The organism is Conyzicola nivalis, assembly GCF_040548875.1.
Taxonomy (GTDB): Bacteria; Actinomycetota; Actinomycetes; order Actinomycetales; family Microbacteriaceae; genus Conyzicola; species Conyzicola nivalis_A.
The window spans coordinates 279896-337566 of record NZ_JBEPSJ010000003.1; the positions used below are offsets into that span (position 1 = coordinate 279896).

General features: G+C 69.3%; 50 protein-coding genes (2 of these 50 running past the window's edge). 32 read left to right on the forward strand and 18 right to left on the reverse strand.

The window, feature by feature from the left end:
- The 9 genes from ABIE21_RS13890 to ABIE21_RS13930 all read left to right on the forward strand — a co-directional run.
- On the forward strand, window positions 1-996 hold the 3' portion of the coding sequence (locus ABIE21_RS13890) for an RDD family protein (protein WP_354025420.1). 150 nt of this gene lie to the left of the window's left edge; only the last 996 of its 1146 coding nucleotides appear in the window; the start codon falls outside the window, past its left edge; it ends in the stop codon at window positions 994-996.
- Window positions 993-5504, forward strand: coding sequence for an FtsK/SpoIIIE domain-containing protein (locus ABIE21_RS13895; protein WP_354025421.1), 4512 nt, complete (start codon window positions 993-995; stop codon window positions 5502-5504). Before ABIE21_RS13890 ends, ABIE21_RS13895 begins: the two co-directional genes overlap by 4 nt.
- A gap of 95 nt (window positions 5505-5599) precedes the next feature.
- A complete protein-coding gene (locus ABIE21_RS13900; protein ID WP_354025422.1) occupies window positions 5600-5881 on the forward strand; it encodes a WXG100 family type VII secretion target in 282 nt (93 codons plus the stop codon).
- 81 nt (window positions 5882-5962) lie between these two features.
- The gene (locus ABIE21_RS13905; protein ID WP_354025423.1) at window positions 5963-6307 is read left to right on the forward strand and encodes a hypothetical protein; all 345 of its coding nucleotides are present in this window, start codon (window positions 5963-5965) and stop codon (window positions 6305-6307) included.
- A 23-nt stretch (window positions 6308-6330) separates the two neighbouring features.
- Window positions 6331-7623 (forward strand): hypothetical protein, encoded by a 1293-nt coding sequence (locus tag ABIE21_RS13910; RefSeq protein ID WP_354025424.1) that lies wholly within the window; start codon window positions 6331-6333, stop codon window positions 7621-7623.
- Window positions 7624-7674: 51 nt separating this feature from the next.
- A complete protein-coding gene (locus tag ABIE21_RS13915; protein WP_354025425.1) occupies window positions 7675-8286 on the forward strand; it encodes a hypothetical protein in 612 nt (203 codons plus the stop codon).
- Window positions 8283-8927, forward strand: a complete 645-nt coding sequence (locus tag ABIE21_RS13920; RefSeq protein WP_354025426.1) for a hypothetical protein — start codon at window positions 8283-8285, stop codon at window positions 8925-8927. Before ABIE21_RS13915 ends, ABIE21_RS13920 begins: the two co-directional genes overlap by 4 nt.
- Window positions 8924-9805, forward strand: coding sequence for a hypothetical protein (locus tag ABIE21_RS13925; RefSeq protein ID WP_354025427.1), 882 nt, complete (start codon window positions 8924-8926; stop codon window positions 9803-9805). Before ABIE21_RS13920 ends, ABIE21_RS13925 begins: the two co-directional genes overlap by 4 nt.
- A gap of 20 nt (window positions 9806-9825) precedes the next feature.
- Window positions 9826-10353 (forward strand): hypothetical protein, encoded by a 528-nt coding sequence (locus tag ABIE21_RS13930; RefSeq protein ID WP_354025428.1) that lies wholly within the window; start codon window positions 9826-9828, stop codon window positions 10351-10353.
- 27 nt (window positions 10354-10380) lie between these two features.
- Here the strand turns inward: ABIE21_RS13930 and ABIE21_RS13935 are convergent, their stop codons facing one another.
- Window positions 10381-11391 carry a LacI family DNA-binding transcriptional regulator gene (locus ABIE21_RS13935; RefSeq protein ID WP_354025429.1) on the reverse strand — a complete coding sequence of 337 codons (1011 nt, stop codon included), beginning with the start codon at window positions 11389-11391 and terminating at the stop codon, window positions 10381-10383.
- 123 nt (window positions 11392-11514) lie between these two features.
- On the reverse strand, window positions 11515-11955 hold the full coding sequence (locus tag ABIE21_RS13940) for a nitroreductase family deazaflavin-dependent oxidoreductase (protein WP_354025430.1): 441 nt from the start codon (window positions 11953-11955) through the stop codon (window positions 11515-11517).
- A gap of 221 nt (window positions 11956-12176) precedes the next feature.
- On the opposite strand from ABIE21_RS13940, the gene ABIE21_RS13945 reads away from it, so the two are divergent.
- From ABIE21_RS13945 to ABIE21_RS13985, 9 genes are all read left to right on the forward strand, one after another.
- Window positions 12177-13760 (forward strand): sugar ABC transporter ATP-binding protein, encoded by a 1584-nt coding sequence (locus ABIE21_RS13945; protein WP_354025431.1) that lies wholly within the window; start codon window positions 12177-12179, stop codon window positions 13758-13760.
- Window positions 13757-14779, forward strand: a complete 1023-nt coding sequence (locus tag ABIE21_RS13950) for an ABC transporter permease (protein ID WP_354025432.1) — start codon at window positions 13757-13759, stop codon at window positions 14777-14779. The genes ABIE21_RS13945 and ABIE21_RS13950 overlap by 4 nt, the downstream gene beginning before the upstream one ends.
- The gene (locus ABIE21_RS13955; protein ID WP_354025433.1) at window positions 14772-15827 is read left to right on the forward strand and encodes an ABC transporter permease; all 1056 of its coding nucleotides are present in this window, start codon (window positions 14772-14774) and stop codon (window positions 15825-15827) included. The genes ABIE21_RS13950 and ABIE21_RS13955 overlap by 8 nt, the downstream gene beginning before the upstream one ends.
- Before the next feature lie 31 nt (window positions 15828-15858).
- Window positions 15859-16917: a rhamnose ABC transporter substrate-binding protein gene (gene rhaS / locus ABIE21_RS13960; RefSeq protein ID WP_354025434.1), complete on the forward strand. Its 1059-nt coding sequence runs from the start codon at window positions 15859-15861 to the stop codon at window positions 16915-16917.
- A gap of 99 nt (window positions 16918-17016) precedes the next feature.
- Window positions 17017-18465, forward strand: a complete 1449-nt coding sequence (locus ABIE21_RS13965; RefSeq protein WP_354025435.1) for an L-fucose/L-arabinose isomerase family protein — start codon at window positions 17017-17019, stop codon at window positions 18463-18465.
- A 4-nt stretch (window positions 18466-18469) separates the two neighbouring features.
- Window positions 18470-18808, forward strand: a complete 339-nt coding sequence (locus tag ABIE21_RS13970) for an L-rhamnose mutarotase (protein WP_354025436.1) — start codon at window positions 18470-18472, stop codon at window positions 18806-18808.
- Window positions 18809-18905: 97 nt separating this feature from the next.
- On the forward strand, window positions 18906-20072 hold the full coding sequence (gene rhaI / locus ABIE21_RS13975; protein WP_354025437.1) for an L-rhamnose isomerase: 1167 nt from the start codon (window positions 18906-18908) through the stop codon (window positions 20070-20072).
- A 3-nt stretch (window positions 20073-20075) separates the two neighbouring features.
- Entirely contained in the window at window positions 20076-22112 is a 2037-nt protein-coding gene (locus ABIE21_RS13980) for a bifunctional aldolase/short-chain dehydrogenase (RefSeq protein WP_354025438.1), read from the forward strand.
- A gap of 13 nt (window positions 22113-22125) precedes the next feature.
- Entirely contained in the window at window positions 22126-23541 is a 1416-nt protein-coding gene (locus ABIE21_RS13985; RefSeq protein ID WP_354025439.1) for a rhamnulokinase, read from the forward strand.
- Window positions 23542-23646: 105 nt separating this feature from the next.
- On the opposite strand, the gene ABIE21_RS13990 is transcribed toward ABIE21_RS13985, so the two are convergent.
- From ABIE21_RS13990 to ABIE21_RS14000, 3 genes are read right to left on the reverse strand one after another with little or no spacing between them, the layout of a single operon-like run.
- The gene (locus ABIE21_RS13990; RefSeq protein WP_354025440.1) at window positions 23647-24912 is read right to left on the reverse strand and encodes a multidrug effflux MFS transporter; all 1266 of its coding nucleotides are present in this window, start codon (window positions 24910-24912) and stop codon (window positions 23647-23649) included.
- A complete protein-coding gene (locus tag ABIE21_RS13995) occupies window positions 24909-26909 on the reverse strand; it encodes a beta-galactosidase (protein WP_354025441.1) in 2001 nt (666 codons plus the stop codon). Before ABIE21_RS13995 ends, ABIE21_RS13990 begins: the two co-directional genes overlap by 4 nt.
- Window positions 26906-27928: a LacI family DNA-binding transcriptional regulator gene (locus ABIE21_RS14000; protein WP_354025442.1), complete on the reverse strand. Its 1023-nt coding sequence runs from the start codon at window positions 27926-27928 to the stop codon at window positions 26906-26908. Before ABIE21_RS14000 ends, ABIE21_RS13995 begins: the two co-directional genes overlap by 4 nt.
- Before the next feature lie 84 nt (window positions 27929-28012).
- Between ABIE21_RS14000 and ABIE21_RS14005 the strand changes: the two genes are divergently transcribed.
- From ABIE21_RS14005 to ABIE21_RS14030, 6 genes are all read left to right on the forward strand, one after another.
- Window positions 28013-28990, forward strand: a complete 978-nt coding sequence (locus ABIE21_RS14005; protein ID WP_354025443.1) for a serine hydrolase domain-containing protein — start codon at window positions 28013-28015, stop codon at window positions 28988-28990.
- Window positions 28991-29248: 258 nt separating this feature from the next.
- Window positions 29249-30547: an ABC transporter substrate-binding protein gene (locus ABIE21_RS14010; RefSeq protein ID WP_354025444.1), complete on the forward strand. Its 1299-nt coding sequence runs from the start codon at window positions 29249-29251 to the stop codon at window positions 30545-30547.
- A 98-nt stretch (window positions 30548-30645) separates the two neighbouring features.
- On the forward strand, window positions 30646-31659 hold the full coding sequence (locus ABIE21_RS14015) for a carbohydrate ABC transporter permease (protein WP_354025445.1): 1014 nt from the start codon (window positions 30646-30648) through the stop codon (window positions 31657-31659).
- A complete protein-coding gene (locus ABIE21_RS14020; protein WP_354025446.1) occupies window positions 31656-32552 on the forward strand; it encodes a carbohydrate ABC transporter permease in 897 nt (298 codons plus the stop codon). The genes ABIE21_RS14015 and ABIE21_RS14020 overlap by 4 nt, the downstream gene beginning before the upstream one ends.
- Window positions 32553-33995, forward strand: a complete 1443-nt coding sequence (locus tag ABIE21_RS14025; RefSeq protein ID WP_354025447.1) for a GH1 family beta-glucosidase — start codon at window positions 32553-32555, stop codon at window positions 33993-33995. It abuts the gene before it with no gap.
- Window positions 33996-34072: 77 nt separating this feature from the next.
- Complete coding sequence (locus tag ABIE21_RS14030) at window positions 34073-35095, forward strand: LacI family DNA-binding transcriptional regulator (RefSeq protein ID WP_354025448.1); 1023 nt, start codon at window positions 34073-34075, stop codon at window positions 35093-35095.
- Here ABIE21_RS14030 and ABIE21_RS14035 read toward each other — a convergent pair.
- From ABIE21_RS14035 to ABIE21_RS14060, 6 genes are all read right to left on the reverse strand, one after another.
- Complete coding sequence (locus ABIE21_RS14035; protein ID WP_354025449.1) at window positions 35092-35748, reverse strand: hypothetical protein; 657 nt, start codon at window positions 35746-35748, stop codon at window positions 35092-35094. The genes ABIE21_RS14030 and ABIE21_RS14035 overlap by 4 nt on opposite strands.
- On the reverse strand, window positions 35745-36659 hold the full coding sequence (locus ABIE21_RS14040) for a carbohydrate ABC transporter permease (RefSeq protein WP_436232343.1): 915 nt from the start codon (window positions 36657-36659) through the stop codon (window positions 35745-35747). The genes ABIE21_RS14035 and ABIE21_RS14040 overlap by 4 nt, the downstream gene beginning before the upstream one ends.
- A complete protein-coding gene (locus tag ABIE21_RS14045; protein ID WP_354025450.1) occupies window positions 36656-37645 on the reverse strand; it encodes a carbohydrate ABC transporter permease in 990 nt (329 codons plus the stop codon). The genes ABIE21_RS14040 and ABIE21_RS14045 overlap by 4 nt, the downstream gene beginning before the upstream one ends.
- A gap of 36 nt (window positions 37646-37681) precedes the next feature.
- Window positions 37682-38989, reverse strand: coding sequence for an ABC transporter substrate-binding protein (locus ABIE21_RS14050; protein ID WP_354025451.1), 1308 nt, complete (start codon window positions 38987-38989; stop codon window positions 37682-37684).
- Window positions 38990-39075: 86 nt separating this feature from the next.
- Window positions 39076-40008: a family 43 glycosylhydrolase gene (locus tag ABIE21_RS14055; RefSeq protein ID WP_354025452.1), complete on the reverse strand. Its 933-nt coding sequence runs from the start codon at window positions 40006-40008 to the stop codon at window positions 39076-39078.
- Complete coding sequence (locus ABIE21_RS14060; RefSeq protein WP_354025453.1) at window positions 40005-41090, reverse strand: Gfo/Idh/MocA family protein; 1086 nt, start codon at window positions 41088-41090, stop codon at window positions 40005-40007. The genes ABIE21_RS14055 and ABIE21_RS14060 overlap by 4 nt, the downstream gene beginning before the upstream one ends.
- A gap of 154 nt (window positions 41091-41244) precedes the next feature.
- Here ABIE21_RS14060 and ABIE21_RS14065 point away from each other — a divergent pair, with 154 nt between their 5' ends.
- Both ABIE21_RS14065 and ABIE21_RS14070 read left to right on the forward strand, forming a co-directional pair.
- A complete protein-coding gene (locus ABIE21_RS14065; RefSeq protein ID WP_354025454.1) occupies window positions 41245-42168 on the forward strand; it encodes an NAD-dependent epimerase/dehydratase family protein in 924 nt (307 codons plus the stop codon).
- The gene (locus ABIE21_RS14070; protein ID WP_354025455.1) at window positions 42165-43244 is read left to right on the forward strand and encodes a mandelate racemase/muconate lactonizing enzyme family protein; all 1080 of its coding nucleotides are present in this window, start codon (window positions 42165-42167) and stop codon (window positions 43242-43244) included. The genes ABIE21_RS14065 and ABIE21_RS14070 overlap by 4 nt, the downstream gene beginning before the upstream one ends.
- Window positions 43245-43266: 22 nt before the next feature.
- Here ABIE21_RS14070 and ABIE21_RS14075 read toward each other — a convergent pair whose 3' ends face one another.
- Entirely contained in the window at window positions 43267-44574 is a 1308-nt protein-coding gene (locus tag ABIE21_RS14075) for a Gfo/Idh/MocA family protein (RefSeq protein ID WP_354025456.1), read from the reverse strand.
- Window positions 44571-45482, reverse strand: coding sequence for a PmoA family protein (locus tag ABIE21_RS14080; protein WP_354025457.1), 912 nt, complete (start codon window positions 45480-45482; stop codon window positions 44571-44573). Before ABIE21_RS14080 ends, ABIE21_RS14075 begins: the two co-directional genes overlap by 4 nt.
- A 176-nt stretch (window positions 45483-45658) precedes the next feature.
- Between ABIE21_RS14080 and ABIE21_RS14085 the strand changes: the two genes are divergently transcribed.
- The 5 genes from ABIE21_RS14085 (at window position 45659) to ABIE21_RS14105 (ending at window position 50889) form a co-directional block, all read left to right on the forward strand.
- Window positions 45659-46756, forward strand: a complete 1098-nt coding sequence (locus ABIE21_RS14085) for a LacI family DNA-binding transcriptional regulator (RefSeq protein WP_354025458.1) — start codon at window positions 45659-45661, stop codon at window positions 46754-46756.
- 448 nt (window positions 46757-47204) lie between these two features.
- Window positions 47205-48302 carry a Gfo/Idh/MocA family protein gene (locus ABIE21_RS14090; RefSeq protein ID WP_354025551.1) on the forward strand — a complete coding sequence of 366 codons (1098 nt, stop codon included), beginning with the start codon at window positions 47205-47207 and terminating at the stop codon, window positions 48300-48302.
- Window positions 48303-48312: 10 nt separating this feature from the next.
- Window positions 48313-49473: a DUF993 family protein gene (locus tag ABIE21_RS14095; RefSeq protein ID WP_354025459.1), complete on the forward strand. Its 1161-nt coding sequence runs from the start codon at window positions 48313-48315 to the stop codon at window positions 49471-49473.
- On the forward strand, window positions 49470-50396 hold the full coding sequence (locus tag ABIE21_RS14100; RefSeq protein ID WP_354025460.1) for a sugar phosphate isomerase/epimerase family protein: 927 nt from the start codon (window positions 49470-49472) through the stop codon (window positions 50394-50396). The genes ABIE21_RS14095 and ABIE21_RS14100 overlap by 4 nt, the downstream gene beginning before the upstream one ends.
- A gap of 97 nt (window positions 50397-50493) precedes the next feature.
- On the forward strand, window positions 50494-50889 hold the full coding sequence (locus ABIE21_RS14105; protein ID WP_354025461.1) for a hypothetical protein: 396 nt from the start codon (window positions 50494-50496) through the stop codon (window positions 50887-50889).
- Window positions 50890-50893: 4 nt separating this feature from the next.
- Here ABIE21_RS14105 and ABIE21_RS14110 read toward each other — a convergent pair whose 3' ends face one another.
- Window positions 50894-51220 (reverse strand): hypothetical protein, encoded by a 327-nt coding sequence (locus ABIE21_RS14110; protein ID WP_354025462.1) that lies wholly within the window; start codon window positions 51218-51220, stop codon window positions 50894-50896.
- Window positions 51221-51269: 49 nt separating this feature from the next.
- Window positions 51270-54161: a DUF5107 domain-containing protein gene (locus ABIE21_RS14115; protein WP_354025463.1), complete on the reverse strand. Its 2892-nt coding sequence runs from the start codon at window positions 54159-54161 to the stop codon at window positions 51270-51272.
- A 91-nt stretch (window positions 54162-54252) separates the two neighbouring features.
- Here ABIE21_RS14115 and ABIE21_RS14120 point away from each other — a divergent pair, with 91 nt between their 5' ends.
- Entirely contained in the window at window positions 54253-55116 is an 864-nt protein-coding gene (locus ABIE21_RS14120) for an AraC family transcriptional regulator (protein ID WP_354025464.1), read from the forward strand.
- Window positions 55117-55122: 6 nt separating this feature from the next.
- Here the strand turns inward: ABIE21_RS14120 and ABIE21_RS14125 are convergent, their stop codons facing one another.
- The 3 genes in view from ABIE21_RS14125 to ABIE21_RS14135 are tightly spaced (each overlapping or abutting the next) and all read right to left on the reverse strand, a layout consistent with a single transcriptional unit that may run on beyond the window.
- On the reverse strand, window positions 55123-56376 hold the full coding sequence (locus tag ABIE21_RS14125) for a cellulase-like family protein (RefSeq protein ID WP_354025465.1): 1254 nt from the start codon (window positions 56374-56376) through the stop codon (window positions 55123-55125).
- Window positions 56373-57224, reverse strand: a complete 852-nt coding sequence (locus ABIE21_RS14130) for a carbohydrate ABC transporter permease (RefSeq protein WP_354025466.1) — start codon at window positions 57222-57224, stop codon at window positions 56373-56375. Before ABIE21_RS14130 ends, ABIE21_RS14125 begins: the two co-directional genes overlap by 4 nt.
- Window positions 57218-57671, reverse strand: partial view of a carbohydrate ABC transporter permease gene (locus tag ABIE21_RS14135; protein WP_354025467.1) — the 3' end only. The gene runs 470 nt beyond the window's last position; the window shows 454 of its 924 coding nt (coding positions 471-924); its start codon lies off the right edge, out of view; its stop codon occupies window positions 57218-57220. The genes ABIE21_RS14130 and ABIE21_RS14135 overlap by 7 nt, the downstream gene beginning before the upstream one ends.

Below are 57671 nucleotides of genomic sequence, written 5' to 3' on the forward strand. Positions count from 1 at the left end.
CCTCCGACGCTGTCGATCGTTCTGACCGTCGTCGGCTACGCCCTCTCCCTCGTCCTGATACTGGTGCAGATCGTCGTGCACGGGCTGCGCGGGGTCACGATCGGCAAGCGGATGCTCGGCCTCCGTTCGGTGAACGTGGACACCCTCGCCAAACCCGGTTTCGGGCGGGTCGCACTGCGAGCCCTGGTGCTCGTCGTCGCCGCCACCGTGGTGCCCGGCATCGGCGCGGTCGTACTCCTGGCGTCACCGCTCTGGGCGGGCAAGAACACCGGCCGCGGCTGGCTCGACGCCATCGGCCGAACCTGGCTGCTCGACGTGCGCGCCGGGCTCGACCCCTTCGACGCGAAGGCGCTCCGACTCGCGCGCCGCGAGCTGGAGCGCGCCGGCCAGCCCGCCGAGACCGAGGTCCCATCGCTCGCCACGGGAGGCGAGGGCCGAGTGGCCTTCGTTCCCGGCAGCCGATCGCGATCGTCGATCGTCGTGGGCAGCGCCGCCGGAGTCGCCGCAGATGCCGCTCCCGTCGCGGCTCCCGCGGTCGCGCAGCCTGCGCCCACGGCGGCCGTCGCCGCACCCGCAGCCTCGCCACGCGCCGCGACCGTCACGCCGGCAGCGGCGAGCGTCGCCGCCCCGGCCGGACCCGCCGCTCGCGCCCTGCTCGTCGACCACGACTCGATCCGTTACACGGTAGACGGCGCCGCGCTCATCGGACGCAACCCCACGGCCCACCCCGCGCATCCGGGCCTCGCCGTCATCGCCGTCTCCGACAGTTCGTTCTCGATGTCGAAGACCCACGCCCGACTCGACGTCGTCGACGGCGGCATCCGCCTGACAGACCTCGGATCGAGCAACGGATCGGCCTCGGTCGACAGCGCCGGAGTCGCCGCGCCCATAGCGGAAGGCGAATCGGCGGTCATCCCCTGGGGCGGCACCATGCGTCTCGGCGACCGGGCATTCGCCGCCTATCCGGCAAGCAGTGAAGCAAGAGGAGACGCGTGAAACTCAAACTCGCCCTACGACGCGAGAGCGGCCCCGCCATCGACATCGTCGTGACCGCGGATGCGACGGCGACCGTCGGCGACGTCGCACGCACGATCCTCGAGACGGACCCGTTCACCAGCGTCATCACGGACGCGCACGCCAACGTCACCCTGCAGGTCGGTCCTCCCGAGGCGCTGAAGCTCACCGCCCTCGACGCGTCGGTTCCGATCGGCGACGCCGCCATCGGCTCCGGCTTCGACGTGGCGATCACGCAGTCGCTCCTCCACCCGGCGAGCACCACAGGGGCCGATTCGCGCAACGATGCGGCTGTGCTGCGCATCGTCAGCGGCCCCGACTCCGGCCGCGAGGTCAGGCTGCCGCTCGGCTCGAGCATGCTCGGTCGCGACCCGGGCAACGCCGTCGCGATCGCCGACTCCCTCATCTCCAAACGCCACGCGCGCATCGAGATCTCCCCCACGAGCATCGAGGTCGTCGACCTCAACTCGGCCAACGGAATCCTGGTCGACGGCGGGCTCGTGCCGCGTGTCAACCTGGCGAGCGGCCAGTCGGTCGTGCTCGGCGACAGCACCGTCTCCATCGCGCTCATCAGCGGCATCGCCAGCACCGAAGACGACATCCTCGAGCGCGGAGGACTGCTGCGGTTCAACCGCTCGCCCCGCGTCGAGGCCCGCTATCCGTCGAAGGAGCTCCCGACTCCCGACGTGCCGCTCGACAAGGACGACCCGCCGTTCACGTGGATCACCATGATGGCGCCCATCCTGATGGGCACCATGATGTTCGCGTTCACGCGCAACCCGATCTCCCTCGGCTTCGTCGCGCTCGCCCCCCTGATGCTCGTCGGCAACTACATGGCCCAGCGCACCCGCATCGGCAAGAAGACCAAGATGGAGATCGAACGCTTCGAGCTGCAGATCGAGGACATGGAAGACCAGTTCCTCACCGAGGCGCCGCGCGAACGGGCGATCCGCCTACGGGAGAGCCCCTCGGTGGCCGAGGTGTACGCGGAGGCGCACCGGCTCGGGCCGATGCTCTGGACCCGACGGCCCGAGCACTGGAACTTCCTCGACGTTCGGCTCGGGCTCGGCAGCATGCCCAGCCGTCTCACTGTCGCCGAAGACAATGCGAGCCGCGGTCTCCCCCTCTACGCGAGAAGGGTCGACGACCTGCGGGAGCGGGTCCGGCTGATCGACGACGTTCCCGTCGTCGAGAACCCGTTCCTCGCCGGAGCGCTCGGCATCTGCGGACCCGACGAACTCGTCGCCGACGCGGCACGCGCGCTCGTCGTGCAGTACGCCGGACTGCACTCGCCCGCCGAAGTCACCTTCGCCGCGCTGCTCGCCCCCTCGGCGACGCCCGAGTTCGAGTGGCTCAAATGGCTGCCGCACACCACGTCGGCGCACAGCCCGATCGACGGCGGCCAGCTGGCCGACAGCGCGGCGACCGGGCGGGCCATGCTCAACTCGCTCGAGGAGATCATCAGCGTGCGCCGCGCCGAGCTGCGTCGGGCGAATGAAGAGCGCGGCGCGTCGGACGACGACAAGGCGGCGGCCGCCCGCGGCGCCAAGGTCGGCTCGCGCGACTCGAAGTCGTTCTTCTCCGACGGCAGCGCCGCCCTGGTACTGCTCATCTCGGGCGACGCCCCCGTCGACCGCGCTCGACTCGTGCAGATCGTCGAGGACGCGGCCGACGCCCACGTCTTCCCCATCTGGATGGCGCCGGGGGTCGAGGCCCTGCCCGCCGCCTGCCGAACGTTCGTCGACGTCGCCGACGGCCTCGAGGCATCCGTCTTGCACTTCGTCCGCCAGGGCATGGTCGTTCCGAACGTGCGGGTCGAGGGTGTCTCTGCCGACTACGCGCGCATGCTCGCCCGCCGCCTCGCCCCGGTCGTCGACGCCGGCGCCGTGATCGCCGACTCGAGCGACCTGCCCCGCAGCGTGTCGATGCTCAGCCTCCTCGGCGCCGAGCTCTCGACGGAGACCCGCGCCGCCGTCGACCGGTGGAGCCAGAACAACTCCATCCACGATCGCAGCGGGCGCCCGCCGGTCGCCCGCAAACGCGCCGGCACCCTGCGCGCCCTCGTCGGCCAGACCTCGCCCGACGCGATGCACCTCGACCTGCGCACACAGGGACCGCACGCGCTGGTGGGCGGAACCACCGGCTCGGGCAAGAGCGAGTTCCTGCAGGCGTGGGTGCTCGGCATGGCCGCGGAGTACAGCTCCGACCGGGTCACGTTCCTCTTCGTCGACTACAAGGGCGGTTCGGCATTCGCCGAGTGCGTCAAGCTGCCGCACTGCGTCGGACTCGTCACCGACCTCAGCCCGCACCTCGTGCGTCGGGCGCTCACCAGCCTGCGCGCCGAGCTGCACCACCGCGAGCACCTGTTCAACCGCAAGAAGGTCAAAGACCTCATCGAGCTCGAGAAGCGCGGCGACCCGGAGTGCCCGCCGGCACTCGTGCTCGTCATCGACGAGTTCGCAGCCCTCGCCGGCGAGGTGCCGGAGTTCGTCGACGGCGTCGTCGACATCGCTCAGCGCGGACGCTCGCTCGGCATCCACCTGATCATGGCCACGCAGCGACCCGCCGGCGTGATCAAGGACAACCTGCGCGCGAACACCAACCTTCGAGTCGCGCTCCGCATGGCCGACGAGTCCGACTCGAAGGATGTCGTCGGCGACCCGGTCGCCGGCACCTTCGACCCGTCCATTCCCGGCCGCGCGATCGCCAAGACCGGCCCCGGTCGCCTCATCCCGTTCCAGTCCGGATACGCGGGCGGCTGGACGACCGACGAGCCAGAGGCCGCCGGTGTGAAGATCTCCGAGCTGCGTTTCGGCGCGGTCACGCCCTGGGACCCGGCTGTGCAGGAGTCGAACGAGCACACCTCCGACCCGGGCCCCAACGACCAGTCGCGCATCGTCACGAACCTCATCAGCGCCGCCGCCGCGGTCGGCATCCCCGCACCGCGCCGCCCGTGGCTCGACGACCTCGCCACCGGCTACGACCTGCTCCGTCTCCCTCAGGAGCGCGACTCGGCGATCGTGATCGGCATCAGCGACAAGCCGGAGAGCCAGCAGCAGATCCCGGCCTACTTCTTCCCCGACAAAGACGGCCACATGGCGGTGTACGGCACCGGCGGAACGGGCAAGACAGCCGTGTTGCGCACGCTCGCGATCGCCGCCGGTATGGCGCCGCGCGGCGGCCGGGTCGACGTGTACGGCATGGACTTCGGCACCGGCGCGCTCCGCAGCATCGAGGCGCTTCCGCACGTGGGATCCGTCGTCGCCGGCGACGACCATGAACGGGTGTCGCGACTGCTCGTGATGCTGCGCACGGAACTCGACCGCCGTTCAGAGGCGTACACGGCGGTGAACGCCGGCTCGATCGACGAGTACCGGGAGATCACCGGCAACCACGCCGAGCCGCGCGTGCTGCTGCTGCTCGACGGGTTCGGCTCCTTCCGCAAGGAGTACGAGACGAGCCTCTCCCGGGCGCCGCTCTACAACACCTTCATGCGCGTTCTCGGCGAGGGCCGCCCGATGGGCATCCACGCCGTGATCACCGCCGACCGGTACGGGAGCGTTCCGACGGCGGTCAACGCCGCCATCCAGCGCCGCATCGTGCTCCGTCTGCCCGACGAGGGTTCGTACCAGATCCTCGACGCACCCAAGGACGTGCTCAGCGAGACGTCCCCTCCGGGCCGCGCCATCGTCGACGGCGAGGAGACTCAGGTCGCGATCATCGGCGGCACCTCCAACGTCTCCGAGCAGACCGCTGCGACGAAGGCGCTCGCGGAGCGTCTCCGCGCCGCTGGTGTCTCCGACGCACCCCCCGTGGGTGCACTGCCGCGCGAGGTGTCCATCGACGCGCTGCCGACCTCCGTCGGCGAGTTCCCGACACTGGGCATCTCCGACCAGGCGCTCGCGCCGATGGGCTTCGACCCGACCGGGACCCTCATCGTCGGCGGGCCGCCCTCGAGCGGCAAGACCAATGCGCTGCGGGCCATCGCCCGCGGCGTCGCCCGCTGGGACCCGGCCGCGAAGCTGTTCCACATCGGCGGACGCCGTTCCGATCTGGCCAACGACTTCCCGTGGATGCGCAGTGCCGTGCGGGTCGACGACGCGGTCGCCCTCGCGACCGAACTCGCCGAGCTCGTGGCCGACGAGGACATCGCCGGTCGTCTCGTCGTCGTGGTCGAGAATTTCGTGCAGTTCGCCGGCACACCGCTGGAGAAGCCGCTCATCTCGCTCGCCCAGAAGATCAACCGCAGCGACCACCTGCTGATCACCGAGGCCGACGTCTCGGCGCTCGGCAGCAGTTTCGGCCTCGTCGGCGACATGAAGGCCGGCCGGAAGGGAATCATCCTGAAACCCGACACTCACGACGGCGACAGCATCTTCAAGGTGCCGTTCCCGCGGGTCGCGCGCCACGAGTTCCCCGAGGGGCGCGGTCTGTACGTGCAGAACGGCGCCGTCTCGCGGGTTCAGCTGCCCCTGGTGGAGCATGGGTAGGTGTGCCCATCGCTTTGCCGACGGGCTTCGCTTAAAGTAAGTATCAATCCGAGCACGACTCCACAAATGCACCGACATCGAGAAGGAATAGAACTATGACTTTCCACGCCAGCTACGAAGCAATGGAACAGACCGCCCTCACCCTCGACGGCGGCGCCGACGACATCCGCGGCCAGCTCGTCACCCTCCTCGGCAAGGTCGAAGACCTGCTCGGCGAGGGCTTCAAGACCGAACTCGCCTCTGGTGCTTTCGGCGACGGATACCGCGAGCTCAACACCGGTGTCAACCAGGCCATCGACGGCATCACCTCGATGTCGCAGGCACTGCGCGACATGGCCACCAAGACCCAGGAGCACGACGCAGCTCTCGCCGGCTAGGCAGAAGCGCTCGTGCGGCCGGGGCGTTCTCCACGCCCCGGCCTTGGAAACCATTGACACTCACGAAAGGGCGGGCTCGGCATGGCCGACAAGATCTGGCTCAACATGCAGGACCTCGAACTCGTCAACGAGTCTCTGCTGGTCTCCATCACCGAATTCACCGAAGTCGCTGACAGCAACGACGACGTCGAGGCTGCCATCGGCGATCCGGCCGGTCGAGGCGACCTCCGCGGTCGCGTCTACGACTTCGAAGCCGGGTGGAATAACAACCGCGAGAAGTTGACGGAGAACCTGACGAAGGTGCAAGAGCACCTCCAGGGCATCATCGACGGATTCAACACTCTGGATTCCGAACTCAACTCGGGGCTCACCGCCGCAGAGACCAGCCCGCTCAGCAATCCCGGCCGCGACAACATCCCCGTCTAGAGGACACCACAATGACTATGGACATGACCTCCCCCCAGAACAACCCTCTGGTCGTGCTCGAGGGATCTCACACCGACATCCATGGCCGAGGCGAGCAGCTCGTGACCCTCGGGCTCCAGATGGCGCGCACCGCCCGCTCGCTCAAGAAGATCAGCGAGGGCGACACCCAGATCAGCGAAGCGGTCGACACGCTGCGCGAGAGCGCCGAGGGCGTACACGCCGACCTCGACAAGGCGGGAACCCGCTACGAGGACACCGGGCGCGTGCTGCGGACCTACGCGGCCGCCCTCGAGACTGCGCAGCTGCAGCTCACCCCGCTCGTCGAGCAGATCGAGACCAAGGCGCTCGCGGCACAGACGGCTCTCGCCGAGCAGCAGGAGGCGCAGCGGACGTCGAACGACCTGGACACGACGTGGCTCTGGGAGACGGAAGCCACCGACAAGGAGCTCACGGCCGCCGCCACCGCACTCAGCGAGGCCGGAACCGCCGCACGTTCGGCGCAGGACGACCTCGATGCGCTGTGGGAGACCTACGACACCCACTTCACCACTTGGAGCGACGCCTACGACGCTGCAGTGGCCGGCATCGGCGACGCGATCACCGCCGCCGACAACAACGACAACTGGTTCGACGACGCCCTCGACTTCTTCATCGAGGCGATCGGCTATATCGCGATGGCCCTCGTCATCGCGGCGCTGTTCGTCGCCGCCCCGCTGGCCGCGATCTTCCTGATCGCCGCGGCGATCATCACCGTCGTGAGCCTGATCGCTCACATCTACCTGGCGTTCAAGGGCAGGGCGACCCTGACCGACATCGCCTTCGACGTCATCGGCCTCATCCCGTTCGTGAAGCCCGTCGCGGGCATCCTCCGCGCCGGCGGCGGCATGTCGCGCATCGGAAGCGGGCTCTACGGCATGTTCCGCTCTCCCGGGGCGGTTCAGGCCATCGGGACCGCACGGAGCAAGATCGAGCACTTCGCGCTCCACGGGGTGCGGGGCGAGGCGGCGCAGACGGCGATCCGCGAATCCCTCGACTCCGTGATCAAGCCGGGAACCAACTACGCGAGCCAGGCGTGGACCCGCATCATCGGCGGCGACCCGGCGACGGGCGACCTGATCAGGCTCACCAACCACGTTCGCAACTCCGTCGTCGACACCGTGCCGCGCATGAGCTCCTGGGTAACCGGAGCCGCCACCCAGACCGTCATCCCAGCGACCAGCCAGATGGGCGCCAACGTCGGAAGCTTCGTGCTCGGCTTCGACCAGGCAGCGCAAGACATCATCCCCGCGTGGGGCTCGTTCCGTGAAACGTACTGACGCACGCCGCGCGTCGTTTCTCACCCCCACATCATGAAAGACTCGGCTGTTATGCCTGACCTGAGATCGGAATTGCTCGCCGACGTGCGCGCTCCCCTGGAGTTCGCACTGATCACCCCTCCCGGTTGGGCGCGCTTCGGGGTGGACGAGGCTGCTGAGAAGCAGCTCGCCGGCAACATGGAACAGGTCTTCCGCGACCGCGGACAGCCGAAGCAGCTGTTCCACCAGCGCGCGCAGTTGCACAAGCTCTTCAACGAGCTGCGTCGCCGCAACGCCGTCGCGGTCTACCTGCCGGTGAAACCGGTCAACGATGTCGTGCTCCCGGTGTCCATCGCGATCCTCCCGGCCCCCGTCCGCGACTCGGCCGGAGTCGACCGGTTCGCCCAGCGTCTCGCCTCGCGCGGCGCGGTGTCGAGCGGCCTGCACAACGGGCTGCAGATTCTGCGCTGGGAGGAACGCAACGCGGTTCCGGGCGAGAACGGCGCTCACTCGCTCGCCATCAACCACCTCTTCGAGGCACCCACCGGGTCCGGCAGGTCGGCGGCCCTCGTCACCGCGTCACTGCTGTACATCGACGGCTCGGAAGGCGAGGAGTTCACCGAGTCGCTCGAGATCCTCCTGGAAGCGATCGTCGGCACATTCACGTGGAGGATCACATCGTGACAACAGACACCCCCGCATCCGAGCTTCCCGACTACGACTCCGACACCTGGATCGAGGTACCGCTGGAGTTCCCCGCGGGTGAATTCGCGTCCGCGGAGGAGTGGGCTGACACGCTGACCGGTGATGCTCTTCGGACCACCCGCGACGACGACCCGATCCGCGCCGGATTCCGCTCGGCGGCGGTCGCGGTCGCCGAGCACACTCGCGGACTGGCTTCCCGGCGCTTCTGGTATTTCCCGCTCATGGCGTACACGAGCTCCCTCGTCCAGCTCTACGAACTGCCGCGCATCGACGGCCTCGACGACGTGCTGGTCGAGTTCCTGGGCGCCCACGAGCACCGGTCGACCGACCCGGTCGTCACCGAGCTGACGAGCGCGCTCGGCGAGCGGGTCATCCGGGTGGCGTTCCTCGTCGACGAGGCTCCCACCGCGAACGACAGCGCGGTGTTCGCGGTCATCCGGGTGGCGCGCGTCACCGAGGAGGCGGTCAACGTCTTCGAGATGAAAGACCAGGACCTGCTCACCGCGAGCCAGCTGATCCGCGATCTCGAGGTGCTCGCCGTCTCCGTGGGAAACGGACCGTACACCCCTGCCGACGAAGACAGTCCGGCAGTCCTCGAGCGTTCGGGAGACGCCGCGTGAACGACGTCGACTGGAACACCCTCGTGACACGGTCGGGAACCCGCCCTCCGCAACCCGCCGCGGACGGCGACGCTCTGCGGAGCGTGCAGAGGGTGCTTCCGCGGCTCAGCGGCACCTCGCTGGACGCCGACATCTCGCTTGCTCTGCTGACCGCCGCATCGAGCGGGAAGCTGCGCGAGCGCCTGACCGAGACCCAGGGCCGAAGCGCTCAGGGCATGGCCGCGGTGAAGACCGCGAAACGCGCCGGCACGTCGGATCCGGTCCTGTCGCCGGCATCCATCGTTCTGGCCCTCGCCGGCGTGATCCTCCTCGCCATCGGCACCATTCTCAGCCTCCGGTCCATCCGCACGGACAACGACTATTTCGTCGAGGACCTGCAGACCGCCGCTATCTCCTCGGGGGCGGTTCTCCTCATCGTTGCGCTCTGGTTCGCCGGCACCGAGCTCATACGCAACCCGTGGGCGGGCAGCCGTGCTGGCGGGTGGGGCTGGGCGTTCTACCTCGTGCCCATAGCGGCCACCTGCGCCGCCATCGTCTCCATCGTCTTCCGGATCGGTGACCAGAGCGTTCACGGCGCCGTCGGTGTCGGCCTCACACTGCAGTTCGTCGCGCTTGCTGTCTTCGTCGTGGCGCTCGTCGGTGCCCTGCGCAACCGTGAAGAAGCCGCCGCGTTGAAGTCCGAGGCGGCCAAGACCGCACCCGACAAGCACCTCGCGAAGCACAACACGCAGATGCGCAAGGAGACCGCCTGGGCGGTGTCCAAGGCGGCACCCGGCGAGCTCGACCGTGATGCGGCGGCCGCCGGCCTCCGCCAGCTGTACGAGCAGGGCAGGCTGCCCGCCGAGCGCACCGAGGCGATACTCCGCACTCTCGGCTAGCGGTGCAGGGGAACAGGTACATGACCGATCGCCCCGCAGCATCCGACATCGAACTCGACTCCCGCGTCGCGCGGGGCAAACGCGTCCTTATGTACGCGGCTTTCGCGATGCTGCTGTTCTTCCTCCTGAGTCTTCTCAACTTCGTCCTCGCCGGCGGCAGGATGGGCCTGCGCGACACCGCCCGCTGGGATGAGACAGTCGCCTGGCCGTTCATCCCCCTGCCCGCATTCCTGGTGATCGCCGCAGGCATCGCAGCAGCTGTCGGCGTGTTCATGGCCGTGCCGTACTTCCGGCATGACACGGCCGACGACCTCGTGCTGATGGGCGGCGTTTCCATCGTGCTGTTCGGATTCATGTCCCTGTTCTTCGCCGGCGTCTACACGTCGACCGTGGGGATCTCCACCGGTTTCGACAGCTACCCGGAGCAGGGCCTCGGCTGGCACTGGATCGCCGCGGTGATTCAGGTCCCCGCCGTCGTCGCTCTCGCCGTGCGCGGAGCGAGCCTGTACCGGGCGCACAGGAATCGGCTCTCGCAGAACGAGGCGTGACCGCCGACGCACGCGAGGAATCGCGGGCTACGCCCCGACCGTAGAGGCGCGCACCACCAGCTGCGGCTGGAACACGATGTGCTCGTGCATGAAGTCGGCGCCGTGCTCGACCTCGCGCAGCAGCAGCTCGACCGCGCGGCTGCCGATCAGCGCGCTGGGCTGGCGGATCGACGAGAGCGGCACGATCGCAGCGGAGGCGAAGTCGATGTCGTCGTAGCCGATGAGAGCGATGTCCTCGGGCACCCGAAGGGTTCCCGCCATCGACAGCGCCTGCAGCACGCCGACGGCGATGAGGTCGTTCGCGGCGAAGATCGCGTCGGGGCGCTCCGACTCGGGACGGTCGCGGATCGCCTCGCCGGCGGTGCGCCCGTGCAGCACGCTCTGCGACTCGACCTCGATGACCTCGAGAGTGACGCCGTCGTGCTGATCGACAGCGCGCCGGGCGCCGCTCAGTCGGTCGGCGACCTGCCGGATCGACTGCGGCCCGCCGACGAAGGCGATACGGGTGCGCCCGATCGATGCGAGGTGAGCCACGGCCAGGTGCCCGCCCGCGACGTCGTCGACGGAGACCGATGAGAAGCCGCCGTTCTCGGTGCCGCGGTCGACGAGCACCGTGGGGATGCCGCGCTCGCGCAGCCGCACGAGCCGCTCCATCGAGTCGGCGAGCGGTGAGATGAGCACGCCGAGCACGCGCTGCTCCTCGAACAGGTCGAGGTAGGCGTCTTCGCGGGCGATCGTCTCGTCGCTGTTGCCGAGGATGACCGTGAGATTCGCGTCGGCGGCCTCGTCCTCCGCCCCGCGGGCGAGGTCGGTGAAGAAGGGGTTGCCGACGTCGAGCACAACGAGTCCGATGGTGCGGCTGCGTCCCGCGCGCAGCTGGCGGGCGACGTCGTTGCGCACGAATCCGAGCGAGTCGATCGCGGCCTGCACTCGGCCGACGGTCTCGGGCGTCACCTTCTCGGGCCTGTTGAGCACGTTCGAGACGGTTCCCACCGATACCCCGGCGAGCGCCGCGACGTCTCTGACGCTGATCGACATCGTTGGCCTCTCGCTGCTACCGGCGCGCAGCAGTCGCCGCGCGGGCGGCGCCGACGCCGTTGCATCGATTCACCGCCTTCGGCATTCTGGCATGCCGGGGCCGCAAGGCCTATCTCCGACCGGCTATTCGTCCATCGGCGTCAGCACGAAGACGGGTATCTGCCGGTCGGTCTTCTTCTGGTACTCGGCGTAGTCGGGCCAGGCAGCGACGGCCCGCTGCCACCACTCGTCCCTCTCGGCGCCGGCGACCTCGCGAGCGGTGTAGTCGCGCTTCACAGGGCCGTCCTGCAGTTCGACGTGCGGATGCGCCACGAGATTGAAATACCAGACCGGATGCTTCGGCGCTCCGCCGAGCGACGCGACGACCGCGTACTCCCCCTCGTGCTCGACGCGCATGAGCGGCGTCTTACGCAGCTTGCCCGACTTCGCGCCGACTGACGTCAACAGGATGATCGGCCTGCCGCGAAGCTCTGCGGCCTCGGTCCCGCCCGACGCCTCGAAGCGTTCGGCCTGCTCGCGGGCCCAGTCGGCTGTGCTCGGTTCGTATTCTCCCTGAAGTGGCATGCTCCCATTCCACCACCGCCGGAGCGTGTTTGCGCGGTTTCGGGACGACCGCGCGCCGACGCGCATGCGCGGTCGTCCCGGAAGTGCGCAGACGCCGCCGCAATCGTTGTGAACTCGGTGACAGAAGCGACTTGACGGGCGCGAGAGGCAGGTCGTAGAGTTCACTCGTCTCAAAGCATTAAAACGATTCAATCGCCCTCAACGTGGAGGTCTGCTGCAGCATGGCAACCCGAGAAGTACCGACCGTGCCCGCGGCGTCATCCGGTTCGGCGCAGCTCTCGTCGGCGTCAGGCGCCTCCGCGCAGCCGCAGTCGGTGCTCACCCTCACGGGAGCTGCCAAGACCTTCGGCCCCGTCGTCGCCCTCGCCGACGGCACGATCGACATCCGCCCCGGCGAGATCCACGCGCTCGTGGGTGAGAACGGCGCGGGCAAGTCGACGCTGGTCAAGATCCTCGCCGGCGTGCACTCCCCCGACGCCGGGGAGTTCGTCGTGGGCGGCGAGCATGTCGCGTTCCGCTCCCCGGCAGACAGCAAGGCGGCGGGGATCTCGGTGATCTACCAGGAGCCGACGCTCTTCCCCGACCTCACCGTCGCCGAGAACATCTTCATCGGCCGTCAGCCGACCGGTCGCGGCGGCATCATCAACCGCCGCGAGATGAGGCGCCAGGCGCGCGAGCTCTTCGCCACCCTCGGGGTGCCGATCGACCCCGACCGCATCGCGGAGGGCCTCTCGATCGCCGACCAGCAGATCATCGAGATCGCGAAGGCCATCTCGCTGGACGCACGGGTGCTGGTGATGGATGAACCGACCGCCGCGCTGTCGGGCGTAGAGGTCGAGCGGCTCTTCACCGTTGCGCGCGGCCTGCGCGACAAGGGCGCGGGCATCCTGTTCATCTCGCACCGGTTCGAGGAGGTCTTCGCCCTGTGCGACCGCATCACCGTCATGCGCGACGGCCGCTACGTCAGCGTGCACGACACCGCCGCGGCGACAGTGCCCGGGATCGTCAAGGAGATGGTCGGCCGCGAGCTCGGCGCCCTGTTCCCCAAGGTCGTCGCACCGGTCGGCGACACGGTGCTCTCCGTGACGGGGCTCTCCCGGCTCGGGGTGTTCACCGACATCGGGTTCGAAGTGAAGGCGGGCGAGATCGTGGCGCTCTCCGGGCTCGTCGGCGCCGGCCGCACCGAGGTGGCGCGCGCGGTGTTCGGAATCGACAAGTACGACGCCGGCACGGTTCACCTCGACGGAAAGCCTCTGCCCGCCAGAAGCCCGCAGGCCTCGATCACCGCGGGCATCGGCTTCGTGCCCGAAGACCGCCGCAAGCAGGGCCTCGTCATGGACCTCTCGGTCGCCCGCAACGCGACCCTCACCCTGCGCAAATCGCTCGCCAGGTTCGGGCTCATCTCCGGCGCCCGAGAGCGCCGCCTCGCCGAGGAATGGTCCGCACGCCTGCAGGTGAAGACCGGCTCGCAGGACTACGCCGTCTCCACGCTCTCGGGAGGAAACCAGCAGAAGGTCGTACTCGCGAAGTGGCTGGCCACCGAGCCCCGCCTGCTCATCGTCGACGAACCGACCCGCGGCATCGACGTGGGCACCAAGGCCGAGGTGCACCGGCTGCTCTCCGACCTCGCCGGCCGGGGCATTGCGATCCTGATGATCTCGTCGGAGCTGCCCGAGGTGCTCGGCATGGCCGACCGCATCCTCGTGATGCACGAGGGCCGCATCAGCGCCGAGTACTCGCGCGAAGAGGCGACGGCCGAACTGGTCATGCACGCCGCCACGTCGGCACAGGAGGTAGCCCGTTGAGCACCATCACCGAAGAGAAGACGGGCGCGATGCACTCCGTGCGCTCGTTCCTGCGGGCGAGGGAGATCCCCGTCGCCGGAGCGCTCGTCGCCCTGGTGATCATCACCACGATCATCAACCCGCGGTTCCTCTCGCCACAGAGCCTCAAAGACCTCATGCTCAACGCGACGATCGTGATCATCCTCGCGGTCGGCCAGGCGTTGGTGATCATCACCCGCAACGTCGACCTGTCGGTCGGCTCGATCCTCGGCCTCGTCGCCTTCGGCACCGGCACCCTGTTCGACGTGTTCGCCGGCATCCCGATCCCGCTCGTCTTCCTCGCAGGGATGGTGTTCGGCGGGGTGCTCGGGGCGATCAACGGCCTGCTCGTCACCGCGGCGAAAGTGCCCGCCCTCGTGATCACGCTCGGCACGATGTACATCTACCGCGGTGTGCTCACGAGCTGGGCCGGGTCGAAGCAGTACTTCTCGGGCGACAACCCTCGGGAGTTCGGCGCCCTGTCGGTCGACACGGTCTTCGGCCTGCCGATCATCACCCTCGTCGCGATCGCCGTGGTGATCGCCGTGGGCTTCTTCATGCGGGCGGTGCGCAGCGGACGCGACCTGTACGCGATCGGCTCCGACCCCGACGCAGCGCGGCTGTTCGGTCTCGCCGTGAGCAAACGGGTCCTCGCGGCCTTCGTCGCGAACGGCGCGCTCGTCGGCCTCGCCGGCGTGCTCTACACCTCGCGGTACAACTCGGTGGGCGCGCTCACCGGCAGCGGCCTCGAGCTCGACGTCGTCGCCGCGGTCGTGGTCGGCGGCGTCGCGATCTCGGGCGGCACCGGCACGGTGGTCGGCGCGGCGATCGGAGCGGTGCTGCTCTCCACCATCACCGGCGCCCTCACGGCGACCCGGGTCGACAAGTTCTGGCAGCAGGCGATCGTGGGTGTGCTCATCCTCTCGGCGATCATCGTCGACCGCATCGTCTCCGTGCGCAACGCAAGAAAACTTCGAGTGAGTGAGGCACGTGATGTCTGAGACCCTGACCGCATCGATCGTCAAGAGCCGTAGCGCCATCGGCAAGCGTCTCATCGGGCACGACGCCGTCATCATCTACGTGCTCATCGCCGTCGTGATCGTCTCGTGCCTGACAGTGCGCTATTTCGCGTCGACCCTCACCGTAGGCTTCCTGCTCATCCAGGTGATCCCGATCCTGCTGCTCGCCCTGCCGATGGCGCTCGTGATCATCTCCGGAGAGATCGATCTCTCCGTGGCATCCATCGCCGGCCTCACGAGCGCCGTCATGGGCGTGCTCTGGCGCGACTCCGGCTGGGACATCGTCACCGTCATGGTCGCCTCGGTGTTCGTCGGTGTCGTCTGCGGGGCGTTCAACGGCTTTCTGATCACAACGCTCGGGCTGCCGTCGCTGGCCGTGACGATCGGCACGCTCGCACTGTTCCGCGGCTTGGCGCTCGTGGTGATCGGCGACCAGAAGGTGGCCAACTTCCCCAAGGAGCTCAACATCTTCGTGCTGTCGAAGATCGGGGCGACCGGCATCCCGGTGGTGATGATCTTCGTCATCCTGATCATCGCCTTCTTCGCGATCCTGCTGCACTTCACCCCCTTCGGCCGCGGGCTGTACGCGCTCGGCTACAGCACCGAGGCCGCGTCGTTCGTCGGCATCCGCGTCGGCCATGCCAAGTTCTGGCTGTTCATCGCCACCGGCACCGTCGCGGGACTCGTCGGCGTCTTCCTCACCCTGCGACTCGCGAGCGCCGGTCCGGACAACGGAACGGGCATGGAGCTCAGCGTCATCGCCGCGGTGCTGCTCGGCGGGGTCTCGATCTTCGGCGGCAAGGGCTCGATCCCCGGCGTGATCGGCGGGGTGCTGCTCATCGGCGTGCTCACCTACTCGCTGCGTCTCGCCAAGGTTCCCGAGACCGCGCTCATCATCGTCACCGGAAGCCTGCTCGTGATCTCGGTCGTGGCCCCCAGCGTCACGGCCTGGGCCAAGGAGCGCATCCGGCTCTCGCGCGTGCACAAAGTCGTCCAGGGGTCGTCGACCCTCGGTTCCACCCACGCCTAAGCACCAGGCGTACATCCCGAAAGGAAAGACAATGGAGTTATTTTCTGCAGCACGTAACCGAGGCGCTCGTCGCGCCTCCCTCGCGGCCATCGCCGTCACCGTCGCGCTAGTCGCGACCGGCTGCGCGGCTGGCGGAGACGACGGAGGGGGTGGCGGCGGCGAAGGCGGCGGCGACCTCACGATGGCGTTCCTGCCCAAGCAGCTGAACAACCCGTACACCGACGTCGTGCTCGGCGGAGGCGAAGACGGCGCGGAGGAGGCCGGTTTCACCTCGAGCGTCCTCGGTCCGTTGGAGGCCAGCGCGAGCGCGCAGATCCCGTTCATCGAGCAGGCGACGCAGGAGGGCACCAAGGTCATCGTCATCGCGGCGAACGACCCCGACGCCGTCGGCCCGTCGCTCTCGGCCGCCCGTGAGGCCGGCGCCAAGATCGTGGCCTTCGACTCCGACACCAACCCCGACTACCGCGACATCTTCATCAGCCAGGTCGTCGCGAAAGACGTGGCACTGATCCAGCTGGAGATCATCTCCGAGCAGATCGGCGGAGCGGGCGACATCGCGATCCTGTCGGCGACGGCGACCGCGAGCAACCAGAACGAGTGGATCAAGTTCATGGAGGAGGAGCTGGAGTCGAACGCCGACTACGCCGACATCAACCTCGTCGCCAAGGTCTACGGCGACGACGATGCCGACAAGTCGTTCCAGGAGACCCAGGGTCTGCTGTCGTCGTACCCCAACTTGAAGGGCATCATCTCGCCCACGACGGTCGGCATCGCCGCCGCGGCCAAGTACCTCTCCACCTCGGACTACAAGGGCAAGGTCGCGCTGACCGGCCTCGGACTGCCGAACGAGATGCGCGAGTTCGTCAAGGACGGAACCGTGGTCGAGTTCGCCCTCTGGGACCCGGCACAGCTCGGCTACGTCGCGGCGTTCGCCGGCAAGGCGCTCGTCGACGGTGACATCACCGGCGAAGAGGGCGACAGCTTCGAGGCCGGCGAGCTCGGCACCATCGAGGTCGGCGAGAACGGCGTCGCGATCGTCGGACCGCCGACGCGCTTCAACGCCGACAACATCGACGACTACGACTTCTAAGTCGTCGGAAACCGCGCGTCCCTGGGCCTGCCCTTCGACAGGCTCAGGGACCACCTTCGACAGGCTCAGGGACCGCATTCGACTCTCCAGGGAATCCACATGACCGACCAACTCGCGCCCAAGAAGCGCCGCCAGACCCGCATCGGCCTCGTCGCCGGCGGGCTCGCCGCCTACTGGCCGCAGTTTCCCGACCTGCTGCCGCAGCTGCAGGAGTCGAGCCGCTACGTCACCGCACGGTTCAACGAGCTCGACGCAGAGGTAGTCGACGTCGGTTTCGTCTCGGATGCGCAGGAGGCCACCACGGCGGCCGAGCGACTCCGCGTCGCGGACTGCGACCTCATCGTCATCTTCCTCACCACCTACCTCACTTCGTCGATGGTGCTGCCTATCGCCCAGCGCGCGAAGACCCCCGTGCTCGTGATCGACCTCCAGCCCACCGAGGCGATGGACCACGCGAACTTCGACACCGGCAAGTGGCTCGCGTACTGCGGCCAGTGCCCCGTGCCCGAGGTCGCCAACGTCTTCAGACGCGCCGGCATCCCCTTCCGATCGGTCTCGGGCCACCTGAAGCAGGAGTCGGCCTGGACCCGCATCGACCAGTGGGTGCACGCGGCCGGGGTGCGCGGGGTGCTGCGCACCGCCCGCCACGGCCTGATGGGCCACCTCTACCCGGGCATGCTCGACGTGTCGACCGACCTCACGCTCGTGTCGACGCAGTTCGGCTCGCACGTCGAGGTGCTCGAGTTCGACGACCTGCGGGTGCGGGTCGCCGAGGTCACCGACGCGCAGGTGCGCGAGCGGATGGACCTCGCGCGCGAGCTCTTCACCCTCGATGCATCCGTCGACGACGACGACTTCTTCTGGGGCGCGAAGGTGTCTGTGGGGCTCGACCGCCTCGTCGACGACTTCGAGCTCGACTCGGCCGCCTACTACCACCGCGGCCTCGAGGGGGAGCAGCACGAACGGCTCGGCGCCGGCATGATCCTCGGATCGTCGCTGCTGACGGCGCGCGGCATCCCCTTCGTCGGCGAGTACGAGCTGCGCACCAGCCTCGCGATGCTCGCCGGCCACACCATCGGCGCCGGAGGCTCGTTCACCGAGATCCAGGCGCTCAACTTCTTCGACGGCGTCGTCGAGATGGGCCACGACGGTCCGGCGCACCTCGCCGTCTCCTCGGCGCAGCCGCTGCTTCGCGGGCTGGGCGTCTATCACGGCAAACGCGGCTACGGGGTCTCGGTCGAGTTCGACGTCAAGCAGGGTCCGGTCACGACGTTCGGCATCGGCCAGGACCGCGACGGCAGCTTCAGTTTCATCACGAGCGAGGGCACCGTGGTCGACGGCCCGCTGCTGGCGATCGGCAACACCACGAGCCGCGTCGACTTCGGCGGCGACCCGGGTGAATGGGTCGACGAGTGGTCGCAGACCGGGGTCGGCCACCACTGGGCGCTCTGCGTCGGCCACCGTGCCGGCGACATCCGTGCCGCCGCGAGCCTGCTCGGAATCGAGCACAGACACGTCGACATGACCGAACTACCGAGATGGAGATAACCGGATGACCCAGCGCGTGTGCTTCCAACTGCAAGTCAAACCCGACCACATCGACGCCTACCGCGCCGCCCACGCCGCGGTCTGGCCCGACATGCTCGAGGCGTTGAAGAACACGGGGTGGAACAACTACTCGATCTTCATGCGCCCCGACGGGCTGCTCATCGGCTACTTCGAGACGGAGAACCTCCAGGCCTCGCTCGACGGCATGGCCCAGACCGAGGTGAACGGCCGCTGGCAGGCCGCGATGGCCGAGCATTTCGTCGATCTCGACGTTCCGGCCGACCAGGCGTTCGACTACCTGACCGAGGTCTTCAACCTCGATGACCAACTTTCCCGGGTCTGATTGTGGAACCCGGCACCAGCCGGTACAGTGGCAATTGAAACGATTCATTCACGGCCGTTCAGCGGCATCGTGAAGACATAAGACAGAGAGAATTCCAATGGCGAAATTCAGCGACATCTCCACGGCGCTCGAGACCCAGGCGATCGAGCTCCCCTCCTGGGCGTTCGGCAACTCCGGCACACGCTTCAAGGTCTTCGGCACGCCGGGAACCCCGCGCACGCCGCAGGAGAAGATCGCCGACGCGGCCAAGGTCAACGAGTACACCGGCCTCTCCCCCACGGTCGCGCTGCACATCCCCTGGGACAAGGTCGACGACTACTCGGCGCTCCGCCGCTACGCAGGCGACCTGGGGCTCGAGCTCGGCACGATCAACAGCAACACCTTCCAGGACGACGACTACAAGTTCGGGTCGCTCACGCACACCGACCCGAAGATCCGCCAGAAGGCCATCGACCACCACTACGAGTGCATCGAGATCATGGATGCGACCGGCTCGCGCGACCTGAAGATCTGGCTCGCGGACGGCACCAACTACCCCGGCCAGGGCGACATCCGCGGACGCCAGGACCGCCTCGCCGACTCCCTCGCCTCGATCTACGCACGTATCGGCGAGACGCAGCGGCTCGTGCTCGAGTACAAGTTCTTCGAGCCCGCTTTCTATCACACCGACGTTCCCGACTGGGGAACCTCCTACGCCCAGGTCGCCGCCCTCGGCGACCGCGCCCTCGTCTGCCTCGACACCGGCCACCACGCTCCCGGCACCAACATCGAGTTCATCGTCGCCCAGCTGCTGCGCCTCGGAAAACTCGGGAGCTTCGACTTCAACTCGCGCTTCTACGCCGACGACGACCTCATCGTCGGCGCCGCCGACCCGTTCCAGCTCTTCCGCATCATCTACGAGGTCATCCGCGGCGGCGGCTACGGACCCGCCTCCGACGTGGCGTTCATGCTCGACCAGTGCCACAACGTCGAAGACAAGATCCCCGGGCAGATGCGCTCGGTGCTCAACGTGCAGGAGATGACGGCGCGCGCGCTGCTCGTCGACGGCACGGCGCTCAAGGCCGCGCAGGACGCGGGCGACGTGCTCGGAGCCAACGCGATCCTCATGGACGCGTTCTACACCGACGTGCGCGCCGACCTCGCCCAGTGGCGCGCCACCCGGGGGCTGCCCTCCGACCCGATGGCGGCCTATGCCGCATCCGGATACCAGAAGAAGATCGCCGAAGAACGAGTGGGCGGCCTGCAGGCCGGCTGGGGAGCGTAACCGATGACCAACCAAGCAGCAGCAGACCTGATCGCCCGGTCGAACCGTCTGGGCTCCGACCCGCGCGTGACGAACTACGCCGGCGGCAACACCTCCGCCAAGGGGACCGAGATCGACCCGGCGACGGGCGAGGAGGTCGAACTGCTCTGGGTCAAGGGATCCGGCGGCGACCTCGGCACCCTTAAGGAGGCGGGCCTCGCGGTGCTGCGCGTAGACCGCGTGCGGGCGCTGGAGAACGTCTATCCCGGACTCGAGCGCGAAGACGAGATGGTGGCCGCGTTCGACTACACCCTGCACGGCAAGGGCGGAGCGGCACCCTCGATCGACACCGCGATGCACGCGCTCGTCGACGCGGCGCACGTCGACCACCTGCACCCCGACGCCGGCATCGCGTTCGCGACAGCCGCAGACGGCGAGGAGCTCACCGCCAAGGCTTTCGGCGGCAAGGTCGCGTGGGTCGACTGGCGCCGCCCCGGCTTCCAGCTCGGACTCGACATCGCCGCGATCAAGGACGCGAATCCCGACGCCGTCGGCGTGATCCTCGGCGGCCACGGCATCACCGCCTGGGGCGACACGAGCGACGAGGCCGAGGCCAACTCGCTCTGGATCATCAAGACCGCGGAAGACTACATCGCCGAGAACGGCAAGTCGCACCCCTTCGGCGACGACCTCCCCGGCTACGGCGCCCTCCCCTCGGAGGAGCGCCTCGCCAAGGCCGCGGCCCTCGCCGCCCACCTGCGCGGGCTCGCCTCGACAGACAAGGCCCAGGTCGGCAGCTTCACGGATGCCACGGTGGTGACCGACTTCCTCGGACTCGCCGAGCACCCGAGGCTAGCGGCCCTGGGCACAAGCTGCCCCGACCACTTCCTGCGCACCAAGGTCAAGCCGCTGCTGCTCGACCTGCCCGCCTCGGCCACTGTCGAGGAGTCGATCGCGCGCCTCGACGAGCTGCACGCCCAGTACCGCGCCGACTACCAGGCGTACTACGACGCATATGCGGCTGACGACAGTCCTTCCATCCGCGGCGCCGACCCGGCCATCATCCTCATCCCGGGCGTCGGCATGTTCAGCTACGGCGCGAACAAGCAGACCGCCCGCGTCGCCGGCGAGTTCTACATCAACGCGATCAACGTGATGCGCGGCGCCGAGGCCATCTCGAGCTACGCGCCGATCTCCGACGAGGAGAAATTCCGCATCGAGTACTGGTCGCTCGAGGAGGCGAAGCTGCAGCGCCTGCCGAAACCCAAGCCGCTCGCCGGACGCATCGCCCTGGTAACCGGTGCCGCATCCGGAATCGGCAAGGCCATCGCCACCCGCCTCGCCGCGGAGGGCGCGTGCGTCGTCATCGCCGACCTCGACCTCGAGAAGGCCCAGGCGGCCGCGGCGGAACTCGGCAACACCGACGTCGCGATCGGCGTTCAGGCCAACGTCACCAGCGAGGAGGAGGTGCAGGCGTCGATCGACGCCGCGCTGCTCGCCTTCGGCGGCCTCGACCTCGTGGTGAACAACGCCGGGCTGTCGCTGTCGAAGTCGCTGCTCGACACGACCGTCGCCGACTGGGACCTGCAGCACAACGTGATGGCGAAGGGCTCGTTCCTCGTCTCCCGCGCCGCGGCCCGCGTGCTGATCGACCAGAAGCTCGGCGGCGACATCATCTACATCTCGAGCAAGAACTCCGTCTTCGCCGGCCCGAACAACATCGCCTACTCGGCGACGAAGGCCGACCAGGCGCACCAGGTGCGGCTGCTCGCGGCCGAGCTCGGCGAGTACGGCGTCAAGGTCAACGGCATCAACCCCGACGGCGTCGTGCGCGGCTCGGGCATCTTCTCCAGCGGCTGGGGCGCGAAGCGCGCGGCGGTCTACGGGGTCCCGGAGGAGGAGCTCGGCAAGTACTACGCCCAGCGCACCCTGCTCAAGCGCGAGGTGCTGCCCGAGAACGTCGCCAACGCCGTCTTCGTGCTCTGCACCAGCGACCTCAGCCACACGACCGGGCTGCACATCCCGGTCGACGCGGGCGTCGCCGCGGCCTTCCTGCGATGACGGAGCAGCTGCGATGACCACCGCCGTCGCCGCCGTCGACCTCGGGGCGACGAGCGGGCGGGTGATCCTCGGCGCCGTCTCGGCGAACGAGCTGAGCATCCGCCCGGTCGCGCGCTTTCCGAACACCCCGGTGCGCACGGTCGACGGGCTGCACTGGAACATCCTCGAGCTCTACCGCAGCGTGGTCGCCGGCCTCGGCGCGGCCGCGCGCGAGGAGCCGGCGATCGCGAGCATCGGCATCGACTCCTGGGCGGTCGACTACGCGCTGATGCGCGGCGGGCGCATGCTCGGCACCCCGTACCACTACCGCGACGAACGCAACACGGCCGCCGTCGACGACGTGCACTCCGTCGTCTCGGCGGAGGAGCTCTACGCCGCGAACGGCCTGCAGCACCTGCCGTTCAACACGGTGTTCCAGCTCGCGGCCGACCGCGCAGCCGGCATGCTCGAGGCGGCGGAGTCGCTGCTGCTGGTGCCCGACCTGCTCGCCTACTGGATGACCGGACGGCAGATCGCCGAGCGCACCAACGCGTCGACGACCGGGCTGGTGAACGTGCGCACCGGGCGGTGGGACGACGCGTTGATCGAGCGCCTCGCACTGCCACGCTCGCTCTTTCCCGAGCTGGTCGACGCCGGCACGGGCATCGGTGCCCTGCTGCCCGAACTGCGGCGCGAGACCGGGATCGGCGCCTCGACGACGGTGACCGCCGTCGGGTCGCACGACACGGCATCCGCGGTTCTCGCAGTTCCGGCGCTGCACGACGACTTCGCCTACATCTCGTGCGGAACCTGGGGGCTCGTCGGCGTCGAGCTCGAGGCGCCCGAGCTGTCGGAGGCGGGACGGCTCGCCAACTTCACCAACGAGGGCGGCGTCGACGGCACCGTGCGCTACCTGCACAACGTCATGGGCCTCTGGCTGTTGAGCGAGTCGGTGCGCGAGTGGGAGCGCGACGGCTCGACGATCTCGCTGCCGGCGCTGCTCGCAGCCGCGACGGACGTCACCGCACCGGTCGCCGTCTTCGACGCCAACGACCCGCGGTTCCTGGCGCCGGGCGACATGCCCGCGCGCATCGCCGAGTGGTGCCGCGAGAACTCGCGGCCCATTCCGCAGAGCCGGGCCGAGTTCGTGCGCAGCATCGTCGAGAGCCTCGCCGACGCCTTCGCACGCGCGGTCGCGACGGCCGCGCAGCTCTCGGGAAAGACCGTGTCGGTGATCCACGTCGTCGGCGGCGGGTCGCAGAACGAGCTGCTCTGCCAGCTGCTGGCCGACCGTGCCGGGCTGCCGGTGCTCGCCGGCCCGGTCGAGGCGACGGCGATCGGCAACGTGCTCGTGCAGGCGCGCACCGCCGGGCTCGTCAGCGGAAGCCGGGACGCGCTGCGCTCGCTGGTGGCAGCGTCGTTCGCGCCGCGGCTGTACTCGCCGCGCTGAACCCGAGCGGCGGCGGCCAGCGGCGCATCCGCCCGCCCGTGCCCTGCGCTGCCGTGCGCTGCCAAATGAAGGAGATCTCGCGGTCGGGTCACACCTTTCCGCGGCTCAGCGGACCTTCGGCGCCGGATCTCCTTCATTCGGCAGCGAGACGGGTACGCGGCGCCGACGGAACGCGAACACGAACGTCGCGAGCGCCGCTCCCTCGAGCACCAGCATGATCACGACCGTCGCGGTCGGGGTGGCGACGCCGAACAGGCCCGCGATCGGCGACGACACCGCGGCGAAGATCATGTTCGAGGCGCCGAGCATCGACGCCGCGGTCCCGGCACGCAGCGCGTGCGGTTCCAGCGCGAAGGCCTGCAGCGCCGGCCCGACCAGCCCGAACGCCGTCGTGAAGAACAGCAGCGGCACGAGGAAGCCGAAGAACCCGGCACCCGGCAGCGCGAGCACGCTCACCAGCAGCGCCGTCGCCGAGACCACGAGCGCGCTCATGCCGATGAGCACGATGCGACGCGGCTCGAACCTTCGCGACAGCCGGGCGCTCACCTGCGCGCCGACGATCATCAGCGCGCCGTGCCCGCCGAACGCGATCGCGTACTCCGTGGGCGTGAGCCCGTAGACGTCCTGGAACAGGAACGCGCTCGACGCCATATACGTCATCATCCCGGCGAACATCAGGCCCCCGCCGACCACCACGGCCCGGAACACCGGCGACCCGAGCAGCACCCGGTAGTCGTCGCGCGCCGTCGCACCCTCGCGCAGAGCCCGGCGCGATGGCGGATTCGTCTCCGACCGCAGGAACACCGTGAACGCGAGCACCACGAGCACGCAGCCGTAGCCGGTGAGCACCCAGAACAGCCCGCGCCAGTCGGTGACGGTGAGCAGCTGCGCGCCGAGCGCCGGCGAGAGCACCACGAAGAAGCCGCTGATCACCGAGAGGTTCGCGATGAACCGCAGCATCGCCGGCCCCGACACGGTGTCGCGCACCAGCGCGATGCCGATCACCGCGCACGCGGCCGCGCCCAGACCCTGCGCGAACCGGCTGACGACCAGCCACTCGATCGACGGGGCGAGCGCGCACGAGACCGTGGCGACCGTGTAGATCAGCAGCGCGACCGCGAGCGGCCTGGTGCGCCCCACCGCGTCGGAGATCGGCCCGGCCGCGAGCTGGCCGATCGCCATGCCGATGAACGCCCCGGTGAGGGTGAACTGCACGAGCGCCGGCGTGGTGCCGAGCTCGTCCTGCAACTGCGGGAACGACGGCAGGTAGAGGTCCATCGTCAGCGGCCAGATGGCCTGCAGCATTCCGAGCGAGACGATGAACATCAACCGGCGCCGGCCGTCGGCGCGCATCCGACCGGTCGGGGTCACACGGCGTCCCGCAGCATCACGTAGCCGAACGGCTCGAGCGTCGCCCCGTCGGGCAGGGTCACCGGGGAAGTGTCGTGGTTGATCAGCGTGACCACGTCGCCGCGGCGCACGGCTTCCACCGTCGGCGGCAGTCCGACGGCGACCGGCTCGATGCCGGCCGCGTCGAAGACGTAGGCGGCGACGCCGGCGCACCCCGTGGCATCCGGAATCGTGGCCAGGTAGTACGCGCGCCCCCGGCCGACCTGGTTCACGGTGAAGGCGGGCCGCCCGTCGAGCCGGCCGCCCACGAAGTCGCCGAGCGAGGTGGCGCCGTCGAGGTGGATCTCCTCGGCGAGCAGCGTGCCCGTGACCGGGCCGACCGCGCCGTTCAGCGGGACGAAGACCTGGCCGGGGCCGGATGCCTCGGGTGCGGCAGTAGAGGAATCGCCGGCAGAGGAACCGCCGGCGGCTCCCCCGCCCGGAGGCACGAGCGCGCCGAAGTCCTCGAGCCAGATTCCAAGTGCCGAGCGGAGCTGCGTGAGGTAGCCGCCGTCGCGGAACGCGTCGTTCTCGTCGACGAGGTCGCTGAACGCGGTGACGAGCAGGTGGCCGCCGGCGTTCGCGAAGGCGAGCAGGTTGTCGGCGCCCTCGGTCGTCAGGAGATACAGCTGCGGCGCGATGACGACGCGGTACCCGGTCAGGTCGCTCGTCGGCTGAACGAGATCGACCTGCACGTGCTGGCGGTGGATCGCCGAGTACCAGCGCTGCACGAGCGCGAGGTAGTCGAGCACGACGGGGTGGTCGGGGTTGCCGAGCGCCCACCAGTTCTGCCAGTCGAACACGATCGCGACGTGGGCGTCGCGCGATCCGGCGGGTAGCTTCGGCAGCTCGGCCAGCTCGGCGCCGAACTCGACCACCTCACGCCAGGTGCGGGTGCGGGTGCCCGCCTGGGGCAGCATCGCCGAGTGGAACTTCTCGCTGCCCGCCCGCGACTGGCGCCACTGGAAGAACATGATGCCGTCGGCTCCGCGGGCGATCGCCTGCATGCTGAGCGCGGCCATCTGGCCGGGTGCCTTGGGGGCGTTGGTCGGGCGCCAGTTCAGGGCGTTGGTGGCCTGCTCCATCAGCAGCCACGGGGTGTCCGGCTTGAGCGAGCGCATCAGGTCGCGGGCGAACGCCGCGGCCCGGAACGACTCCGGGTCGTTCGGGTCGGGGTAGCAGTCGTCGGTGATGACGTCCATCTCGCGGGCCCAGCGCCAGTAGTCGGCGGGTGGGAACGCGCCCATGAAGTTCGTCGTCACCGGCTGGGTGGCGCCCGCCTCGTGGATGATGCGCTTCTCCATCAGGAACAGCTCGAGCAGCGTGTCGGAGGTGAACCTCTTGAAGTCGAGCTCGCCGGCCGGGTTGCGGCTGTACGGCGCCTTGCGCGGCGGCACGATCTCGTCGAACGACGCGTAGCGCTGCGACCAGAAGTCGGTGCCCCAGGCGGCGTTGAGCGTGTCGATGGTCTCGTACTTAGCGGCCAGCCAGGCTCGGAAGGCGATCGCGGCGTTTTCGGAGTAGTCGTAGTTCAGGTGGCAGCCGTACTCGTTGTTGACGTGCCACAGGACGACGGCCGGATGCTTCGCATAGCGGTTCGCGATGGCCCTCACCAGCTCGGCGGCGAGCCGCCGGTACTCGGGCGACGAGGGCGCGAACTGCTGGCGTGATCCCGGCCAGTAGGTGGCGCCGTTCTCGTCCTGCGGCAGCATCTGCGGGTAGGCGGCGGTGGCCCACGGCGGCGGCGACGCGGTCGCCGTCGCGAGGTCGACGGCGATGCCGCCCTCGTGCAGCAGGTCGATCACCGTGTCGAGCCACTCGAAGTCGAAGACGCCCTCGGCCGGCTGGATGCGCGACCAGGCGAAGATACCGAGGCTCACCATCGTGACCCCGGCCTCGCGCATGAGCCGCACGTCGTCGTGCCAGATCTCTTCCGGCCACTGCTCGGGGTTGTAGTCGCCGCCGTAGTGCATGGTCATGTGGCTCTTCCTCTGCTGGTTGTCGAGGCGCGCACGATGAGCTGCGGCTCGTAGACGATGGACTGGGTGCGGAACCCCTCGGGGTCGGCGAGCTCCTGGATGAGCAGGGTGGCTGCGGTGTTGCCCATGCGCCGGCTCGGCTGCCGAACCGACGTGAGCGGGATGACCGCGGCCGCCGAGAACACGATGTCGTCGTAGCCGACCACCGCGACGTCTTCCGGAACGCGCAGCCCGGTGCCGGTGAGGCCCTGGATGATTCCGAGCGCGAGCATGTCGTTCGCGGCGAAGATCGCATCGGGCCGCTCGGCGGCGGGAAGCGGCGCGATCGCCCTGCCGTACTCTAGGCCGCTCGTGGCGTCGATGAAGGCGCCGGTCTCGACGCGCAGCGAGGCGTCGGGAGCCTCGGCGAGCGCCGCGCGGAAGCCCTCGAGCCGGTCGCGCATCTGCCGCACGCTCAACAGCCCGCCGACGAACCACAGCCTGCGGCGACCGAGTCCGAGCAGGTGCTCGCCCGCCAGCGTGCCGCCCACGACGTCGTCGGTGGAGACCGAGGAGAACGCCCGCCGGTCGTCGACCCGGTCGATGAGCACGGCGGGGGTGCCCCTGCGGCGAAGGCCGTCGAGTTGCTCGAGCACGTCGCCCGACGGCACGATGAGAACGCCGTCGACGCCCTGGCGTTCGAACAGCTCGAGGTATCCGGTCTCGCCGTCGGGCCGCGAGGAGCTGTTGCCGAGCAGCACCGAGTAGCCGGCGGCTCGCGCGGCCTCCTCCACGCCGGTCGCGACGTCGGTGAAGAAGGGGTTGCTGATGTTGATCACCGCGAGGCCGATGAGCTTGCTGTTGCCGGACCGCAACCGGCGGGCCGCCTCGTTGCGCACGAAGCCGAGCTGGTCGATCGCGCGCTGCACCTTGTCGACGGAGGCGGTCGAGACGCGCCCCGGATTGTTGAGCACGTTCGAGACGGTGCTCATCGAGACGCCGGCGAGCGCGGCGACGTCCCTGATGCTCGCACTCGACACTGAACCACCTCGTTGCAACGATCTAAGACTTCTGGGCTGAAGCCAACGATAGCAATCATCCGAGCTTTGTGTATCGTTGCAATTATGACCGCGACGAAGCATCCGAACGCCTTCGACTGGGCCAAGCACCAGGTCGACTCAGGAACCCTGCCCACGGCCGTTCTCGGCATCGCCACATCGAGCGGGACGACGGATGTCGCGGCCTTCGGCTCGAGCGGCGCCCGGGTGGCCGCGGTCGACGACGCGTACCCGCTGTTCTCCATCACGAAGCCGATAGTGGCTCTCGCCGCCCTGCGCGCGGTGGAGCGCGGACTGCTCGCCCTCGACGCCCCGCTCGTCGGTGCCGTGCCCGAGTTCGGCCGCGGGGACGTCACGCTCACCCACCTGCTCAGCCACACGTCGGGTATCGCCGAGCCGCCCCTCGACGCTTCCGGGCTGCGTCGCCTGCTGGTCGACGGCGGCGCCGACTTCGACGCCGGCTCCATGTCGCGCTACTCCACGATCGCCTTCGAGGGCGTCTCGGCGCTCGTCGAGCACGCGACGGGCTCCCCGCTCGACGAGTCGATCGCCTCCCTCGCGGCCGACGTCGGCATGCCGGGCCTGACCTTCGACCGCGCCTGCGACCCGCATCCGGTCTACGACGCCGCCGAGCAGGGGGTCGACTACGAGGCGTTCGCCGCACTGCGGCATCCGGGCGCCGGCCTCTTCGCGACGGCCGCAGACCTGCTCGCCCTGGGCTCGGCGCTGCTGCGCGACGACGGCACCGCCGTTCACCGCACCACCCGCACCGCCATGCTGCGACCCCTCACGACCGGTCTGCCCAAGCTGGAGCCGTACCCCGAGCGCCGCGGTCAGGACTGGGGTCTCGGCTGGAACCTGCGCCACTCGGCGCCAGGCCTGCTCGAGCGCGGCGTGTTCGGCCACGGGGGCTGGGCGGGCACCGAGTTCTGGGTCTATCCCGAGCTCGACGTCTGCTTCGTGCTGCTCACCAACGTCGCGAGCCCGGGCCGGCTCGGATTCAACGCCGATCCGCTCTTCAACGCGGTGGCCGCCGGCGTGTAGCCCGGTCGCGCGGCGGGCGCGCCCGTCCCGCGCCCGCCCGGCGCGCCGCGAGTTGTCACCAACGGGGCGCCCGGGCACTCTGTCACCCCCACGGGTGACAAGTCGCCGCTCGACCAATTTCAGAGAGCGCTCTCTCAAACGCTTGACGGGGCGCGGCGAGTGCGCATAGTGTGGCTTCCACTTCGCGAGAGAGCGCTCTCTGGACAGTCGCAGAGAGCGCTCTCTCGCGCCCACGCACACACACACAAAGGAGTGACTGTGAACAGATCACGACGTACCGCGGCCATAACCATCGCCGGCGCGACAGCCTTCGCCCTTCTTGCGACCGGATGCGCATCCGGGGGCGGCGGCGGATCGGACGACGGCAAGGTCACGCTGTCGATCACGACGTTCGGCACCATGGGTGTCGACGCCAACTACGAGAAGTACATGGAGGAGAACCCGAACGTCACCATCGAGGCGACGAACCTCGAGGGTGGCGGCGCGGCACGTGACGACGCCTACGCGAAGATCGCGGCCGGCACCGGCCTCAGCGACGTCGTCGCCATCGAGGAGGGCTGGCTCGGCACCATCCAGGAGGTGAGCGGATCCTTCGTCGACCTGCGCGACTACGGCATCGAAGATGTCAAGGACAACTGGCTCGACTGGAAGTACGAGCAGGGCACCGACGCCGACGGCCGCGTCATCGGCGCCGGTCTCGACATCGGTCCGCAGGGCATCTGCTACCGCGGCGACCTGTTCGCCGCGGCCGGCCTGCCGAGCGAGCGCACGGAGGTCGCCGAATACCTCGGTGGCGCGGATGCGACGTGGGAGCGTTTCTACGAGGTGGGCAACGAGTACGTGGCCGCGAGCGGCAAGGCGTTCTACCACTCCCCCCGGTTCTTCTGGAACTCCTTCGTGAACCAGCAGGAAGAGGGCTACTACAAGAAGGACGGCGAGACCCTGAACATCGAGGGCAACGACGTGCTCAAGGACCAGCTCGCCATGATCGTCGAGGCGGAGAACGACGGCCTCGGCGCCGGCCTCCCCGGCTGGGACGTCGGGCCCGAGGCAAAGAACGACGAGTTCGCCACCTACATGTGCCCGAGCTGGATGCTCGGCATCGTGCAGGGCTACTACGACGCAGGCACCACAGACAGCGGCTGGGACTTCGCAGACGTCCTCCCCGGCGGATCGGCCAACTGGGGCGGCGCCTTCCTCGGTGTCTCCGAATCCTCTGAGCACAAGGAGGAGGCGGCCAAGCTCGCGCTCTGGCTCTCCGCCCCCGCACAGCAGGCGGCCTCGTTCGAGCTCGCCGGCCCGTTCCCGAGCACCGTCGAAGGCCAGGAGCTCGTGAAGACCTCGACGAACGACTTCTTCAACAACGCGCCCGTCGGCGAGATCTTCGCCGCACGATCCGAGGGCGTCATCGCCCAGGTGAAGGGTCCGGAGGACTCCAACATCCAGGACAACGTGTTCGGCCCCGTGTTCGACCGCGTGAGCCAGGGGGAGATCACCGACGGTGACACCGCCTGGAAGGAAGCGATCAAGCTTCTCAACCAGCTCGTCACCGAGTAGCAACACCTCGAGCAGGCGGCTCCCCGCGCCATCCGGCCGCGGAGCCGCCTGCCCACCCCGACTGCACCACACCCTCAAACGCGCGGATTGGCTGGGCGATGACCACCACACTCGGGGCCCAGCGGGCGCCCTCCACACTGACCTTCAGACAGAAGCTCTCGCGGCTCGACTACAAGGCGTCTCCCTACCTGTACATCGCGCCGTTCTTCATCCTGTTCGCCCTCATCGGCGTCTTCCCCATCGTCTACACGCTGAACGTCTCGCTCTACGACTGGCATCTGCTCAAGGGCCAGGGCGACTTCGTCGGCTTCGACAACTACGTCTCGGTGCTCACCGACCCGTTCTTCTGGAACGCCTTCGGCAACACCGTCAGCATCTTCCTGCTGTCGGCGATCCCGCAGCTCGTCTTCGCGACGGTCATCGCCGCCGTGCTCGACCAGACGATCCGGGCGCGTACCTTCTGGCGCATGAGCATCCTGCTGCCCTACATCGTCGCGCCGGTGGCCGTCGCCGTGATCTTCCTGCAGGTCTTCAACCAGTACCACGGCCCCATCGCCGGGCTGCTCGAGCTGTTCGGGCTCGACCCGATCCGCTGGTCTTTCGACGTGTTCCCCTCCCACGTCGCCATCGCGAGCATGGTCAACTGGCGGTGGACCGGCTACAACGCCCTCATCCTCCTCGCCGCCATGCAGTCGATCCCGCGCGACGTCTACGAGTCGGCGGCCCTCGACGGCGCCACCAAGGCGCGGCGGTTCTGGTCGATCACGATCCCGATGATCCGTCCCACCCTGATCTTCGTGGTCATCACCTCGACCATCGGCGGACTGCAGATCTTCACCGAGCCGAAGCTGTTCGACGGACGCACGAACGGCGGCGGCAACCGCCAGTTCCAGACCATCGTGCTCTACCTCTACGAGCTGGCCTTCCCGCGCCGCGACTTCGGTCGGGCGTCGGCCACCGCGTGGATCCTGTTCGTCATCATCATCCTCGCCGGCCTCATCAACTTCGCGATCTCGCGGGCCATCCGCACCAACGACGTGCGGCCCACGCGCATCCCCCGGGTCAGACCGGCCGCGCTGATCACACCGACCAAGAACGGACGCCGATCATGAGCGCACTCCTCGACCGACCGCGGCTCGCTCCGGCGGTGAGGGAGGAACGCCAGTCGAAGCGCCGCAAGGTGTACGAGGCGCCCGGGTTCCTCACCTACGCCCTGCTCTTCGCCTTCTTCGCCGGGTCGGCCTTCCCGCTCTGGTGGTCGTTCGTCATCGGCAGCCGCCAGTCGTCGGACACCAACCTGGTTCCTCCGACGATCGTGCCGGGCGGCAACTTCCTCAGCAACGCGGCGAAGGTGTTCGAGACGGTGCCGTTCTTCCAGGCGCTTATCAACAGCATCGTCATCTCCGGCGCCATCACCGTCTCGGTGGTGTTCTTCTCCACGCTCGCCGGCTACTCCTTCGCCAAGCTGAAGTTCCGGGCGAGCAACGGACTGCTGCTCAGCGTCATCGCCACCATGGCAATCCCGACCCAGCTCGGCATCATCCCCCTGTTTATGCTGATGGCCCAGTGGCACTGGATCGGCACCCTGCAGGCGGTGATCGTGCCAGGGCTCGTGACGGCCTTCGGCGTGTTCTTCATGCGCCAGTACCTCGTCGACGTGATCCCCGACGAGCTCATCGAGGCGGCCAGGATGGATGGCGCGAGCATGTGGGGCACGTTCTGGCACGTCGCCCTTCCCGCAGCGCGCCCCGCGATGGCCGTGCTCGCACTGTTCACGTTCATGGCTGCCTGGACCGACTTCCTCTGGCCGCTCCTCGTGCTCGGCCCGACCAACCCGAGCGTGCAGACCGCGCTCGCCTCCCTCAGCGCGAGCGGCGGGCAGACTCCTGACAACGCGATGGTGCTCGCGGGCGCGGTGCTCTCGGTGATCCCCCTGCTCATCCTGTTCCTCCTGGCGGGCAGGCAGCTCGTCGCCGGGATCATGCAGGGCGCGGTGAAGGGCTAGATGTCGATCTCGATTCTGCCGACCACCGCCGGCAGCCCGGACTACCGCGACGCCGGGCTCGTCTTCCCTCCCGACTTCCTGGTCGGCTCGGCCACCGCCGCGTACCAGATCGAGGGTGCCGTGAACGAGGACGGCAGGGGGCCCTCGATCTGGGACACCTTCAGTCACACTCCCGGCCGTATAGTCGCGGGCGACACCGGCGACGTGGCCGACGACCACTACCACCGGCTCGAGAGCGATCTCGATCTGATGGCCGATCTGGGGCTGGAGGCGTATCGGTTCTCGATCGCGTGGCCGCGCATCCAGCCGCTCGGCTCTGGACCGGCCAATCAGGCCGGCCTCGACTTCTACGGTCGCCTCGTCGACGGGCTGCTCGCCCGAGGCATCCGCCCCATCGCCACCCTCTACCACTGGGACCTGCCGCAGGCGTTGGAGGACGAGGGCGGATGGACCAACCGGGCCACCGCCTACCGCTTCGCCGAGTACGCCGCGATCGTCGGCGCCGCCCTCGGCGACCGGGTCGCCACGTGGACCACGCTCAACGAGCCGTGGTGCTCGGCGTATCTGGGCTACGGCTCGGGCGCGCACGCCCCGGGACGCACCGAGCCGCTCGCCGCGCTGCAGGCGGTACACCACCTCAACCTCGCCCACGGCCTGGCGCTGGTGGCGCTCCGCGAGACCGTGACGAGCGACGCCGAGTACTCGGCGACGCTCAACTTCCACGTGATCCGGGGCGACCACGCCACGTCGCCCGAGGCGATCCGCCGCATCGACGCGCTCGCCAACCGCGGGTTCACCGGACCGATGCTCACGGGCGCCTACCCGGCCGACCTGATCGAGGACACCGCGGCGATCACCGACTGGTCGTTCGTTCTGCCCGGCGACCTGGCGATCATCCACCAACCCATCGACTTCCTCGGCGTCAACTACTACTCCACCGCGACCGTGCGCATGTGGGACGGCGTCGGGGCGAGACAGAACGCCGACGGGCACAAAGACGTCGGCGGCTCGCCCTGGCCGGGCAGCGAGCACGTCGAATTCCTCGTGCAGGACGGCCCGTACACCGCGATGGGATGGAACATCGCCCCCGACGGGCTCGAGGAACTGCTCGTCTCGCTGCACCGAGCCCACCCCGGGCTGCCGCTCGTCATCACCGAGAACGGTGCGGCGTTCGACGACACCGTCGACGACGGACGGGTCGACGACCCTGAGCGCACCGACTACCTGCGCCGCCACTTCACCGCCGCCCACCGCGCCATCGAACGCGGGGTCGACCTGCGCGGCTACCTGGTCTGGTCGCTGCTCGACAACTTCGAGTGGGGCTACGGATTCAGCAAGCGGTTCGGCATCGTGCACGTCGACTACGCGACCCAGCAGCGCACCGTCAAGGACAGCGGCAGGTGGCTCGCTCTGCTGATAGCGGGGCACGTCATCCCCGAGTAACCGGCGGTCACTAAGATTCCAATGGCACGGCCGCCCGTTGCGGGAACGCCCGGCACGAAGAGCGACGAGAGGCGACAATGACGAGTGAAGACACCGTCGAGGGCGGAAAGCCCACGCTCGAGGCCGTCGGTGCCCTCGCGGGTGTCTCCAGGGCCACGGTCTCGCGGGTGATCAACGGCTACTCGACGGTGAAGCCCGAGATGGTCGAGGCGGTCAACAACGCCGTCGCGCAGCTGCGCTACGTGCCCAACCGCGCTGCCCGCAGCCTCGTCCGCCGCCGCACCCAGATGATCGCGATGGTCATCCCGGAGCGCACGGCCGAGTTCTTCGCCGACCCCTACTTCGCCGAGGTCATCCAGGGCGCCGCGATGTACGCGTCGTCGACCGACCACACGCTGACACTGCTGATCGAGTCGGATGCCGACCCGGAGAAGACCCGCCGCTACCTCACCGGCGGAAACGTCGACGGCGCGCTCATCCTCTCCCACCACAGCAGCGTGCCGGCGTATGTCGAGCTCGCCGACGCCGTGCCGATGGTCTTCGGCGTGCGACCGCTCGAGCCCACCGCTCGCCAGATCCACGTGGTCGACGTCGACAACGTGGAGGCCGCCGTCACCGCCACCCGTCACCTCGTCGAGCGTGGCCGCACCCACATCGCCACCATCGCGGGGCCGCTCGACACCGCCGCGGGCATCGACCGCGTGCAGGGCTGGCGCTCGGCGATCAGCGACGCGGGTCTCACCCCCGGACCGCTCGAGGCGGGCAACTTCACGCCCGCGAGCGGCGGCGAGGCCATGCAGCGGCTGCTCGACGGCGGCGAGCGCATCGACGCCGTGTTCGCGGCCTCGGCTCAGATGGCAGCGGGAGCCCTCGAGGTTCTCCGCACCCACTCGATCAGGATCCCCTACGACATCGCCGTCGCGAGCATCGACAACAACTACTTCTCGACGAGCTCGACGCCGCCTCTGACGACCGTCGACCTCGACACGGCGAACAAGGGCGCCGTGCTCGTGAAGACGCTCCAGCGCCTGATCGACGGGGAAGAGGTGGCTCCGTTCACCGCGGTGCCGACCACGCTCGTGGAGCGGCAGTCGGTCTAGGCTCGCGCCGCGTGCCGCACCGAGATCGCGGCCACGGCGAAGCACAGGCAGCCGAACGCCGGGATGACGAGCGGCGGCAGCATCCACGTGAACAGCACCACGAGGCCGGCGGCCACGACGAGGTAGACCGAGCCCACGGCATCCGTTCTCAGCGCCGTGAGCCCGACCCGCACCGAGGCGCGCCAGCCGAGGCCCGGAGTCCACGATGCCGCGACCCAGAGCATGAGCACGGTGACGGCCGCGAGCAGCACGGCCGCGATCGCGCCCACCGCCACCCCGCCGGGCAGGGCGCCGCTGCCGACGAGCAGCAGGTCGATCAGCAGCACTCCGGTGATCGCGAGCCAGGCGCAGCCGATGCCGACCCCGCCGAGGAATCCCTCGCGCAGGTCGCCGCCGACGAGCGCGAGCTGCGAGCCGTCCGCGCGCAGAAACCGCATGAGATGGCGTTTTCCGACCGCGACCGCGAGCGGGATCGTCACGATGGGCAACGACAGCACGAGCACGATGATGCCGGTCAGCAGCACCTCGCCGAACAGGGCGAAGCGCTGCTTGGCGCCCGGCCAAGTCGTCGCGGCGGCGTCGGTGGGCCCGATCCCGGACGTCGCCTGGGACCTGGCCGACCGCGCCTGCTTGCGCGACGACGCGATGGTCATCCCTTCAGCCCCTGCGTCGCGACGCCCTCCACGAGGAACCGCTGGAAGATGAAGAAGAACAGCGCGATCGGTATCAGCGCGAGCACCGAGATCGCGATCGTGGCGCCGTAGTCCGACACGCTCGTCTGGTCGTTGTACAGCCGCAGCGCGAGCGGCAGCGGGTACTTGTCGGTCGAGTTGAGATAGAGCAAGGGACCCAGGAAGTCGTTCCAACTCCAGATGAAGGCGAAGATCGCGCTGGTCACGAGGGCCGGCTTGATGAGCGGCAGCGTGATCGAGAAGAAGACACGCGGATGACCCGCGCCGTCGATCCTCGCCGCCTCGTCGAGCTCCATCGGCAGGTTGCGGATGAACTGCACCATGAGGAACACGAAGAAGGCCTCGGTCGCGAGGAACTTCACAACGAGCAGCGGCACGAACGTGTCGACCAGGCCGAGGCGCTGGAAGATGATGTACTGCGGGATGATCAGCACGTGGAACGGCAGCAGCAGGGTGGCGATCATCAGGCCGAAGAAGACCTTGCTGCCCGCGAACCGAACCCGGGCGAAGGCGTATGCGGCCATCGACGACGAGATGATGACGCCGATCACGGAGCCGACGGCCAGCAGCAGCGAGTTGAGGAAGAACGTGTAGACGGGGATGCCACCGATGCCCTGTAGCACCTTGACGTAGTTCTGGATCGTCGGATTCTCGGGGAACAGGGCGACGTTGCCGTTGATGTCGGCCGAGGGCTTGAACGATGCGAGCACCATCCACAGCAGCGGGTAGAGCACGACCGCGACGATCGCGACGAGCACCACGGCCCAGACCACGGTGGCCCAGGTCTTGCGCTTCTTCCACGAGGTCTTGCTGCGGACGGGCTTGCCGTCCAGCGGCAGCACGGGGGCGAGTTCGGTATCGAGCGTGGTCACTTGAGGTCACCTCCGTAGTGCACCCAGAACTTCGAGGTGCGGAACAGGATAAAGGCAACGATGCCGACGACCACGAGGAGCAGCCAGGCCATCGCCGAGGCGTAGCCCATCTGCAGGTCGCCGAAGGCCCGCTGGTAGAGGTACACGGTGTAGAAGTTGGTGCTGCCCGCCGGCCCGCCGGTTCCCGACGAGATGATGAACGCCGACGCGAAGATCTGGAATGCCCCGATCATCTCGAGCAGCAGGTTGAAGAAGATGACGGGCGAGAGCATCGGCAGGGTGACGCTCTTGAACTTGCGCCACGGACCGGCCCCGTCGACATCCGCCGCCTCGTACAGCTCTCCGGGGATCTGCTTGAGGCCGGCGAGGAAGATGACCATGGGTGCGCCGAACTGCCAGACCGCGAGGAGGATCATCATCGGCATGACCAGGGCGGGGTTTCCCACCCAGCCGCCGAGGTCGACCCCGAGCACGCTCAGTCCGCTGTCGACCGGTCCGTCGGCGTTGAACATCGCGCGCCAGACGATCGCGACGCTGACGCTCGCGCCGATGAGCGACGGAGCGTAGAACGCCGAGCGGAAGAAGCCGGAGCCCTTGCTGCGGTAGTTGAGCAGCATCGCGACGCCGAGGGCGGCCGCGAGCTTGATCGGGGTGCCCACGAGAACGTAGATGAGGGTGATCTGCACCGACTGCTGGTACTGCGGGTCGTTGAACATCCGCACGAAGTTGTCGAGGCCGATCCACTCCGGGTCGGTGAACAGGTTGTACTTCGTGAAGGCGAGGTACAGCGAGATGAGCATCGGCCCGAGGGTGAGCACGAAGAACCCGATGAGCCACGGAGTGAGAAACAGGTAGCCCGCTATCCCGTCGCGCTTCTTCTCACTGAGCTTGGGGCGGCCCCCGGCCCGACGATTGCTCGTCGGGCCGGAAGGTGCTGACCCCAGCGGCGCGGCCGAGTCGGACGCCTGCCGTTGTGTTGTGGTCATCGTGAATCTCCGAGCGTCGTTGCTGGCTGGTGCCGGTTAGTTGTTGAGCGCGATCTCAGCTTCGCTGAAGAACTGCTTCACCGCGTCGTCGATCGAGATGGCGCCGAGGTCGATGCTCTTTCCGAGATCCCAGAACTTCTGCTCGATGGATGCCGCGCCCTCGGGCGGCAGCGGAGGCGCGTCTCCGAGGCGGTCGGTGATCGACTCCTCGTAGGCGAGCACGTTCGCGTCCTGGCCGGAGAGCTCGGCACCGTCGCGCTGGGTCTCGGAGGCCGGGATTCCGCGAGATGCGCCGAAGATCTTGCCGACCTCGGGGTCGTTGGTGAGGAAGTCGATGAGCTTGGCGCCCGCGGGTCCGACCTTGGTCTTCGACGACATCGCGAGGAGCATCGACGGCTTGAGGTAGAGGTCCTTCGCGTCGGCGTCGTCGGTGGGCGGCGCGGTCAGCACGAGGTCGTCGACGGCCTTGCCGGAGTCGGCGAGGTAGCCGGCGCCGAAGTTGTCCCAGGTCAGCTCGCTCGCCGCGATGTTCGCGCCGAAGCCGGAGACCGGGTTGAGCTCCTCGAGGCGCTGCTGCGGAACGATGACGCCCTCACGGATGTCGGCTGCCGACTCCCAGAACTCGGTGAGGTCGCCCTCGTCGAAGCCGAGCTCTCCCTCGTCGGTGTAGAGGTTTCCGCCGGCCTGGCGCAGGCTCAGCTCGAAGTTCTGGATGCGCTGCGTGGGGTCGGCTCCGCCGTAGACGCCGTTGCCTTTCGCTGTGACGTCGTCCATCCACTCGTAGTAGTCCTCCCAGCTGGTGCCGCCCTCGTAGGGTTCGGCGCCGATGCCGGCGATGAGCGTCTTGTCCTGGAACATCGCCCAGGCGTTGGTGCTCGAGATCAGGCCGTACGACTCGCCGTCGATGTCTCCGACGGAGAGCGCCGTCTCGGGGATCGCGTCGACGTCGATGTTCGTGCCGTACTCGGGGGTGAGGTTGTAGAGCAGTCCACGGCTGCCGAACGAGTCCATCTGCGAGTAGTCGAACTGCATAACGTCGGGGAGTCCGCCGCCGGCCGCCTCGGTGGTGCGCTTCTCCCAGTAGGAGGGGTAGTCGGTGAACGTGCCGTTGACGGTGACGTTCGGGTACTCCTTCTCGAAGAGCGCGATGGCCTCTGTGTACTTGGAGGCGCGGTCGTCGTTGCCCCACCAGGTGAAGTTGATCGTGGCCTTGGCGTCGGGGTCGAACTCGCCGCCGCCGTCGGTGGCCGCGGGGCCGGAGCCCGCGCAGGCGCTGAGTGCCAGAACGGCTGCTGCTGAGACCGCGATCGCTGTCGCGGTGCGGCGGGAGTGCTTGTAGAACATCGTTGTCCTCCTGGATAACGTCGCTGTAGTCCGTGGTTCACGCTGGGAAAGCGTTATCCGAAGCCTAGGTTGAATCCATTCAATCGTCAATCCATTGGCAACAATTGTTGCCGTGGCGGCGCGAAGTCGCGCCGCGCAACCAGTCTTCCACCGTCGACGGAGAGCTGCGCGGCGTGGATCCGTGTGCGTCTGGCTGCCAGCGGCGTGGCATCCGCCAGCTCCACCCCGTCCCACTCCGGATGGGTGAAGTAGAAGATCAGCGCGGTGTCGGCGCCGGTCACCACGACGTCGGCGTGGCGCCCGACCTGCCGGTCGAGCGGGTGCTCGCCCGGCTCGGCGAGCAGCAGCCCGGGCTGCCGGGTCCAGTGCACGCCGTCGTCGCCGCGGTACACGGCCTGCCCGCGCCACTCGTCGACGATCAGCCACCACGCTCCCCCGAGCTCGAAGACGTTCGGCCCCTCGTGCGGCTGCCCGCCGACCGCGAGCCCCTCGCGGACGAACGAACGGCCGTTCGCGCTCACGGCGCTCCACGTGGTCGACTCCTCGGCCTCGTCTTTGAACCACAGCCGCACCCGGCCGTCGGGGGTGCGCGCCACGGCGGCGTCGATGGCGAAGTCGCTGCCGACGTCGACCCGGCCCACCCTGGTCCAGCTCTCGAGGTCGTCGCTCTCGAAGTGCACGATGTGCCGCTCGTGTCCGGCCCACTCGCTCGGGGCCCCCGCGATCCAGGTGAGGTAGAGGTGGTACGTGCCGTCGAGCCGCACGACCTCCGGCGCCCAGTGCGTATTGCCGTCGCCGTCGCCGAAGTCGACGACCCCGCGGTACTGCCAGCTCGCCCCGCCGTCGGTCGACACGGCGACGCCGATGCGGCTGCCGTGCACCCATTCGACGCCGGCGCCCTCGAGCAGGGCGCGCCGCTGGGTGTAGAACATCCACCATTCCGTCGTGCCGTCGCGGCGGATCACCGTGGGGTCGGATGCGCCCTGCCAGAGCGCGTCCGCGTAGATCGGCGCGCTCACGGGCGGTTGTCGGCGACCGGTGCCCGCAGCGTGCCGCGCAGCTCGGGGTCGCCCTGCACCGCAGGGCGGCCGATGGTGCCGCCCAGACGCGCCGAGGCGTAGAACGCGGTGACGATCTCGAGAGCCCGGGCGGGCTCGGCGGCGACGGCGGGCAGCGGGTCGCCGGCGATGAGCGACGCGTAGACGCTCGCGAGCAGCGCGTCGTGCCCGCTCGGGGTGTCGTCGTGCGGGAACTCCCAACCCGCCGCCTCCTCGGCCGACACGGAGGGCGCCGGCGTGATGCGCCAGTGCGAGCGGTCGTGCCCGTAGAGGTGGTCGACCTCGATCGTGGCGCGCTCGGTGTCGATGCGGATCGAGCTGGTCTGACGCGGCGAGACGACGCTGGTGGAGACGGATGCCACGGTGCCGGCCTCGAACAGGATCGTGCCGGTCGACACGTCCTCCGTCTCGACGTCGCGTTCCTGGCGCCAGAGTTGCGCCGACGCCGCGCGCCAGTCGCCCAGCAGGTAGGCGAGCAGGTCGATCTGGTGGATGCCGTGGCTCAGCGTCGTGCCGCCGCCCTCGGTCTCCCAGCGTCCGCGCCACGGCACGGAGTAGTACTCGGCGTCGCGCAGCCAGAGCGTGTCGCAGGCGGCGAAGAGCGCGCGGCCGAGCGCTCCGCTGTCGAGCAGGCGTTTGACGTGGTCGGCGGCCGTGCCCGTGCGCTGCTGGAAGACCACTGCGAACCGGCGGTCGGCGCGAGCCGCGGCATCCGTCATCGACTGCAGTTCGGTCAGGGAGAGCGCCGGCGGCTTCTCGGCGATGACGTGCGCGCCGTGGGCGAAGGCGGCCACCGCCTGCGGCTCGTGCACGCCCGGAGGTGTGCAGAGGTGCACGACGTCGATCTGCTCGGCCGCGAACAGCTGCTCGATCGACTCGAATGCGGCGCCGGCGCCGTGCGTCGCGGCGAATTCCGCGGCGCGGCGGGGCATCACGTCGGCGACGGCGACCAGCCGCACGCCGGGCGTCGCGGCGATGCTCTCGGCGTGCAGGACGGCGACGGAACCGGTTCCGACGATAGCGGCGCGGAGTTCTTGGGTCACGGTGTGTCTCTTCTCGATCTCGAGGACCGCCACGGGTCTGCCGCCCTGGCCTCGCTCCTTTGCGGGTGCCGCGCCGCCTTTGTGCCGGGCGTCGCGTCGAGCCTAGAGTGTAACCGAGAAAGCGCTTTCTGGGCCGATGACGATGGGGATATCGATGAAGACTGTGGTCACCGGCGGGGCCGGACGCCTCGGACGCAGCACCCTCGATGCCCTCGCCCGCGCGGGCCACGAGGTGATCTGCATCGACCGTGTGCCGGCCCCTGATTTCGCCGGCCGCCAGATCGACGTCGACCTGCTGCACCCGTCGGCGTTCTCGAACTTCGTCGGCGACGAGCGGCCCGACGCGATCGTGCACCTCGCCGCGATCGCCGTGCCGTTCAGCGCACCGGAGGCGGTCACGCTCGAGACGAACTCCCGGCTCGCGTTCACGGTGCTCGACGCCGCCCGCGAGCACGGGGTAGCCCGCGTGCTCGCGGCCTCGAGCCCGACCGTCATCGGCTACGGCAGCCCGACCGGCTGGGCCCCCGACGTTCTGCCGATCGACGAGCGGCACCGCACCCGGCCGTGGAACGCCTACGCGCTGTCGAAGCAGCTCGTCGAGTCGATGGTTGCCATGTTCTCGCGGCAACAGACGGCGACGGTCTTCGGCGCGTTCCGCCCGTGCTTCGTGATCTCGCCGCCCGAGTGGGCGGGCGAGCCCACCCAGCAAGGGCACACCGTCGCCGACCGGCTGCGCGACCCGTCGCTGGCCGCCGTCTCCCTCTTCAACTACGTCGACGCCCGGGATGCCGCCGCGTTCGTGCTGGCCTGGCTCGAGCGGGCGGGCCCGCCGCAGAGCGGCCGGGTCTACTTCGTCGGCGCCGACGACGCCCTCGCGACCGAGCCGCTCGCGACGCTCCTCCCCCGCTTCCTGCCCGGGGTCGACGCCTCGGCGCTCGACGGGTCGTCCCCGGCGTTCAGCTCCGCGGCCGCGAAGCGCGAGCTCGGCTGGGCACCGCAGCACGGCTGGCGCACCGAGCTCGATCCGGCCGCACTCGCGTCTTTCGGTGTCGTGACTCCGGGTTCGGGCACCTCGTGACCGCCACCATCGCGCGCGTCACCACGACGCCGCTCACCGCGTCGATGCCGCGGCCCTGGGTGCCCGAGGCTCCCTGGCTGCACCTCGTGCGGGTCGACGTCGAGTGCTCCGACGGCGTCGTCGGAACGGGCTTCTCGTGGACCCCGACCATCGGTGCCGCCGCCGTGCGCGCGCTCATCGACACCGACATCGCGGCCTTCGTCACGGGACGCACCGCCGACCCGCGCGAGCTCTGGCCGCAGCTCTGGCGCCACCTGCACGAGGCCGGCGGCGCGGGCATCACCACGATCGCGATGGCCGGGGTCGACCTGGCCCTGTGGGACGCGGCCGGCCGCCGCGCCGGGCTCGGCCTCGCCGACAGCCTGGGGCGCATCCGCTCACGGGTCGGCGTCTACGGCAGCGGGGTCAACCTGCACTACCCGATCGACGAGCTCGTGGCGCAGGCGCGTCGCTGGGTCGACACCGGATACGACGCCGTGAAGATCAAGGTCGGCAAGGCGGATGTCGCGGAGGACGTCGATCGCGTCGCCGCCGTGCGCGAGGTGCTCGGCCCACACCTTCGGCTGATGATCGACGCGAACCAGCGCTGGGACCTGCCGACCGCCCTCACGGCGCTCGACCGGCTCGCGCCCTTCGACCCGCACTGGATCGAGGAGCCGCTGCGCTCCGACGACACGCTGGGCTACCTCGAACTGCGCGGGTCGATCGGGATCCCGGTCGCGATGGGCGAGAACGTGCACACGCTGCACCGGTTCCGTGAGCTGGCGCGGCTCGGGGCGGCCGACATCCTGCAGCCCAACGTCGTGCGCGTCGGCGGCATCACGCCGTTCCTCGAGATCGCGGCGCTCGTCGACGACGCCGACCTGCGCCTCGCGCCGCACCTGCTGCCCGAGCTGAGCGGACAGCTCGCCATGGTGATCGCACAGGAGACCGAGATCGAGCGCGTCGAGGACGCCGACCTCGACACCCTCGGGCTGCTCGACGGCCCGAGCCCCGTGGTATTCGAGGGCGCCTCGCTCACCGCGCCGGGTGCGCCCGGGATCGGCGTGACTCTCGTCGGCAGCTCTCCGGTGTAGGCGCAGCCGGCGCGAACGCCCGCTACACCCCGAGCGAGTCGATCAGCACGGGGGCGCCGGACGCCAGCGACAGGTTGCCGGCGATGCCGACCGACACGGCCTTGACCCCGTCGGCGTAACCGGCCGGGCGGCCGAGCGGGTCGGTCGTGATGCGGTTGAACACGTGGTCGAGCAGGTAGGCGTCTCCGCCGCCGTGGCTGCCGATCCCGTCGGGGATGGGCACCTCGACCGCAGCCTCCCAGTGCCGCTGCAGAACAAGCCGCTCGCCGGCCGGCCTCAGGTCGTCGCCGAGGTCGTCCGAGGGCGTCGCGCTCGGGTCGACCACGACCACGCCGTCGTCGCCGACGAGCACGGCGCCGCGCTCGATCACCTCGAGCTCGGCCCGCCCCTGGGTGCCGTTGACCGAGACCCGGTACCCCTCCCACGGGCTGTGCGCGTTGAGCGAGTACGACATCGTCGCGCCGTTGTCGTAGTCGACGAGCAGCGCCAGGTTGTCTTCGATCGTGATGCCCGTATCGAAGACGTCGCGGTCGCGCACGTAGCCGTCGAGGTGCTCGTTGTCGAGGTAGAGCCCCTTGAGCCGCGGATCGGCCGCCATGTCGAGCACGAACGGGTCGCCTGCGGCCGTGTTACGGGCCGGGCGCGCGCCGAGCCCCCGCGCCGCCGCGTTCTCTGCGCCGTAGAACCGCAGCCCGCCGCTCGCGTAGACACGGCTCGGCGAGGCGTCGATCCACCAGTTGACGAGGTCGAAGTGGTGCGAGGCCTTGTGGATGAGCAGCCCGCCCGAGCTCTGCTTGTCGCGGTGCCAGCGACGGAAGTAGTCGGCGCCGTGCACCGTGTCGAGCACCCACTCGAAGTGCACGGATGTCACGTCGCCGATCGCACCCGACTGGATCAGCTCGCGCAGCGCCGAGTTGCGGGGGCTGTACCGGTAGTTGAACGTCGTGACGACGCTGCGCCCGCTCTGCTCGATGGCGGACGCGATCTGGCGCAGCCCCTCGACGCCTATGGTGATCGGCTTCTCGACGACGACGTCGGCACCCGCGAGCAGCGACCGCGAGACGAGCTCCGCGTGGGTGAAGTCGGGCGAGGTGACGATCACGCGGTCGATCCTCTGCTCGGCGATCGTGCGCTCGAGCTCGTCGGGAGCGAACCGCGACGGAACCGGCGTGCCGTCGGCGACGAACTCGGCCTCGTAGAAGTCGAGACGGCCGGGGTTCGTGTCGCTCCAGGCCACGAGTTCGGCGACGTCGGCGTGCACGCCGCGGATCGCCTCGAGGTACATGTGGGCGCGGTGCCCCGTTCCGATGAGGGCATAGCGTTCGGTCACGGTAGATCCTTGTCGTCGTCGTCGTCGTCGTGGTCGTCGGTCTGGGTCGCGGATGCGGCGAGGGCGGCGGCCCGCGCCCCGTCTGACGGGCCGTCGGCGACCACGACGGAGTAGCGGAAGCGCACCTTCTCACCCGCCGCGACCGCGAGCGCCTCGGAGAAGAACGGAGCGGGGCAGAGGCCCGCGTAGTCGTCGGTGCGCAGGAACCAAGGGGGCGAATGCCCCGGGGCGGCACGGTCGTCGACCATCACGACGGTCGCGGCGTCGGCCGAGTATGCCATCCACGGGTGTTCGGACCCCATGGCGGCCTCGCCATCCGACACGAGCGCCGCGCCGCCGACCATCGACTCCGGGCCCCGCCAGAACAGGCCGCCGTAGCCCGCGTTCTCGCGCCCTTCGGTCGACGGAGAGCCGATGCGGATGCTCGCCCCCGTCACATTGCGCATCACGGTGTCGAAGACGAGAGTCCAGGCATCCGCCCCGCCCGTCACCGAGATGCGGCGTTTCTCGGTGAAGACGGGGTCCCCGTCGAACGAGATCCACTGCAGCTGCTCTTCGATCTCGACGCCGTGGTCGTCGGCCGCGAATGCGGTGAAACCCCGGTGGTCGACCCGGCCGTTGTTGGGCAGCTGCACGTAGCCCTCGTCGCGCACGTAGGTGGGGCCGCCCCAGAAGTTGTGGGCGCCGACATTGGGGAGCGACCAGGCGAGCCCGGCGTGCCAGACGTGGTCGGCCGGGCGGTGCTGTGTGACGACCTCGCCGGCGAGGGTGCGCAGCGGGTGGAAGTAGGGACGCGGCGACTCGAGCTGCTCGGCCGCGGACCGGTAGACGTAGGTGAGAACCTCGACACCGTCGATCGACACCGCGACGCTGCCGTCGGCACGGTCATCCGCCCTGAATCTCGTCATCCTCGTGCCTCTTCGCAATCGACCAACCCGTCAACTGTAGCGGGGAAGCGCTTTCTCGGTCGAGTCGCACCCTCATCCGGCGGCTGCGCAATATGCTGTCCACCGTCGGCCCGACACGCGCGTGCCCCGTGCACGCGCGCCGTCGACCGCCCACCGAACCCCCGTAAGGAGCGCCCGTGACCGACCAGCGCACATCGCCCGTCACGCTGCACGACGTCGCCCAGGAGGCCGGCGTCTCGCTCGCGACCGCCTCGCGCGCCCTCAACGGCAGCTCCCGGACCGTGAACGACGCCTACCGGCAGCGCGTGCTGGCCGCGGCGAGCAAACTCAACTACTCGACCAACCTCTCGGCGCAGGCGGTGGCGAAGGGGTCGACGACCTCGGTCGCGTTGATCGTCGGAGACATCTCCGACCCGTACTTCTCGTCGATCGCCGCGGGCGTCATCAAGGGCTCGGACGACGCCGGTCTCATCGTCACCATGTCGGTCACCGAGCGCTCAACCCAGCGAGAGCTCGAGCTGGTGCGGGCGCTGCGCGGCCAACGTCCGCGCGTGATCATTCTCGCCGGCAGCCGCAGCTCCGAGGAGGAGCACCAGGGGGCGCTCGCGCAGGAGCTCCAGGCCTTCGAGAGCAACGGCGGGCGCGTCGTGTTCGTGAGCCAGCACGAGCTCCCGTTCGACACCGTGCGCATCGACAACTACGGCGGCGCCCGCGCACTCGCGCTCGAACTGGTGGCGCTGGGCTACACCCGGTTCGCCGCGATCACCGGCGAGCACGCTCTGCTCACCGCGACCGACCGGCTGGCCGGCTTCAGCGACGGACTCGCCTCGCACGGCATCATGATCGCGCCCGACCACATCGTCACGGGAGCGTTCACCCGTGACGGCGGCTACGCGGGCGCGCTCGAGCTGGTCGACCGCGGCATCGACGACGTCGAGCTGGTCTTCGCCGTCAACGACGTGATGGCGATCGGAGCGATGAGCGGACTGCGCTCCCGCGGCATCGAGCCCGGCCGCGATATCGCGATCGCCGGCTTCGACGACATCCAGACGGTGCGCGACGTAACGCCCGCGCTGACGACGGTGAGCATCCCGCTGTTCGAGGTGGGCGAGTCGGCGCTCGCGGTGGCGCTGCGTCCGCGCGACGTCGGCGTCGGCGTCGTGACCGGCGACGGCGCAGGGGCAGGCGTTGCGGGGGCGAGCGCGGAACGCGACGTCGCCGTGGCGACCTCGGTCGTGCTGCGCGCGAGCACGCCGGGCATCGCCGTCCGCTGAGGCTGCGCACTGAGACTGCGCCCGAGGCCCGCCCACTGAGGCCGCCCGTCGGCACCGCCCGGTAGCCCGCGCCTAAATTTGCGGGAGAACGACTCATACCCGCGGAGATACATCGTTCTCCCGCAAATTTCGGCCGCATGCGGCCACGTGCCGTCGCGAGTTGTCACCAACGGGGCGACCGCGGTTCTGGATAGCCCACTTTGCGACAACTCGGCGCATCCGGCCTGACGCGCCGACCACGCCGCCCCGAGCGCGGAGGGGCGCATCCGCGGACCGGCGCATCCGCGGGCACCGATGTTTGCCCAATCCGCCTCCGGCCCCTATAGTCTTGGTAAACGCTTTCCCGCACAGTGGGCGGAAGCCGGATAACAGATACCGAACTGCAGAGAAGAGACAACCAGTGTCAGAGTCGACAATTGGCATCATCGTCAACGGAGCCACCGGCCGCATGGGCTACCGCCAGCACCTCGTGCGTTCGCTGCTCGCGATCCGCGACCAGGGCGGCGTTATGACGAGCGACGGCACGCGTCAGCAGATCGAGATCATGATCATCGGCCGCAACGAGGTAACCCTCAAGGAGCTCGCCGACAAGCACGACATCGAGCACTACACGACCGACCTCGACTCAGCCCTCGCCGACCCGCGCTGGCAGATCTACTTCGACGCGCTCGTCACCCAGGCCCGGGTCAAGGGCATCAAGAAGGCCATCGCCGCCGGCAAGCACATCTACACCGAGAAGCCCACCGCCGAGTCGAGCGAGGAGGCCTTCGAGCTCGCCCGTCTGGCGAAAGAGGCCGGCGTCAAGAACGGTGTTGTGCACGACAAGCTCTACCTGCCCGGCCTGCAGAAGCTCAAGAGGCTCATCGACTCCGGTTTCTTCGGCCAGATCCTCAGCGTGCGCGGCGAGTTCGGCTACTGGGTGTTCGAGGGCGACTGGCAGGAAGCCCAGCGCCCCAGCTGGAACTACCGCAGCGAAGACGGCGGCGGCATCATCGTCGACATGTTCCCGCACTGGAACTACGTGTTCGAGAACCTCTTCGGCCGCGTCGAGAGCGTCTATGCGCGCACCGCGACCCACATCCCCACCCGCGTGGGCGAGAAGGGCGAGGCATACACGGCGACGGCGGATGACGCGGCCTACAGTGTCTTCGACATCGAGGGCGGCATCGTCGCCCAGGTGAATTCGAGCTGGGTCGTGCGCGTCGATCGCAAGGAGCTCGTCGAGTTTCAGGTCGACGGTACCCTCGGCAGCGCGGTCGTCGGCCTGTTCGGCGCGAAGATCCAGCCGCGCAACGCGACCCCCCGCCCGACCTGGAATCCCGACCTCGCCGAGACCCACGACTACACGGCCGACTGGCTCGAGGTGCCGACGAACGACGTGTTCGAGAACGGCTTCAAGACGCAGTGGGAGCAATTTCTGCTGCACGTCGTCGAGGACGCGCCGCACCCCTACGACTTCACCGCCGGAGCGCGCGGCGTGCTGCTCGCCGAGGCCGGTCTCGAGTCGAACGCCACCGGCCGTCGCATCGACCTCCCGCAGAGCTGAGGGCCGTGCCATGACCGACCTCCTCCTCATCGACGCGGCGGGCGTCTCGAGCAGCGTCGCGCTGAAGCCCGCGCCGGCGTTCACCAAGCCGACGGCTCCGCTGACCAGCCGGGTCGCCTATGCGGCGGCGCACGTGATCCCCAAGAAGCACGCCGACAACACGCCGGGTCAGCCCGCCGACATCGACTGGGATGCGACTATCGCGTTCCGCCGCCACGTCTGGTCGTGGGGACTCGGCGTCGCCGACGCGATGGACACAGCGCAGCGCAACATGGGCCTCGACGCCAGAGCGACCCGCGAGCTCGTCACCCGCAGCGCCCAGGCCGCGCGCGAGGAGGGCGGCGCCCTCGTCGTCGGCGTCAACACCGACCACGTCGATGCCGAGGTCATCTCGCTCGACGAGGTCATCGACGCCTACAAGGAGCAGCTGCACTTCACCGAGGATGCCGGAGCCGGCGTCGTCCTGATGGCCAGCCGCCACCTGGCCCGGGCCGCGCAGAGCGCCGAGGACTACCTGCGTGTGTACCGCGAGGTGCTCGGCGCCGCGTCGACCCCCGTCATCCTGCACTGGCTCGGCGCCGCGTTCGACCCCACCCTCGCGAGCTACTTCGGCTCGACCGACTCGGCCGCGGCGAGCGCGACGGTGCTCGAGATCATCACCGAGAACGCCGGGCACGTCAGCGGCATCAAGATGAGCCTGCTCGACCCCTTCGCCGAGATCGCCGTGCGCGCGCAGCTGCCGCCGACCGCGACGATGTTCACCGGCGACGACTTCAACTACGTGGGGCTGATCGCCGGCACCGGCGGGAAGCACTCCGACGCCCTGCTGGGCGCCTTCGCCGCGCTCGCGCCGAGTGCGTCGGCCGCGATCCAGGCGCTCGACGCGGGCGACAACGGAGAGTACGAGAGCATCCTCGGGCCGACCGAAGACCTCTCGCGCCAGATCTTCGCCGCGCCTACCTTCTATTACAAGACCGGCGTGGCGTTTATGTCGTGGCTGAACGGCCACCAGGACGCGTTCAGCATGGTCGGCGGGCTGCACTCGGCCCGCTCGCTGCCGCACCTGAGCGAGATCGTGCGCCTCGCCAACCGGTCGGGCGCCCTCGAGCGCCCCGACCTGGCGGCCGAGCGCTGGAACGCACTGCTGAAGCTGAACAGCCTCGGCGAATGAGCGGCGTGCAGACGACAGGCGCCCAGGGTACGGGAGCGCAGGGCACGGGAGCGCAGAGCACGGGAGCGCAGGCCGCCACCCCTCGCCCCGTCGCCCACCCGCGCCTCAGCCTCAACCAGGCGACGATCAAGTACGCCGACCTGGCCGAGGCGATCGACGCCACGGTGAACGCCGGGTACGAGAGCATAGGCCTGTGGCGCGAGCCCGTGCAGGCCGCGGGCCTCGGCCGAAGCATCCGTCTCGTCGAAGACAGCGGCCTGCGCGTGTCGAGCCTGTGTCGCGGCGGGTTCTTCACCATGGAGGAGGGCCTCGCTCGGCGCGAGAGCATCGACGACAACAGGCGCGCCATCGCCGAGGCCCACGCACTGGGCGCCCCGGCTCTCGTGCTCGTGGCGGGCGGGCTCCCCGCCGGGTCGAGAGACCTGATCGGCGCGCGATCCAGGGTGCGCGACGCGATCGCAGAACTGGCGGATGACGCGGCAGCGGCGGGCGTCACGTTGACGATCGAGCCGCTGCACCCGATGTACGCGAGCGATCGGGCGGTCGTCTCGACCCTCGGCCAGGCTCTCGAAATCGCCGAAGAGTTTCCACTGGGCGTGGTCGGTGCTGTGGTGGACACCTTCCACGTCTGGTGGGACCCCCGGTTGCTCGAGCAGATCGCGCGCGCCGGGGACCGCATCGCGAGCTACCAGGTCTGCGACTGGGCGACCCCGCTGCCCGCCGACGTTCTGCTCGGCCGGCATTACCCGGGCGACGGTGTCATCGACTTCGCGGGCATCACCGCCGCGGTCGAGGCGGCCGGCTACCGCGGCGACGTCGAGGTGGAGATCTTCAACCAGCAGATCTGGGATACGCCGTACGCGACCGTCGCCGCGAGAACCCGCGACAGCTTCGCCGAAGTGGTCGCTCCGCACCTGTCGTAGCACCTGTCGCAGACCACGCGGTGCGGCGTAACATTTCGTAATAATCCCGCTTCGCTCGACCATACGGAGCTCGACCATACGGAGGACAACCGTGGACATGACGACCGAGAAGATGATGAAGTCGATGGACATGATGTCCATGGACATGAAGCTCATGCAGGAGTGCATGGAGGCGTGTACCGCCGCCGAGCAGGCCGCGACGATGTGCGCCGACGCCGGCTCGGGCGACAACATGGGCAAGATGATGAGCATGTGCGCCAACACGGCCGACATGACGAACACCATGATGCGCATGATGATGCGGCCGATGGGCTACGACATGGCGAGCATGATGGGCATGCTGCAGGCCACCGCGATGATGTGCCGCGCGTGCGCCGACGAGTGCATGATGCACGCGGAGATGAGCGACCACTGCAAGATGTGCGCCGAGGTGTGCATGAACTGCGCCGCCGCGTGCGAGGCCCTTATGGCCTCGATGCCGGTCGCCGGCTAAATTCTCAGGCCACCCGCACGCTGAACAGCTCTCGCCCCACGGCGAGCACTCCGTAGCGCTCGTGCACCGAGACGGGCTCTCCGACACCGACGCCCGTCGACGTGTAGTGCCAGACGCGTGACTCGGCCTGCGAGTCGAGGTCGACGAGGTCGATCCACCCGTCGGCCGAGACCGCGGACACCACGACGTCGCGCCACTGGCTGGCGGTCGCGACGGCGGCGAGGCGCTGGATCGGGTTCAGTTCGAAACCCGTCTCGAACCCGCAGCGCATCATCGCGACGGCGCCGGTCTGGGGCCGATCTGCGGACGCGTTGTCAGGTGAATAGGTCATGCGAAGACGTTAGGCGGCGCTTCTGCGGATGTCACGGCGAACCGTCACACTATGAAACAGTGCGCCCGGTGAACAGCAGCAGGTCGGGCAGCGAGGTCGCGAAGTAGTCGGTCGTTCCGTCGGTGCGCACCGGGGCGGGAGCGGTGAACGCCGGGCGGGCCTCGCCGAGCGTGGCGGGCGGTTCGACGACTCCGTTGCCGAGCGCCGCGTTGGCGCCGTCCCAGGCCGCGAGCGCACGCCCCTCGCCCCCTTCCCAGGGCGCGAACGGGCGCGACGACAGCAGCGCGAGCGCGTCGCCTGCATGACCGGTGGCGGTGAGCAGCTCGGCCGTCTCGACCGCGAGGTCGTCGCGGTGCAGCGCCGCGAGAGGGATTCGCGCGAGCCTGTCGGCGGCGCTGCGCCCGAGCCGCTTCCACAGCTGGTCGCTCTCGTACCAGAGCCGCGCGTGGTCGGGGGCGGTTTCGAGCGCGAGCTCGTAGAGGCGGGCGGCGCGGTCGGCGTCGCCGCCGTGGTTGTAGCTCGCGATCGCCGCGTTGCGCAGCGTCACGGGGTCGGTCGGGTCGAGCTCGACCGCGCGCAGCCAGTGCGCCAGCGCCTCGCCGTGGCGACCGTGGTGGTAGAGCAGGGAGCCGAGCAACGCGTGGGCACGGGCATCGCTCTCGTCTGCGGCGAGCGCGGCGACGAGAGCGTCGTGGTGGTCGAGCAGGCTCGGAAACGCCAGCGTCGCATCGACGGCTCGCGCCGCCGACCGGGCGGCGGCGGCATCCGCGGGTTCGCCGATCCGGTCGAACCACGACGCGGCGAGGTACAGCGCCACGGGCGCTTCGTTGCCGGCCGCCGTGCGTTCTCCCCCACCCACCGCGATGGCGATGGCGATCGCCGCGGTGAGCTCGCCAGCGGAGGCGAGCTCCATGGCCACGTCGAGCCGCGTCGCGGGGTCGGCGCTCGACGGTCGCCCCGCGAGGTGCAGTGCGAGTTGGTCGAGGGGGTCGAGGGCGAGCGCCTCGGCGAGCACCCGGTCGGCGTCGCCGCCCAGCCTCCGCAGCGCGACCGCGAGCAGGGCGCGCGCCCGCGAGTCGTCGGCGTCGCGCCGCAGCGCCTCGGTCGCGTGGCGCTGCGCATCCGCATAGCGGCCCGCGCGGGCGTCGAGGCGGGCGAGCTCGACGGATGCCGCCTGCCGCCATTCGCCGTTCCAGGCCGCCTTCGAGAGGGCGTCGTAGGCGTCGTCGCCGCGGCCCAGCCGAGAGAGCACGAGGCCCAGCCGGTATGACGCCTCTCCCTGCGCCGGGTTGCCGTTGCGCGCGGTGAGGCGGGACAGCGCCGCCTCCGCGTGCCGGAGCGCCGCGGGGTAGTCGGCGCGGCGGTGGTGGTGCTCCGCGAGCGCGAGGTGGGAGCGCGCGTCTCCCGGGTCGCGACGAAGCGCCTCGTGCCAGTAGTCGAGCGGCGACCAGGTCGGGTGCCGGTACTGGGCGAGGTGCAGCCCGGTGAGGTAGAGCTCGTCGACGCTGCCGATGTCGGCGGGCCGCGCCGGCTCGGTGGCGGGCTCGGGCTCGGGCTGGTCGACGTGGACGCGCGGCGTCCACGTGATGAGGCCGACGACCTCGAGGGTGAGCTCGTGCGGCTCGAGAGTCGTGGCGACGTCGGCGACGAAGGGGGTGCCGGGCGCGACATCCGCGGTCCATTCGGCGAGCACCTCGCCGCCCCCGAGCAGACGGACGCGCTGGGAGGGCCGCACCGCGGTCGTCGCGACCCCGACGTGCGCCGAACCTCCGGCGACGGAGAGGTGCACGGCCGCGTCGAGGTTGGCCTGATGCACGACGCCGACGCCCTGGATCGGGTACCAGTACTGCGAGAACGTCTTGGTCTCTCCGGGTCGGATCCAGGCGAAGTCGGGCTGGTTGTCGGTGTAGACGCCCGCCATCAGCTCGACGTACGGGCCGTCGTCGTCGGTGAGCAGGGCGTCCCAGGCGTGGCCGAACGGCGCGTTGCCCCACGTCCACTGCTTCTTGCCCGGGGCGATGTGGCGGTCGGCCCAGTGCACGAAGCCGGCGCCTCTCGCGTGGTCGTAGCCGCCGAAGAAGTCGTCGCGGGTCGAGGTGACCATGTAGCTGGTCGGCACCGGGATGTCGCGGTAGAAATCGAGCCGGTCGGCACCGCCGCGCGCGGCGTAGTCGACCCCGTAGTACTCCCGGTCGGCCTGCGGGAAGGCGGTGATAGAGCGGCGGGCGTGGTCGGCGACCCACTGCACGTCGGTCGGGAAGAACGACTGGTAGTCGTCGTGCACGCGCGCCGCGACGTTCGCCCACCAGAGGAAGGTCTGCGTCTCGCTCGTGCGGTTGTGCAGGCGCACCACCAGCTCGATGACGGCCCGGTCGGGGTGCAGGCGCACGCCGTGCATGCCCTTCATGCGCGCGAACGGGTCGTGGTCGCTGCTCCACACCGTGACCGAGCCGTCGTCGCCGTGCTCGATCGTGCACTCCACGGGCAGGAACGTGGCGGGCCGGTGATGCTGCGGCCAGTTGAACTCGACGCCGCCGCTCACCCACGGGCCGGCGAGGCCGACGAGCGCCGGCTTGATCACGTTGTTGCGGTAGAAGAAGTCGTAGTCGGCCTTCTTGTCGTAGCCGACGTGGATGCGCCCGCCAAGCTCGGGCAGAACCACCAGGCGGATCCACTCGTTCTCGATGTGGATCGCGTCCCAGACCCGCGCGGTCTTCTCGTGGCTGACACTGTCGACGAAGGGCAGCGGGTACACGCGTCCGCTCGAGCCCTGGTACACCCGCTGGTCGAGGAACATCGGGTAGCGGTCGGGCTCCCCCGGCTCGTAGGTGTCGATCTCGATCGGCTCGCGCCACGCGACGGCACCGCCGTTCGACAGCTGCGCTGCGAGGGCGGGCGGAGCGGAGGGAAGGTGGATGGGCGCGGAGGCTGCGATGTTCACACCGGCAACGCTAGGCGCGCCCGAACGCAGGGAGAATGGCAGAAGCGGGTCACCCTATGGACGATTCGACGAAAACTGCCATACTGACTCGGTGAGCATCAGACAGGGCTTCCCCGGCGAGCGGCTCGTCGTCGTGCCGCGCGCCGTCGTGCGCGAGGCGCTGGAGAGGCACGTCACGCGGCGCCTCACCGTCACCGACGCGGGATGGTTCCCGCACGCGGCGGGACACGAGCGGATCCGGCCACAGGGCACCGCGTCATCGATCGTGATCGTCTGCGTCGCGGGATCGGGCTGGGCCGAGGTGGCCGGGGTTCCGCACCGCATCGGCGCGGGCACGGCGCTGGTGATACCCGGCGGCGTTGCGCACGCCTATGGCGCGTCCTCGACGTCGCCATGGACGATCTGGTGGTGTCACGTAGCAGGCTCGGACGTCGGCGACCTCGTCGGCGCGAGCGGCACCACGGCCACCAAGCCGACCGTGGGGCTGCGCCATCCGGAGCGCGCGGTCGCCCTGCTCGACGAGATCGTGACCACGCTGGAACGTGACCAGTCCATCGCCCGCCTGATCGGGGCATCCGGCGCCGCCTGGAAGCTGCTCACGCAGATCGCGACCGACGAGCTCACGCCCGCGGCCGGCGACCCGCTGCAGCGGGCGATGGGATTTCTCGCCGACCGTCTCGACAGCAGCGTGCCGGTCTCCGAGCTCGCGGCGCTCGTCGGGGTGTCGCCGTCGCACCTCGGCGCCCTGTTCCGCCGGGCGACCGGGGGCGGGGTGCTGGCGCATCACTCCGCGCTGCGGATGGCGCGTGCCCGGCAGCTGCTCGACGGAACGGCGATGACGGTCGCGGAGGTCGGGGCCGACGTGGGGTACGCCGACCCGCTCTACTTCTCCCGCCACTTCAAGCGCCTGCACGGCGTAGCCCCGACCCAGTACCGCGACCTGCACAAGGGCTGACCGCGGCTAGACGGCCGCTTGTGCCGCGTGGGCCAGGATCTCCCCGTTCATGCGCTGCTGCCACTCGATATTGCTCCACATCGGGTGGTGCGGCGCAGCGTTCGAGCACAGCACCATGCCCCACGCTCCCGCCTCCAGGGCGGTGCGGATGCCGTGTTCCGCGAGCTCGAGGCCCGCGGCGCCCTCCTCGAAGCCGCCGAACAGCGGCGTGTAGCCGATCCAGCCCTCGCCGATCACCTGCGGCACACCGCGCGCGCGCGCCCACTCGGCCACACCGGTGATGCGTGCCGCCATCTCGCGGTGCATCTCGTCGCGGTGGGCGGGGTAGTGTTCGAGCAGCCACGCGTCCCACTTGGCCGGGTCGATGAAGTCGTAGCCGTAGACCATCTGGTCGGTGATGACCGTGGCGTCCATGCGCCACGACTCGGGTCGCCCGTAGTCGGCGAACTCCGGGGCGCCGTCGACCAGCAGCGATCGCAGCTCCGCGTTCGGAAACCCGGCTGTGCCCTCGGAGCGCAGGTCGATGCGCTGCTGCAGGGCGTCGAGCACGCCGTAGGTGTAGATGTGGAACTGCGCGACGCGCATCGCCGGGCTCACGCTCGCCATGTCGAGGTGGGGCGGCTTTCCGTAGCTGGCGGAGACGAGCTGGGAGGGATGCCTCGCCTCGAGCCACTCGACGGCACGGGCACCGCGGTCGGCGAACGGCGGCACGCGCGAGAAGTCGACCTCGTTGTGCAGTTCGGTGAACGCCACCGACTCGAGGAGACCCTCGGCGTCGAACGCCGCGAGCATCCGGTCGAATGAGGCGGCCAGCACGTCGTAGCGGTCGTCGAGCGGCACGGCGTCGATCGCGTTCCACCAGTCCGGGGTCGCGGCGAACGCGGGCGACTGCTGGTACTCCCAGCTCGCCAGCACGACCACCACGCCGTGGCGTTCCGCCGCCTGCAGCAGCTCGAACAGCCGCTCGCGCACGTCGATCTCGTAGCCGCCCGGAACGTCGTACCAGCGGGTGCCGCGGCCGTAGCGCCCGCCGTCGGGCGCGCCGCCCAGCCCGGAGACCGCGATGCGCGGGTCGAGGCCGAGACCGCCGAAGGTGAGCAGCGGCGCGGCGCAGATGCGCGCCGCGTTGTAACCACGTTCGACGGTTTCGGCGAAGGCGGCGTCGAGGTCGGCGTACGGTTCGCCGGCGCCCGCGCGGGTGTACCAGGAGAAGTCCCATAGCGAGATCGTGAGTCGCTCGGGCAGGTGGGCGGGGGTCATCCCTTCGTCGCCCCGGCGGTCAGCCCGGCCTTCCAGAAGCGCTGCAGCGAGACCATCACGATGATGAGCAGGATCGCCGAGACCGCGGCGCCCGTCACGACGAGCGTGTAGAACATCGGGTCGCGCTGGGTCTGCGAGTTCCACAGGGTGAGCCCGAGCGTCACCGGGAAGGTCTTCGAGTCGTTCAGCATCACCAGCGGCAGGAGGTAGTTGTTCCAGATCGCCACGAACTGGAAGAGGAAGATCGTGACGATCGCCGGTGTCATCATGCGGGTCGCCATCGTGTAGAAGATGCGCAGGTCGCCCGCGCCGTCGATGCGCGCGGCCTCGATCACCTCGTCGGGCACGGAGTCCTTGGCGTAGATGCGCGCGAGGTAGACGCCGAACGGGCTCACCATCCCCGGCAGCAGCACACTCCAGTAGGTGCCGGTGAGGCTCACCCCGTTGAGCAGGAAGTACAGCGGGAGGGCGATCACCGTAGCGGGCACGAGCACCCCGCCGAGCACGATCGAGAACAGCGCCTCGCGGCCCTTGAACTCGTACTTCGCCATCGCGTAGCCGGCGCCGGTGGCCATCAGCGTCGCGAAGAGCGCTCCGACTCCCGCGTAGACGAGGCTGTTGACGAGCCATCCGCCGTAGGCGTTGTCGTCCTGGGTGAAGAGCCGCCCGAGGTTCTCGAACAGCTGCGGGCTGTCGGAGAACCAGAGGCCGAAGGTGCCGAACAGGTCGCCCGGACTCTTGGTCGCCGAGAACAGCACCCAGAGCACCGGGAGGAGGAAGTAGGCGGCCGCCGCGATCATGACGGCCATGACGGGGATGCTCGTGAGCCACGTGCGACGGTTCACCATGCGCGGTTGCCCTTTCGGTTGACGAGCTTCAAGAACCCGAAGGAGAAGACGAAGGCGATGAGCGCGACGATCACCGCCATTGCGGCGGCGAGGTTCGGGTTGCTCTGCGCGAAGGCCTGGTTGTAGGCGGCGAGGTTGGGGGTGAAGTCGGAGTTGATGGCCGTGGTCAGCGGTTTGAGCACGAGCGGTTCGACGAACAGCTGCAGGGTGCCGATGATGGTGAAGACCGTGACGAGCACGACCGTCGGCCGCAGCAGCGGCAGCTTGATGTGGCGGATGATCGCGAACTCGCCGGCTCCGTCGATGCGAGCCGCCTCGTACAGTTCGCCGGGCACCGACTTCAGCGAGGCGACGATGATGAGCATGTTGTACCCGGCGAAGCCCCAGAGGGCGATGTTCGCGATGGCGAACAGCACGGAGTCGCCGCCGAGCGGGGTGAAGTCGAGA

What these genes read in the sequence shown, in the direction of transcription:
- ABIE21_RS13910 (WP_354025424.1), top strand. Translation starts at nt 6,331, where the DNA reads ATGACCTCCCCCCAGAACAACCCTCTGGTCGTGCTCGAGGGATCTCAC.
- ABIE21_RS13985 (WP_354025439.1), top strand. Translation starts at nt 22,126, where the DNA reads ATGACCACCGCCGTCGCCGCCGTCGACCTCGGGGCGACGAGCGGGCGG.
- ABIE21_RS13970 (WP_354025436.1), top strand. Translation starts at nt 18,470, where the DNA reads ATGACCCAGCGCGTGTGCTTCCAACTGCAAGTCAAACCCGACCACATC.
- ABIE21_RS13900 (WP_354025422.1), top strand. Translation starts at nt 5,600, where the DNA reads ATGACTTTCCACGCCAGCTACGAAGCAATGGAACAGACCGCCCTCACC.
- ABIE21_RS13940 (WP_354025430.1), bottom strand. Translation starts at nt 11,955, where the DNA reads ATGCCACTTCAGGGAGAATACGAACCGAGCACAGCCGACTGGGCCCGC.
- ABIE21_RS14090 (WP_354025551.1), top strand. Translation starts at nt 47,205, where the DNA reads ATGGGCTACCGCCAGCACCTCGTGCGTTCGCTGCTCGCGATCCGCGAC.
- ABIE21_RS13955 (WP_354025433.1), top strand. Translation starts at nt 14,772, where the DNA reads ATGTCTGAGACCCTGACCGCATCGATCGTCAAGAGCCGTAGCGCCATC.
- ABIE21_RS13915 (WP_354025425.1), top strand. Translation starts at nt 7,675, where the DNA reads ATGCCTGACCTGAGATCGGAATTGCTCGCCGACGTGCGCGCTCCCCTG.
- ABIE21_RS14065 (WP_354025454.1), top strand. Translation starts at nt 41,245, where the DNA reads ATGAAGACTGTGGTCACCGGCGGGGCCGGACGCCTCGGACGCAGCACC.
- ABIE21_RS14125 (WP_354025465.1), bottom strand. Translation starts at nt 56,376, where the DNA reads ATGACCCCCGCCCACCTGCCCGAGCGACTCACGATCTCGCTATGGGAC.
- ABIE21_RS14045 (WP_354025450.1), bottom strand. Translation starts at nt 37,645, where the DNA reads ATGACCACAACACAACGGCAGGCGTCCGACTCGGCCGCGCCGCTGGGG.
- ABIE21_RS13945 (WP_354025431.1), top strand. Translation starts at nt 12,177, where the DNA reads ATGGCAACCCGAGAAGTACCGACCGTGCCCGCGGCGTCATCCGGTTCG.
- ABIE21_RS13995 (WP_354025441.1), bottom strand. Translation starts at nt 26,909, where the DNA reads ATGACCATGCACTACGGCGGCGACTACAACCCCGAGCAGTGGCCGGAA.
- ABIE21_RS14005 (WP_354025443.1), top strand. Translation starts at nt 28,013, where the DNA reads ATGACCGCGACGAAGCATCCGAACGCCTTCGACTGGGCCAAGCACCAG.
- ABIE21_RS14100 (WP_354025460.1), top strand. Translation starts at nt 49,470, where the DNA reads ATGAGCGGCGTGCAGACGACAGGCGCCCAGGGTACGGGAGCGCAGGGC.
- ABIE21_RS14015 (WP_354025445.1), top strand. Translation starts at nt 30,646, where the DNA reads ATGACCACCACACTCGGGGCCCAGCGGGCGCCCTCCACACTGACCTTC.
- ABIE21_RS14030 (WP_354025448.1), top strand. Translation starts at nt 34,073, where the DNA reads ATGACGAGTGAAGACACCGTCGAGGGCGGAAAGCCCACGCTCGAGGCC.
- ABIE21_RS14095 (WP_354025459.1), top strand. Translation starts at nt 48,313, where the DNA reads ATGACCGACCTCCTCCTCATCGACGCGGCGGGCGTCTCGAGCAGCGTC.
- ABIE21_RS14050 (WP_354025451.1), bottom strand. Translation starts at nt 38,989, where the DNA reads ATGTTCTACAAGCACTCCCGCCGCACCGCGACAGCGATCGCGGTCTCA.
- ABIE21_RS14035 (WP_354025449.1), bottom strand. Translation starts at nt 35,748, where the DNA reads ATGACCATCGCGTCGTCGCGCAAGCAGGCGCGGTCGGCCAGGTCCCAG.
- ABIE21_RS13965 (WP_354025435.1), top strand. Translation starts at nt 17,017, where the DNA reads ATGACCGACCAACTCGCGCCCAAGAAGCGCCGCCAGACCCGCATCGGC.
- ABIE21_RS14020 (WP_354025446.1), top strand. Translation starts at nt 31,656, where the DNA reads ATGAGCGCACTCCTCGACCGACCGCGGCTCGCTCCGGCGGTGAGGGAG.
- ABIE21_RS14080 (WP_354025457.1), bottom strand. Translation starts at nt 45,482, where the DNA reads ATGACGAGATTCAGGGCGGATGACCGTGCCGACGGCAGCGTCGCGGTG.
- ABIE21_RS13905 (WP_354025423.1), top strand. Translation starts at nt 5,963, where the DNA reads ATGGCCGACAAGATCTGGCTCAACATGCAGGACCTCGAACTCGTCAAC.
- ABIE21_RS13935 (WP_354025429.1), bottom strand. Translation starts at nt 11,391, where the DNA reads ATGTCGATCAGCGTCAGAGACGTCGCGGCGCTCGCCGGGGTATCGGTG.
- ABIE21_RS14110 (WP_354025462.1), bottom strand. Translation starts at nt 51,220, where the DNA reads ATGACCTATTCACCTGACAACGCGTCCGCAGATCGGCCCCAGACCGGC.
- ABIE21_RS13930 (WP_354025428.1), top strand. Translation starts at nt 9,826, where the DNA reads ATGACCGATCGCCCCGCAGCATCCGACATCGAACTCGACTCCCGCGTC.
- ABIE21_RS14025 (WP_354025447.1), top strand. Translation starts at nt 32,553, where the DNA reads ATGTCGATCTCGATTCTGCCGACCACCGCCGGCAGCCCGGACTACCGC.
- rhaI (WP_354025437.1), top strand. Translation starts at nt 18,906, where the DNA reads ATGGCGAAATTCAGCGACATCTCCACGGCGCTCGAGACCCAGGCGATC.
- ABIE21_RS13980 (WP_354025438.1), top strand. Translation starts at nt 20,076, where the DNA reads ATGACCAACCAAGCAGCAGCAGACCTGATCGCCCGGTCGAACCGTCTG.
- rhaS (WP_354025434.1), top strand. Translation starts at nt 15,859, where the DNA reads ATGGAGTTATTTTCTGCAGCACGTAACCGAGGCGCTCGTCGCGCCTCC.
- ABIE21_RS14130 (WP_354025466.1), bottom strand. Translation starts at nt 57,224, where the DNA reads ATGGTGAACCGTCGCACGTGGCTCACGAGCATCCCCGTCATGGCCGTC.
- ABIE21_RS14105 (WP_354025461.1), top strand. Translation starts at nt 50,494, where the DNA reads ATGACGACCGAGAAGATGATGAAGTCGATGGACATGATGTCCATGGAC.